General features: G+C 58.5%; 42 protein-coding genes, 1 tRNA gene and 5 pseudogenes. 27 read left to right on the plus strand and 21 right to left on the minus strand.

Annotated features, from left to right (window positions below; translation table 11 throughout):
• Positions 1-156 precede the first annotated feature (156 nt).
• On the minus strand, positions 157-420 hold the full coding sequence (locus BZ163_RS10915) for a DUF4404 family protein (protein ID WP_128870920.1): 264 nt from the start codon (positions 418-420) through the stop codon (positions 157-159).
• Positions 421-543: 123 nt separating this feature from the next.
• Positions 544-1164, minus strand: a complete 621-nt coding sequence (locus tag BZ163_RS10920; RefSeq protein WP_128870921.1) for an HAD family phosphatase — start codon at positions 1162-1164, stop codon at positions 544-546.
• Positions 1165-1362: 198 nt separating this feature from the next.
• Here BZ163_RS10920 and BZ163_RS10925 point away from each other — a divergent pair, with 198 nt between their 5' ends.
• From BZ163_RS10925 to rssC, 3 genes are all read left to right on the plus strand, one after another.
• On the plus strand, positions 1363-2052 hold the full coding sequence (locus BZ163_RS10925; protein WP_128870922.1) for a VacJ family lipoprotein: 690 nt from the start codon (positions 1363-1365) through the stop codon (positions 2050-2052).
• Positions 2053-2542: 490 nt separating this feature from the next.
• Positions 2543-3724 carry a two-component system response regulator RssB gene (rssB, locus tag BZ163_RS10930; RefSeq protein WP_128870923.1) on the plus strand — a complete coding sequence of 394 codons (1182 nt, stop codon included), beginning with the start codon at positions 2543-2545 and terminating at the stop codon, positions 3722-3724.
• The gene (gene rssC, locus BZ163_RS10935) at positions 3724-4206 is read left to right on the plus strand and encodes an anti-sigma factor antagonist RssC (protein ID WP_064676786.1); all 483 of its coding nucleotides are present in this window, start codon (positions 3724-3726) and stop codon (positions 4204-4206) included. Before rssB ends, rssC begins: the two co-directional genes overlap by 1 nt.
• 278 nt (positions 4207-4484) lie before the next feature.
• Here the strand turns inward: rssC and tal are convergent, their stop codons facing one another.
• The 5 genes and pseudogenes from tal to BZ163_RS10960 form a co-directional block, all read right to left on the minus strand.
• Complete coding sequence (tal, locus tag BZ163_RS10940; RefSeq protein ID WP_128870924.1) at positions 4485-5411, minus strand: transaldolase; 927 nt, start codon at positions 5409-5411, stop codon at positions 4485-4487.
• Positions 5412-5589: 178 nt separating this feature from the next.
• Positions 5590-6576: a tRNA dihydrouridine(20/20a) synthase DusA gene (dusA, locus tag BZ163_RS10945; RefSeq protein WP_128870925.1), complete on the minus strand. Its 987-nt coding sequence runs from the start codon at positions 6574-6576 to the stop codon at positions 5590-5592.
• A 125-nt stretch (positions 6577-6701) separates the two neighbouring features.
• A pseudogene (locus BZ163_RS10950) lies at positions 6702-6949 on the minus strand (type II toxin-antitoxin system RelE/ParE family toxin).
• 4 nt (positions 6950-6953) lie between these two features.
• Positions 6954-7196, minus strand: a complete 243-nt coding sequence (locus BZ163_RS10955; RefSeq protein ID WP_128870957.1) for a CopG family transcriptional regulator — start codon at positions 7194-7196, stop codon at positions 6954-6956.
• Positions 7197-7376: 180 nt separating this feature from the next.
• The gene (locus tag BZ163_RS10960) at positions 7377-7802 is read right to left on the minus strand and encodes a DUF2628 domain-containing protein (RefSeq protein ID WP_128870926.1); all 426 of its coding nucleotides are present in this window, start codon (positions 7800-7802) and stop codon (positions 7377-7379) included.
• A gap of 331 nt (positions 7803-8133) precedes the next feature.
• On the opposite strand from BZ163_RS10960, the gene BZ163_RS10965 reads away from it, so the two are divergent.
• Positions 8134-8541, plus strand: a complete 408-nt coding sequence (locus tag BZ163_RS10965; RefSeq protein WP_128870927.1) for a hypothetical protein — start codon at positions 8134-8136, stop codon at positions 8539-8541.
• A gap of 110 nt (positions 8542-8651) precedes the next feature.
• Complete coding sequence (locus BZ163_RS10970) at positions 8652-8888, plus strand: hypothetical protein (RefSeq protein ID WP_128870928.1); 237 nt, start codon at positions 8652-8654, stop codon at positions 8886-8888.
• Positions 8889-8895: 7 nt separating this feature from the next.
• Here the strand turns inward: BZ163_RS10970 and BZ163_RS10975 are convergent, their stop codons facing one another.
• Positions 8896-9678, minus strand: a complete 783-nt coding sequence (locus BZ163_RS10975; protein WP_128870929.1) for a transporter substrate-binding domain-containing protein — start codon at positions 9676-9678, stop codon at positions 8896-8898.
• An 87-nt stretch (positions 9679-9765) separates the two neighbouring features.
• Positions 9766-10470, minus strand: a complete 705-nt coding sequence (locus BZ163_RS10980) for a murein L,D-transpeptidase catalytic domain family protein (protein WP_128870930.1) — start codon at positions 10468-10470, stop codon at positions 9766-9768.
• A 79-nt stretch (positions 10471-10549) separates the two neighbouring features.
• Here BZ163_RS10980 and BZ163_RS10985 point away from each other — a divergent pair, with 79 nt between their 5' ends.
• From BZ163_RS10985 to BZ163_RS10995, 3 genes are all read left to right on the plus strand, one after another.
• Positions 10550-12301 carry a murein L,D-transpeptidase gene (locus tag BZ163_RS10985; RefSeq protein ID WP_128870931.1) on the plus strand — a complete coding sequence of 584 codons (1752 nt, stop codon included), beginning with the start codon at positions 10550-10552 and terminating at the stop codon, positions 12299-12301.
• 47 nt (positions 12302-12348) lie between these two features.
• Positions 12349-13140 carry a lipopolysaccharide biosynthesis protein gene (locus BZ163_RS10990; protein ID WP_128870932.1) on the plus strand — a complete coding sequence of 264 codons (792 nt, stop codon included), beginning with the start codon at positions 12349-12351 and terminating at the stop codon, positions 13138-13140.
• Positions 13141-13277: 137 nt separating this feature from the next.
• Positions 13278-13676: a hypothetical protein gene (locus BZ163_RS10995; protein WP_128870933.1), complete on the plus strand. Its 399-nt coding sequence runs from the start codon at positions 13278-13280 to the stop codon at positions 13674-13676.
• 50 nt (positions 13677-13726) lie between these two features.
• Here BZ163_RS10995 and BZ163_RS11000 read toward each other — a convergent pair.
• Positions 13727-13970 (minus strand): annotated as a pseudogene (locus BZ163_RS11000) (LysR family transcriptional regulator); the annotation flags it as partial.
• A 1-nt stretch (position 13971) separates the two neighbouring features.
• Between BZ163_RS11000 and BZ163_RS11005 the strand changes: the two are divergent.
• Positions 13972-14172, plus strand: a pseudogene (locus BZ163_RS11005) (class II aldolase/adducin family protein); the annotation flags it as partial.
• Positions 14173-14185: 13 nt separating this feature from the next.
• Here the strand turns inward: BZ163_RS11005 and BZ163_RS35535 are convergent.
• Positions 14186-14484: pseudogene (locus BZ163_RS35535) on the minus strand (hypothetical protein).
• A gap of 192 nt (positions 14485-14676) precedes the next feature.
• On the opposite strand from BZ163_RS35535, the gene BZ163_RS11015 reads away from it, so the two are divergent.
• From BZ163_RS11015 to BZ163_RS11025, 3 genes and pseudogenes are all read left to right on the plus strand, one after another.
• Positions 14677-15471 carry an exodeoxyribonuclease III gene (locus BZ163_RS11015; RefSeq protein ID WP_128870934.1) on the plus strand — a complete coding sequence of 265 codons (795 nt, stop codon included), beginning with the start codon at positions 14677-14679 and terminating at the stop codon, positions 15469-15471.
• 111 nt (positions 15472-15582) lie between these two features.
• A pseudogene (locus tag BZ163_RS11020) lies at positions 15583-16409 on the plus strand (arylamine N-acetyltransferase).
• 142 nt (positions 16410-16551) lie between these two features.
• Complete coding sequence (locus BZ163_RS11025; protein WP_128870935.1) at positions 16552-18069, plus strand: nucleobase:cation symporter-2 family protein; 1518 nt, start codon at positions 16552-16554, stop codon at positions 18067-18069.
• Between the two features lie 507 nt (positions 18070-18576).
• On the opposite strand, the gene BZ163_RS11030 is transcribed toward BZ163_RS11025, so the two are convergent.
• The 3 genes from BZ163_RS11030 to BZ163_RS11040 all read right to left on the minus strand — a co-directional run bounded on the left by BZ163_RS11030 (position 18577) and on the right by BZ163_RS11040 (position 22381).
• Positions 18577-19908 (minus strand): hypothetical protein, encoded by a 1332-nt coding sequence (locus tag BZ163_RS11030; protein ID WP_128870936.1) that lies wholly within the window; start codon positions 19906-19908, stop codon positions 18577-18579.
• A 210-nt stretch (positions 19909-20118) separates the two neighbouring features.
• The gene (locus BZ163_RS11035; protein ID WP_128870937.1) at positions 20119-21057 is read right to left on the minus strand and encodes a glutathione S-transferase family protein; all 939 of its coding nucleotides are present in this window, start codon (positions 21055-21057) and stop codon (positions 20119-20121) included.
• A 424-nt stretch (positions 21058-21481) separates the two neighbouring features.
• Entirely contained in the window at positions 21482-22381 is a 900-nt protein-coding gene (locus tag BZ163_RS11040) for a LysR substrate-binding domain-containing protein (protein ID WP_128870938.1), read from the minus strand.
• Positions 22382-22629: 248 nt separating this feature from the next.
• Here BZ163_RS11040 and BZ163_RS11045 point away from each other — a divergent pair, with 248 nt between their 5' ends.
• The 5 genes from BZ163_RS11045 to BZ163_RS11065 all read left to right on the plus strand — a co-directional run bounded on the left by BZ163_RS11045 (position 22630) and on the right by BZ163_RS11065 (position 28981).
• A complete protein-coding gene (locus BZ163_RS11045; protein WP_128870939.1) occupies positions 22630-23424 on the plus strand; it encodes a 3-hydroxybutyrate dehydrogenase in 795 nt (264 codons plus the stop codon).
• 670 nt (positions 23425-24094) lie between these two features.
• A complete protein-coding gene (locus BZ163_RS11050) occupies positions 24095-25402 on the plus strand; it encodes an MFS transporter (protein WP_128870940.1) in 1308 nt (435 codons plus the stop codon).
• A 98-nt stretch (positions 25403-25500) separates the two neighbouring features.
• Positions 25501-26805 (plus strand): fumarylacetoacetase, encoded by a 1305-nt coding sequence (fahA, locus tag BZ163_RS11055; RefSeq protein ID WP_128870941.1) that lies wholly within the window; start codon positions 25501-25503, stop codon positions 26803-26805.
• 424 nt (positions 26806-27229) lie between these two features.
• Entirely contained in the window at positions 27230-28012 is a 783-nt protein-coding gene (locus BZ163_RS11060) for a glutathione S-transferase family protein (RefSeq protein ID WP_128870942.1), read from the plus strand.
• 150 nt (positions 28013-28162) lie between these two features.
• A complete protein-coding gene (locus BZ163_RS11065) occupies positions 28163-28981 on the plus strand; it encodes an acetoacetate decarboxylase family protein (RefSeq protein WP_128870943.1) in 819 nt (272 codons plus the stop codon).
• A gap of 2 nt (positions 28982-28983) precedes the next feature.
• Here the strand turns inward: BZ163_RS11065 and BZ163_RS11070 are convergent, their stop codons facing one another.
• On the minus strand, positions 28984-29892 hold the full coding sequence (locus BZ163_RS11070; RefSeq protein WP_128870944.1) for a LysR substrate-binding domain-containing protein: 909 nt from the start codon (positions 29890-29892) through the stop codon (positions 28984-28986).
• A 135-nt stretch (positions 29893-30027) separates the two neighbouring features.
• Here BZ163_RS11070 and BZ163_RS11075 point away from each other — a divergent pair, with 135 nt between their 5' ends.
• From BZ163_RS11075 to BZ163_RS11110, 8 genes are all read left to right on the plus strand, one after another.
• On the plus strand, positions 30028-31806 hold the full coding sequence (locus tag BZ163_RS11075) for an acyl-CoA dehydrogenase family protein (RefSeq protein ID WP_128870945.1): 1779 nt from the start codon (positions 30028-30030) through the stop codon (positions 31804-31806).
• Positions 31807-32020: 214 nt separating this feature from the next.
• Entirely contained in the window at positions 32021-33187 is a 1167-nt protein-coding gene (locus BZ163_RS11080) for a CaiB/BaiF CoA-transferase family protein (RefSeq protein WP_218190504.1), read from the plus strand.
• Between the two features lie 139 nt (positions 33188-33326).
• Positions 33327-34778 (plus strand): MFS transporter, encoded by a 1452-nt coding sequence (locus tag BZ163_RS11085; protein ID WP_256578984.1) that lies wholly within the window; start codon positions 33327-33329, stop codon positions 34776-34778.
• An 86-nt stretch (positions 34779-34864) separates the two neighbouring features.
• A complete protein-coding gene (locus tag BZ163_RS11090) occupies positions 34865-35659 on the plus strand; it encodes an enoyl-CoA hydratase (RefSeq protein ID WP_128870946.1) in 795 nt (264 codons plus the stop codon).
• A complete protein-coding gene (locus BZ163_RS11095; RefSeq protein ID WP_128870947.1) occupies positions 35656-37188 on the plus strand; it encodes a 3-hydroxyacyl-CoA dehydrogenase in 1533 nt (510 codons plus the stop codon). The genes BZ163_RS11090 and BZ163_RS11095 overlap by 4 nt, the downstream gene beginning before the upstream one ends.
• A gap of 34 nt (positions 37189-37222) precedes the next feature.
• Positions 37223-38428 carry a 3-oxoadipyl-CoA thiolase gene (locus tag BZ163_RS11100; protein WP_128870948.1) on the plus strand — a complete coding sequence of 402 codons (1206 nt, stop codon included), beginning with the start codon at positions 37223-37225 and terminating at the stop codon, positions 38426-38428.
• A 37-nt stretch (positions 38429-38465) separates the two neighbouring features.
• The gene (locus tag BZ163_RS11105; protein WP_128870949.1) at positions 38466-39647 is read left to right on the plus strand and encodes an acyl-CoA dehydrogenase; all 1182 of its coding nucleotides are present in this window, start codon (positions 38466-38468) and stop codon (positions 39645-39647) included.
• A gap of 128 nt (positions 39648-39775) precedes the next feature.
• Positions 39776-41101 (plus strand): OprD family porin, encoded by a 1326-nt coding sequence (locus tag BZ163_RS11110; RefSeq protein WP_128870950.1) that lies wholly within the window; start codon positions 39776-39778, stop codon positions 41099-41101.
• A gap of 434 nt (positions 41102-41535) precedes the next feature.
• Here the strand turns inward: BZ163_RS11110 and BZ163_RS11115 are convergent, their stop codons facing one another.
• From BZ163_RS11115 to BZ163_RS11135, 4 genes are all read right to left on the minus strand, one after another.
• Complete coding sequence (locus BZ163_RS11115; RefSeq protein ID WP_128870951.1) at positions 41536-41874, minus strand: hypothetical protein; 339 nt, start codon at positions 41872-41874, stop codon at positions 41536-41538.
• Positions 41871-42851 (minus strand): integrase domain-containing protein, encoded by a 981-nt coding sequence (locus tag BZ163_RS11120; protein WP_128870952.1) that lies wholly within the window; start codon positions 42849-42851, stop codon positions 41871-41873. The genes BZ163_RS11115 and BZ163_RS11120 overlap by 4 nt, the downstream gene beginning before the upstream one ends.
• A 911-nt stretch (positions 42852-43762) precedes the next feature.
• Complete coding sequence (locus tag BZ163_RS11130) at positions 43763-45088, minus strand: integrase arm-type DNA-binding domain-containing protein (protein ID WP_128870953.1); 1326 nt, start codon at positions 45086-45088, stop codon at positions 43763-43765.
• A gap of 173 nt (positions 45089-45261) precedes the next feature.
• A tRNA-Asn gene (locus BZ163_RS11135) sits at positions 45262-45337 on the minus strand.
• 227 nt (positions 45338-45564) lie between these two features.
• Here BZ163_RS11135 and BZ163_RS11140 point away from each other — a divergent pair.
• On the plus strand, positions 45565-45795 hold the full coding sequence (locus BZ163_RS11140; RefSeq protein ID WP_008007186.1) for a hypothetical protein: 231 nt from the start codon (positions 45565-45567) through the stop codon (positions 45793-45795).
• On the opposite strand, the gene BZ163_RS11145 is transcribed toward BZ163_RS11140, so the two are convergent.
• Together BZ163_RS11145 and BZ163_RS11150 are read right to left on the minus strand one after the other, a co-directional pair.
• The gene (locus BZ163_RS11145; RefSeq protein ID WP_128870954.1) at positions 45792-46001 is read right to left on the minus strand and encodes a hypothetical protein; all 210 of its coding nucleotides are present in this window, start codon (positions 45999-46001) and stop codon (positions 45792-45794) included. The genes BZ163_RS11140 and BZ163_RS11145 overlap by 4 nt on opposite strands.
• Positions 46002-46364: 363 nt before the next feature.
• Positions 46365-47561 (minus strand): amino acid aminotransferase, encoded by a 1197-nt coding sequence (locus tag BZ163_RS11150; RefSeq protein WP_128870955.1) that lies wholly within the window; start codon positions 47559-47561, stop codon positions 46365-46367.
• Between the two features lie 339 nt (positions 47562-47900).
• Between BZ163_RS11150 and uvrB the strand changes: the two genes are divergently transcribed.
• Positions 47901-49916 (plus strand): excinuclease ABC subunit UvrB, encoded by a 2016-nt coding sequence (uvrB, locus tag BZ163_RS11155; protein ID WP_128870956.1) that lies wholly within the window; start codon positions 47901-47903, stop codon positions 49914-49916.
• Positions 49917-50012: the final 96 nt, after the last annotated feature.

The raw sequence follows: 50012 nt of genomic DNA on the forward strand, positions 1-50012 counted from the left end.
AGCTGGCTTGCCAGCGAAGAGGCCGTCACATTCAACATCAATGGTGGACTGATGCTCCGCCTTCGCTCCAGCCAGCTCCTACAGGGGATCGCGTTTCAAGTCGCAGATATCAAAAAGCCCCGCCATCGCTGGCAGGGCTTTTTTGCATCCAGGGAATCAGATCCCCATATTGCCCAACGCCTGCACAATATTACGCAAGGTGCCGGCCAGGGTCGGATGTTCGAGTTCGAAGCGTTCGACAGCCAGATTCACATTATCGGAAAGGCTGGAATCCTGGGTCTTGGTTTCAAGTTCAAGTTCAAGCTCGATCTGCTGCATCAGCTTGTGCAGGTCATCGCGCTCGAGTTCGGTCAGCGGTGGATTCTGTTCCAATTGCTCGCGCAGGGTATTGAGCTGTTCTTGCAGTTCGCGGGCAGGCATGGTGTTCTTCCTTTTATCGATAGGCACTGGCATAGACCGCAGCGGCACGCCAAAGGTCTATGGCTGTCCTTTAGATTAATCCACTCCCGCGCAACCTGCATACGTTCATCGGTGGGGAGGTGTTCAGGGCTTCTCGCCCTTGAGCCGGCGCAGGCGGATGTCGGCCAGGCAGGTGTCAAGTTCGCCGAGGTGATCGATCACCGAATGCACACCCAGGCCGAACAGGTGCACCGTGGCCTTGCCGCGTTTGATGTCCCGTTCCTGCTGGGTCAATGCCTGCCATTCGTTGGGCGCCAGCCCGCAGAGCGAACCGCAGGAGGCCAGGCCGATCGTCCACAATCCGGCATTCAACCCCGATTGCAGCAAGCGCGGTTCGCCACTGACCAGCACGCAACCCTCCAGGCGCTCCACATTCAAGCGCATCAATGCTTGCCAGCAGGCATCGGGGGCCGGCCACGGATTGATTGTTGCAAGGTGTTGCGATGGAATTATCCATTCCGGCAGGGCGGCGGCCAGGGAATGGCAGAGGGCAGGGGGCAGTTCATCGAGCCAGGCGCAGGGAATCCGTTGCCGTTGCAAATTGTGCAGGCTCTCCAGGGCGCCGGGCGTGACCTCGGCCTGTTCGCTGGCGTGGCTGCCGTGACGGTGCGTGCGGGCGCCGAAATCCACCAGGCAACCACTGAGGCCGAACAGCACGGCGGTCAGGCTGGGTGCAGCGAGGGGCAAGGTTTCGGCGTGCGGCATATTAACGTCCCTGAAATAGTTTCAAGGCTAGGGGCCGATGGTGACAGTTGCGTGACATCGCGGTGAATCGCCGAACATCATCGCCAATCTGTTACCTGGAATGCACGATGCTGCCTAAAGCGACTATTCCGTCTTATACTAGCCAGCTTATCGCTTGGGCCCCTGCGCCCGCGCCAGTAACAATCCAAGGAGTTTTCTATGCGCTGGAGCAATCATCTAGCTCGGCTTTCTGTGTGCGCCAGTGTGCTGGTGGTTCCGTTCGTTGCCCAGGCCGCCACCGAAGAAGATCCTTGGGAAAGCGTCAATCGCCCGATCTACAAGTTCAACGACGTGCTCGACACCTATGCCCTGAAGCCCTTGGCTCAAGGCTACCAGTTCGTGACGCCGCAGTTCCTCGAAGACGGCATCCACAACATGTTCCGCAACGTCGGTGACGTCACCAACCTGGCCAACGACCTCTTGCAGGCCAAGCCGGCCGCCGCAGGTGTCGACACTGCGCGCCTGATCTTCAACACCACCTTCGGCGTGCTGGGCTTCTTCGACGTGGGCACCAAGATGGGCCTGCAGCGCAACGACGAAGACTTCGGCCAGACTCTCGGTTACTGGGGCATGGGCAGCGGGCCTTACGTAATGCTGCCTTTTCTGGGCCCAAGCACCCTGCGTGACGCGCCGTCCAAGTATGTCGACGGCTACACCGGCCCCTACCGCTACATGGACGACGTATCGCTGCGTAACTCGATCATGGGCCTTTACATCATCGACACCCGCGCCAGCCTGCTGTCGGCCGAGAAGCTGATCAGCGGCGACAAATACACCTTCATCCGGAATGCGTACCTGCAGAATCGCGAATTCCGGGTCAAGGACGGCCAGGTCGAAGACGATTTCTGATCTTCGCAGGAGCAAGTTCGCTCGCGATGGACGTCAACGATCACGCGCGCTCCCTGAACAAACGCAACACCCTGTAGGAGCGAGCTTGCTCGCGATGGACGTCAACGATAACGCGTATTTCCTGAATAAACGCGTCGCCCTTGAGACCATCGCGAGCAAGCTCGCTCCTACAGTTGTTTAATTCGGTGAATGACGAAATACCCGTTAAATCGGCAGGTTACGACCTTCCATCCAGTTACGCTCCAGCCGGTTTTTATAACTCCCGGTCATTTGGCAAGCAAAGACGTCAAGCGACCATCGGCGTGAGCTTGAAACGCCCCGCGGATGGGAGTACCGTCTGCGCCTTAGAAGGGCACCTCTGGTGTACCCGTGTGTAGGGCAAATTCCCGAAAACGGTGCGACGGAGAGGCTAGAAAGCGAATCCAGTAGTGTGAGCCGGGTCAAAACCCCTGCCTGCTACGCCAACCTAATTCTGGCGCCGTTTGCCCACATGCCAAAAACCAGTGCCACGCTGCTGATAATCGATGATGACGAAGTAGTGCGAGCGAGTCTCGCCGCCTACTTGGAAGACAGTGGTTTCAGCGTCTTGCAGGCCAGCAATGGCCAGCAGGGTCTTCAGGTATTCGAGCAATTCAAGCCCGACTTGGTCATCTGCGATCTGCGCATGCCGCAGATGGGCGGGCTCGAACTTATCCGCCAGGTCACCGAGCGATCGCCACAAACCCCGGTCATCGTGGTGTCGGGCGCCGGCGTGATGAACGATGCGGTCGAGGCCCTGCGCCTGGGCGCGGCGGATTACCTGATCAAGCCCCTCGAAGATCTGGCGGTGCTCGAGCACTCTGTGCGCCGGGCCCTGGATCGTGCGCGCCTGCTGCTGGAAAACCAGCGCTACCGCGAGAAGCTGGAAAAGGCCAACCGTGAGCTTGAGGCCAGCCTGAACCTGCTCCAGGAAGACCAGAACGCCGGTCGCCAGGTGCAGATGAACATGTTGCCGGTCAGCCCCTGGAGCATCGACGAGTTCCAGTTTGCGCACCAGATCATCCCGTCGCTGTACCTGTCGGGCGATTTCGTCGACTACTTTCGGGTCGACGACCACCGGGTCGCGTTCTACCTCGCCGATGTGTCCGGGCATGGCGCCTCGTCGGCTTTCGTCACCGTGCTGTTGAAGTTCATGACCACGCGCCTGCTGTTCGAATCCAAGCGCAGCGGTACATTGCCGGAATTCAAGCCTTCAGAGGTCCTTGGTCATATCAACCGAGGCCTGATCAGTTGTAAGCTGGGTAAACACGTCACAATGGTCGGTGGAGTCATCGACGAGGAGACAGGTTTGTTGACCTATAGCATCGGCGGTCATTTGCCGTTGCCTGTGTTGTACACGCCAGACAGTGTTCGTTATCTGGAAGGACGTGGTCTGCCGGTGGGCCTCTTCAATGAAGCCACCTACGAAGACCACGTGCTGGAGCTGCCGCCGACATTCAGCCTGACGCTGATGTCCGACGGCATCCTGGACCTTTTGCCAGAACCGACACTCAAAGAAAAAGAAGCGGCTTTGCCCCAACGGGTCAAGGCAGCGGGCGGCAGCCTGGATGGTCTGCGGCAGGTTTTTGGATTGGCCACGCTGGGGGAGATGCCGGATGATATCGCCCTGTTGGTGTTGAGCAGGAATCTTTGATGAGTACCGGTAGAATCCAGTTCGCCGAGCAGGACGGCACCTTCGTCCTCAAGTTCGTCGGTGAAGTTCGCCTGACCCTGTGTTCGGCGTTGGATGCGACTATTGAGCGGATCTTCACTTCGTTGAATTTCAACGCGATCGTGATCGACCTGACCGAAACCCGCAGCATCGACAGCACCACCCTGGGCCTGCTGGCCAAACTGTCGATCCTGTCGCGGCAAAAGGTCGGCCTGCTGCCGACCGTGGTCACCACCCACGAAGACATCACCCGGCTGCTGCAGTCCATGGGCTTCGAGCAGGTGTTCAACATCGTTGACCGCCCGATCCCGTGCCCCGAGTGCCTGACCGACCTGCCAGACCAGGACCAGTCCGAAGAAGTGGTGCGGATCAAAGTGCTCGAAGCGCACAAGATCCTCATGGGCCTGAACGACTCCAACCGCGAAGCCTTCCACGACCTGGTAAATGCCCTCGAGCGGCACTGATCCCCAATCAATGGCCAGCTCCCCCTTGTGGGAGCGAGACCGGACCAGTCACCACCCAGTTGAATATGCCGCCCCATCGCGGGCAAGCCACGCTCCAACAAGCTCAGCGTCGTCCACATCCCCCATGGACGACACAGCCCCCTGTAGGAGCGAGCTTGCCCGCGAAGGCGCCATAACAAACACCACATCCCCCGCCGCGAAGCCACCCAACACCCAAATTCAACGCAAAAAAAAGGACGAACCCAAGGTCCGCCCTTTTTGCATCGCTCTGACCTAAATCACAACTTGGCCTGCAACAACGCCTCAAGCTTCTCCTGATCCCGAGCAAACTGACGAATACCCTCGGCCAGCTTCTCGGTCGCCATTGCATCCTCGTTGGACAACCAACGGAACTGCGCTTCATTCAGGCTCAAACGCGCCTCACCGGCGTTGCCCGGCGCCAACTTGCGCTCCAGCTTGCCGTTATCCGCCGCCAGCTTCTCCAGCAGGTCCGGGCTGATGGTCAGGCGGTCGCAACCGGCCAACTGCTCGATCTGATTCAGGTTCCGGAAGCTCGCGCCCATCACCACAGTCTTGTAGTCATTGGCCTTGTAGTAGTTATAAATCCGCGTCACCGACTGCACACCCGGATCATCCGCGCCGGTGTAGTCGTTGCCGTTGGCTTTCTTGTACCAGTCGTAGATACGGCCCACGAACGGCGAAATCAGGAACACCCCGGCATCGGCACAAGCCGCGGCCTGAGCGAAGGAGAACAGCAGGGTCAGGTTGGTCTGGATACCTTCCTTTTCCAGCTGCTCGGCAGCGCGGATACCTTCCCAGGTGGACGCGATCTTGATCAGCACCCGGTCACGGCCCACGCCAGCCTTGTCGTACAGGTCGATCAGACGGTGCGCGCGCTTCAATACGGCGTCAGTGTCGAACGACAGGCGCGCATCCACCTCAGTGGAAATACGGCCCGGTACAACCTTGAGGATTTCTTGCCCTACCGCCACGCCAAAACGGTCGCTGGCCAGGCCGACATCGCCCTTGCAGTCGTGAACGCACGCATTCAGCAACTCGGCATAACCGGAAATGGCCGCGGCTTTGAGCAGCAGCGAAGGGTTGGTGGTAGCGTCCACGGGTTTAACGCGAGCGATAGCTTCGAAGTCGCCGGTGTCGGCAACCACGGTGGTCATTTGTTTGAGTTGATCCAGCTTGGAAGTCATGGGCGTGCTCTGTCCTATGGGTCTGGTGACATTACCCGAGCGCTGACAGCCACTCAAGGGCGTGTGCGTGTATCGATGGCCCCGGCGGCAACATCCTGAAAACGGGTGTTTGAAAGGCAGGGCGCGTTATCGATAGTTACGATGCCAAATCCGGGCACAGGTTCAACCGGGGCGACCGTTAACGCCCCTCCAACAACTCCGCCGCCTGATCCAGCAACACCAACGGCTCTTTAGCCTTATGAATATCCACCGACAACAACTGCCGAAACTTGCGCGCCCCCGGGAAACCGGTGCCCAGTCCCAGCACATGCCGGGTGATATGGTGCATCGAACCACCGGCATCGATATGCGCCGCGATGTAGGGCCGCAACTGCGCCAGCGCCTCGGCCCGGCTGATCACCGGCGCCGTGCTGCCGAACAGCTGTTGATCGACCTCGGCCATCACATAAGGGTTGTGATAGGCCTCACGGCCCAGCATCACCCCGTCGAACGTCTGCAAGTGCTCGCGACAAGCCTCCAGCGTCTTGATCCCGCCGTTGAGAATAATCTCCAACTCCGGAAAATCCTCTTTCAACCGCGCCGCCACGTCATAACGCAGGGGCGGAATGTCGCGGTTCTCCTTCGGCGACAACCCCTCCAGAATTGCAATCCGCGCATGCACCGTAAAGCTCGTGCACCCGGCATCCCGCACCGTACCGACGAAATCGCACAACTGCTCGTAACTGTCCCGGCCATTGATCCCGATCCGATGCTTCACCGTCACCGGAATCGACACCGCATCGCGCATCGCCTTCACACAATCGGCCACCAACTGCGGATGCCCCATCAGGCACGCGCCGATCATATTGTTCTGCACCCGATCACTCGGGCAGCCGACATTCAGATTCACCTCGTCGTAGCCATGGTCCTGCGCCATGCGCGCGCACATGGCCAGGTCCAGCGGCACACTGCCACCGAGTTGCAGGGCCAGCGGGTGCTCAGCTTCGTTGTGACGCAGGAAGCGCTCGTGATCGCCGTTGAGCAGCGCGCCGGTGGTGACCATCTCGGTGTAGAGGAGGGCGTGTTTGGAGAGCAGGCGCAGGAAGAAGCGGCAGTGGCGGTCGGTCCAATCCATCATCGGCGCGACGGAGAAACGGCGGGAGAGTGAAGCGGTTTGTAAGGACATTGGGAATCTGAATCAGAGAGGCGAAAGGTCGCAGTTTATCAGGGATGTGATGGTGGCGTTGGGTAGGTATGCCGTTCTGGTGCGGTGTGTTCTTTTCGCCACCGGTACAACTTGGATCGTGGGCGCTACTGTGTGTGAAACACGCCAAGGACTTGAGGGCGATCCCCACGTATACGGTAGGGGATGAGATAGGATCCGTCGGACACTGCCCATTCGCGTGTATTTTTGACCCGGCCTTCGCGGCCCATGGATGGAAATTGGGCCAGTTTGTCTACGCTGGTGAGATAGCATCGGAAAAGTCGTCTGCAGCCTTGGAATTTTCAAGGGCAATGCAACTAGCGTCGTCTCCCAGGTTTTTGAAGGCCTTTTCCAGTCATTCAACTCGCATTCCGGCTCCAGCGGCGAGCGCGCATCGCTGCTACCTGTTCGTCCGTGGCGAATTTACTTTGGTCGGCTTCTTTTACCGCCAATTCGATCTGCGCAGTCAGCGTTCTCTCGTACTCGGTGCAGTCGCGAAGAACGTCCATCGCCAGGTAGCTGGCACTATGGCCGCTTGTCTTGGCCAGATCGGCGAGGGAGTTTGATAGGGCTTCCGGCAGATCCAGGGTTATCCCAGTCATGGCAGCCTCGATGGTGCACATTTATTGGGCACCTTACACCGTCACGGGGTGGTTTGAACCAAGAGGCTGCCGAGGGGGGCATCTCGAAGTCAGCATTTTTTGCTGACTCAGTGAAAAAAGCGCGCTCTAGAGAGCGCGCCTTCTTTATCCCAGCAGATACCTTTCGATCCCACCGATCATTCAGACGATCTTCAACCCTTCAAACGGGTTCCAGCCTTGCGAGCCTTTTTCCTGCTTCAGGTAATACGCATAGTTGGCGCTCAACCCGTACATCAGTGCAAAGACGACGTTCAGGCCGTTGCCCAAGGCATTGGGCAATTCATGACCCAGGATTGTGAAGATCAACGACAGGCTGAAGCTGACGACAACGATGATCCCTATCAGCGCCAGATTCTTTTTCCACAAACCAAGCACGAAAAGGTAAATCGGTCCGAAGAAAATCGCGATGAAGTTGATATTGATCAGCATGCGTTTGCGGGTCGGTAGCTGCTTGAGCGCCGAACTGAAGTCGGGGTTTTTGGGGCTGCCGTGCTGATTGAAAAAAGCGAATCGCTCTTTCCATTTTGGGCTGGCATCGTGGTTTTGCAATTCATCCGTGCTGCTCATGTTCTGTCCTTTTTTGGGGGGCGCTGCTGGTCGAGAGATCGACCAGGTTTTCCTTCAGTGCGTTTGGCAAGGCGTTTTTGTAGGCCGCAGGCCAGTAGCGGTGGCGACTTGAGTCTCCGGCAGCGTAGGAAATTTCACAAGCCATTATGTTCAGCCGCGAGCAGGCTTGGGATCAGAAAGCAAAACCTACCCGCCATTGCTGATGCTGCTGCTTTGACATCAACTGCCAGGCACAATGGCTTGCCGACCGTCACCAACAGCAGAAATAAGGGTGAATTGTTAACGGCGGCCTGCTATTACCCTGTAACCACCTGAACGAAGGAGCGCTGACATGTCGACCTACAAGAAGCTGGCCTTGATGATTGCTGCGCTGTACTTCTCGAACTTCGCCCAAGCCCGCGAGCTGGAGGTTGCCACGGGCGGCGCGACCGTGACCATCAATGGCATTACCTACACCGGGAAAAACATCAGCGTTGACGGCAACCGGGTGGTGGTCGATGGCGTCGAGCAGGCTGTGCCAGTGACAGGTCCGGTGAGCGTCGTCGTGAACGGTAACCCCACCTCGGTTGAAACGGCCGCTGGCAGGGTTCAGGTCACCGGCAATGTCGGCAGCGTCCGCACCATGAGCGGCCATGTCGAGAGTGGTGATATCAATGGCGATGTCACTACCATGTCGGGTGATGTGAGTTGCAAGGTTCATAAGGGCGACACTAAAACAGTCTCCGGCAACATCAGGTAGTCAGTGCCGATCACCTCTGCATGAACAGGATAAGTCGAGCAGCTGATATAAAAATGCTGACCATTTAGTCAGGATAGTTGGCTGTTCTTCTCCCATTACGAGAATCCCCCATGCACAACTACACCGTGCAGTACCTGTTCAACGGCGAGCCCCGCACACACAGGTTCGAACTCACCCAGCCTGAGCTGGCCGAGCATGAGGCAGCGATGCACCTGCTGCAGCTGCATTTTGGCGATGCGGAAAACAGCCTGATCATGCCCACTGCAAATTCGACGCCGGAGGAAATTTTAGAGCAGGCGGAGCGGGTAGGGCTGACGCGGATCAAGGTCGTCGATCAGCCCGGTTGATGCCAGCCTAAGGCACCGCCAACCACTGCTCCAGAACCTTCTGATAATTCCCCGTTACCTTCGCCAGATGCAGCCACTGATCGACATACAACTTCCAGCTGATGTCATCCCGCGGCAGCAGGTAGGCCTTCTCCCCATACTGCATGAACCGGGTGGGATTGACCGCGCACAATCCGGGTTTGAGTTTCTGCTGGTACAGCGCTTCCGAAGCATCAGTGATCATCACGTCGGCCTTCTTGTCGAGCAGCTCCTGGAAGATGGTCACGTTGTCATGCAGGCGCAATTGCGCCTTGGGCAGGAAGGCGTGGACGAAGGCTTCGTTGGTGCCGCCGGCCGGTTCGACCAGGCGTACCGCCGGCTGGTTGATTTGCTCGATGGTCTGGTACGACGCCTGCTCTTCGCAGCGCACCAGCGGGATCTTGCCGTCGACATCCAGGGTGGTGCTGAAGAAGGCTTTTTTCTGGCGCTCCAGCGTGACCGAGATCCCGCCGACCGCGATGTCGCATTTGCCCGCCAGCATGTCGGGCATCAGGGTTTTCCAGGTGGTCTGCACCCACTCGACCTTGACGCCGAGGCTGTCGGCCAGCGAGCGGGCCATGGCGATGTCGATTCCCGAGTATTCGCCGTCATCGGCCTTGGAGGTATAAGGTTTGTAGTCGCCCGTGGTACAGACGCGCAATTGGCCCTGTTGAATGACAGAGTCCAGGTGCGATGGGCTTTGTGCTGCCTGAGCCCCGGTGGATAGGGCGAGCAGGCCGCCGAGCAGCATCGCGCTTTTGATTTTTTTCATTGTTATTGGGCTTTGGATTGGAGTGTCGACGGAGTGTAGTGAATTGGTTTGTCGACTTGAAGAACTGGATACTCCAATCAGGTGTGTTTATTGGCGGGTCGTAGGCTTTGACGACGACGCGACCGTGGCGCCACCGCAATTGATATACGAAGAAGACTTCAGCCAACGCTGGTCCGGATAGTAAGAGAACAGCAACTGCCCATCCTTCATCGAGTCGATCAGCTTGTGCGCAATGGCCGGTCGTACCGCCGGGCAGCCCAGGCTTCGCCCGATTCGTCCGTTCGCCCGTGCAAGTACGGGGCTGACATAAGGTGCGCCGTGGATAACGATCGCCCGGTCAAACGCGTTGTCGTTGAAACCCGGCTCCAGTCCTTCCATGCGCAACGAGTAACCGTTCTGCCCGACATAGCTCGCCTGGGTGCGGTACAGGCCGAGGCTGGTGGCGAAACTTTCGTTCTGATTGGAGAACTTGACCGCCATGTTCTCGCCGCTGTTGCGACCGTGGGCCACCAGTTCGTGGAACAGCAACTTGCGCTTCTTCAGATCGAATACCCACAGCCGCTGTTCGGTGGAGGGCAGTGAATAATCGATCACTGCTAGTCTTTGCACCGGGGCTTTGCCTTGGGCGATGCTACATTGGGAGGCGCGTACCGCCAGTCCAATGACTTTGGCGTTAGCCTGGGGAGCCGCTTTGATCAGCGCAGCTTCAAGCGAATCGGCGTAGGCTGCCGATACTGGGATGGAGGTCAGCAGCAGGGCCGTGATTGCCATGCCAAAGCGGAGTAGCGCCATAATCGGGTCTCATCAGATAGTTTCGAGTCTAGCAGTGTGTGGGATGCTAGCTGTTGAATGCGGAGATTAAGGATTATCCATGGTGCAGTTAACAAGGTTATTCGTCATAAGCCGCGTGTTTTTTATGGTCTTTCTGATCAGCGGTGCAGCGCAGGCGCAAACGTCGCCGATTATGCTGTCATCTCCCGCTGGCGACATGATCGAGGCGGCACCTGATGACATCGTCGCCCAGGCGATTCAGGCCGAGCTGGCGCCGCTGGCGACTGCGTTCCCGCCGCTGCTTACCTCGCCGCGTCATCAGCGGGTGGATGTGAACCGGGTGGTGATGGATTTTTATAGTCATCGCGGTTATCGCGCCGCCTGGTCCCGCGACAGCGACGTTGCCCAGTTGTTGAAAAGCCTGGGCGATACCCAGGTCGATGGGCTCGATCCCGCGGATTTTCGCATTGCCGAGCTGGCCGGGGCGCAAACATACATGCAGTCCATGGTGCCCACCCCGGCCCAGCGCGCTGCGTTCGACATGGCGGCCACCCATACCTTCATTACGGCGTTGCTGCAGTTGCGGCGCGGCAAGGTCGACCCCTCGCGACTGGACATGCATTGGAACTTCGACCCTGTCGGCGTCGATCCCCGCGAAGACGTGAATCATTTCTTCGCCGCACTCGACAACCACGATGTGGCGCGGGCGTTTGCTCAAGCGCCGCCACAAGAAACGGTATATGGCAGCTTGCGCACAGGCCTGGCGCAATTGCGCAAAGTGCGGGACATGGGGGGCTGGCCGAAGGTCGCCGAAGGCCAGTCGCTCAAGCCCGGCATGGATAACGCTACGGTGGCGCAGTTGCGGGCCCGTTTGGTGGCGGGCGGCTATCTGGCTGCGCAACACCCGCCGCGCACGATCTACGACGACGCCGTTATCGCTGCGGTGAAGAAGTATCAATCCGAGCAATACCTGGGGGCGGACGGTGTGGCGGGGGCGGCGACGCTGGCGGCCTTGAATGTGCCGGTCGAGGCGCGGATCGACCAGGTCCGGGTGAATATGGAGCGCGCACGCTGGTTGCTGTACAAGCTGCAGGGCACGTTCGTCATCGTGGATATCGCCGGCTACAAAGTGGCGCTCTACCGCGACGGCAAGGCGATATGGCGTTCACGGGTACAGGTCGGCAAGCCGTTCCGCAGTACGCCGGTGTTCCAGTCCGAGATTACCTACGTCACGTTCAACCCGACCTGGACGGTTCCGCCGACGATCCTGGTCCAGGATATGTTGCCCAAGATTCGCAGCAATCCTGGCTACCTGGCCGCCAACCGCATTCGGGTCCTGGATCGCGAAGGCCATGTGCTCGATCCGGCCGGCGTCGACTGGGACAACCCGCGCGGCCTCACCCTGCGCCAGGATGCCGGCGCGGAAAACTCGCTGGGCCAGGTGGTGATCCGGTTTCCCAACGACTATGCGATTTATCTCCATGACACACCGCATCGGGAGCTGTTTGCCAAGCCCTTCCGCGCCACCAGTTCTGGCTGCATACGGGTGGAAAACCCGCTGCAACTGGTTGAGCTACTGTTCAATGATCCGGTTCGCTGGAATGCCGCCGGGATCCAGGCCCGGTTGGCCAACGGCAAAACCGAAAACATCAGGCTTCCGGTCAAGGTGCCGGTGTTGTTGGCGTACTGGACGGTCGACCTGAGTAACGATGGTCGGGTCATTTTCAAACCCGACATCTACGGGTACGACTCGGCGGTACTTCGGGGCTTGAACATGCCTTCGCAACTGCCCGTCCTGGATTGGCAGCGAGCAGGCAGCCCCGCAGTCGTAGCGGGGAAAAACCAACAGTAACCAGGAAAGGTGCTGGATTTAAAAGCGTTACAGGAGGGAATCTGAAGATGGATGTTGCGCAAAAAAAACCGTCATTTTCTACACGTCAGCCTGATGTGCATGACTTCGATGAGTGTCGCAATATTCAAAAAGGTCCGGTGTTCATCATTGCATCGGGGGCCTCCGCGAAAGATTTTCCGCTGGAGAAGTATGCCGACGTTCCGATGATTACCATGAACGGGGCTATTTCGATGTTCATCGAGCCTGACATCAAGCCGTTCTTTTACGCCTGCACGGACGACGCCTTTTGCCGGCAACAGCCTTATCTGTTTGCTGAAGCCATGCGCCTCAGTCAGCGCATAGCGTTGTGGAAAGACCTCATCAGGTATGAAGCGCTGATGCCTGAGGGCGAGCTTTATTTGCTGACGCCGGCGCCCAAACTCACGTGGAGCGAGGTGATTTTCCGGCCGGATAAAGAACTCATCAGAAGACGAAAATTAGGCACTGGCCGCAATCGCAGCCTGGGTTTCAGCAAGAACCTCAAGCGCGGCTTTTTTGATGCCCGCACAGTGGCCTACCTGGCGTTGCAAATCGCCTATCACCTGGGGTTCAATCAGGTGTTTCTGGTAGGCGTCGACCTGGATCAGTCGGCGGGTCGTTTTTATGAGCAGCCAGGGACCCTTGTGTCGCCTTGCAACCTCGACGAACACTTTCATACGAGAATCCTGCCCTCGTTCGAGATAATGTCGCAGCACGTCATTGATGAAGATTTTCAGGTCTACAACCTCTCCCAATCGTCGCGGATCCCCGATGAACTCGTGCCCCGGGTGACGCTGGATCAGATCGACAGGATGATTTGAACAGGCCCACCGTCAACAGCACGCATCGGTCAAAGGGACCGTCAACCGTTCGGCACTTGCAGCCGGGAAGCAATGAAGCGTCGCCTAAGCTTTGATTTGACCGGAAATTTCTCCGGCGCTTGCAAGGAAGGTGTGGCATGACTTCATTAAAGTTCGGCGCGTCCATCCTGTTGGCCTGCCTGGCAGGCTGTGCAACCAGCAGCAGTTCCTATGAACCGCCGCCGGTGCCGACATCGGCGGTGACGCTTGATGATGGGCAAATCCACAGCACATTGGAGGGCAGGAAATTCTATGGGACTACCCGAGAAGGCAGTCATCCTTACTCCATGAGTTTTGCGCCTGGCGGTGTAGAAATATTCGAGATGGCCCCCAACAAACCCGAAAAGGAAAAATGGACGCTGAAAGACGGCGTGGTGTGTATCGAAGCCAAAGGCTATCCAACGGAATGCAGCCAGGTGAAGGTGGCCAATAACGAATATTGGTTTGTCGATCCGAAGAGCGGGAAAGTCAACGCGCACCTGAAACTCACGCCTTGAGGGTCATGCTGGTGCAGGAATGGGGTGTAAGGCACGCCCGTTCCTCGCCTTCAAGCCTTGCCCACTGCGTCGCGCAAAAACGCCAACCAGCGCCCGCTGCAACGCGGTCAGCGCACCTTCGCGGCTGATCTACGCCAGCTCCGTCGGCGATAGGTCGGGCAGGTCGGTGTACACGCTGTGCTCGGGCAATACTGCCGAAACCGGCAGCACTGACACGCCCAAGCCGCAAACGGCCGCCGCCTGAATGCCTGTCAGGCTATGACTGCCAGAGGCAATCCGCCATGGCCGCTGTGCCCGTATTGCCAGCGTCATGGGTAATGCCGACATTGTTTTTTTGAAGAACCACGGGGTGATCATTGCCGCGCCGACCATCGCCGAGGCATGGGACGATCTGTATTACCTGGAGCGCGCCGCCCAGGTCCAGTTGATGGCGATGGCGACCGGGCGCGAGCTCAAACCGGTACCTCACGAGATTGCCCAGCGGGCTTACGAGCAAAGCGTTTATTCGTTCAGCTACCCGTCCCGCCACCCGTACCACCGGTTCCACCTCCTGCGGACCCCGTGCCGCGCCCGCGCCGGAGTTCGAACCGCTGGTGCCGCCACTGCTGCCGGTGTCGCCACCCGAGTCCGTGCGATTACCGCTTGAAGGCTCGCCGGGGGTGTTATCCGGGGGCGTGGTCGGCGCGCTGGTGGCGCCGGATTGGGTCCCGGTCGCATCGGCACCATCGCCCGACCCTGCAAACGTGGCCGCTGACGCCACCGATAACAATCCGGCCAATAACAACGAAGTGATTTTGCTGTTCATCATGGTGGGTCTCCAAAAGAAGAGTCGTTACCTGATGTTGGTGTGAGGGGGCAGGGAGTTGGTGCCGGTTGGATGACGAGTGGTGGTGGGGGCCATTCATCAACAATGAGCGACTGCTGACGCAACCGCCGAAACGTGGAGATGTCACACGCTAGGCGGGCCCCCTAGACACCCCGCCCTCAGGAGCGTTGGCCCATGAAGAATTTGCGAATCGCGACGTTCAACGTCAACGGCATGCGCGCCAGGCTGCCGAACCTGCTGGCCTGGCTGGAGCGAGAACAGCCGGACATTGCCTGCCTGCAGGAGCTCAAGTCCGTGGACTCCGCGTTCCCCGCCGCTGAGCTTGAGGCCGCTGGCTACGGCTCGATCTGGCAAGGCCAGTCGTCGTGGAACGGGGTCGCGATTCTGGCGCGGGATGCGCAACCGCTGGAGAGTCGGCGCGGTTTGCCGGGCGATGACAGCGATACCCACAGTCGCTATCTGGAGGCCGCGGTGCACGGCATTCTCGTGGGCTGCCTGTACCTGCCCAACGGCAATCCGCAGCCGGGGCCGAAGTTCGCCTACAAACTGGCGTGGTTCGAACGGCTGATCAGCTATGCCAAGGACCTGCAGAGCAGCGAACACCCGGTGGTGCTGGCGGGTGACTACAACGTGGTGCCGACCGACCTGGACATCTACAACCCGCGATCCTGGCTCAAGGATGCGCTGCTGCAACCGGAAAGCCGCGAGTGTTACCAGCGGTTGCTGGATCAGGGCTGGACCGATTCCCTGCGGCACCTGTATCCGGAGGATCGGCTGTACACCTTCTGGGATTACTTCCGCCAGCACTGGCAGAAAAACTCGGGGTTGCGCATCGATCACCTGTTGCTCAACCCGGCATTGAGCCCCTACCTGCAAGAGGCGGGCGTCGACGCCTGGGTGCGCAACGAACCCCACGCCAGCGACCATGCGCCGACCTGGATTAGACTGGGTACGCGCAAACGGCGCTGACGTTTACCCGGGTGGCGATTGGCTAAATCAATTGTCAGTCGAAGCGGTTTTTCCCTTATACATGGCGGCCAACAGCGCAGAAATCTGCGGCCCCTGCATAAGGATCGAGCAATGAGCGAGCCACGCCTGACCCACCTGGCGTTGTACCTGCAACAGTTGGGCTTCGACGCCCCTCCGGCACCGACCCTGGACACCCTGCGCCTGTTGCAATGGCGGCATACCGGCACCTTTGCGTTTGAAAACCTCACCACGCTGTCGGGCGAACCCGTGCTCATCGACTTGCCGTCCGTGGAGCAAAAAGTCCTGTTCGACGGTCGCGGCGGTTACTGCTATGAACTCAACAGCCTGTACCTGGCGCTGCTGCAAGCGCTGGGCTTCGACGCACGCGGCATCTCCGGCCGCGTCGTCATGGGCCAACCCGAAGGCGCCTGGACTGCGCGCACGCACCGCTTGAGCCTGGTGACCCTGGACGGTGTGCGCTACATCACCGACGTCGGCTTCGGCGGCATGGTGCCCACCGCACCGCTGAGACTCGATTGCGCGACCGAACAACCCACCCCCCACGAACCCTATCGCATCGAGCCGCTTGACGACGGCTACACCCTGCGCGCCAAGGTCGCCGGGGAGTGGAAGGCGATGTACATCTTCGACCTGCAACGCCAGGAAGACATCGACTACGCCGTCGGCACTGGTACGTCTCGACCCATCCCGGATCGTCATTCAGAAAACAGCTGATGGTGGCGCGCACGGGGGAAGGCTGGCGGCGTACGCTGAACAACGGCAGCTTTGCGATTCATCGGGTCGGCGGCGAGAGCGAGCGGCGGCAGGTGGCGGATGTAGACGAACTGGTGGCGCTGCTGGAGCGCGAGTTCGGGATTCGCGTGCCGCAGCACGCAGGGTTAAAGAGCGAGCTTGGGCGGTTGATCGAGCCCGCATAGGCGGCTCATTGCCAGATTGCAGGGGGGCAATCGGGGCACATGTCGATAATTTGACCGATGAGTTGTATACAACTCTATAGACATTTGTCCTGACTCTTGAATACAGTGTGCGTACAACAAAAACCAGGGAACCCCCCAAACCATGAAAACGCCCTCTGTTTCACACCATCGGCCCGAGGATGAAAATCTCGGGGTCGGCGCGAATATGGCTTACGGCCTGCAACATGTTCTGACCATGTACGGCGGTATCGTCGCGGTGCCTTTGATCATCGGCCAGGCGGCCGGGCTCTCGCCGGCGGACATCGGGTTGTTGATTGCTGCTTCATTGTTTGCCGGAGGCCTGGCGACGTTACTGCAAACACTGGGTCTACCGTTTTTCGGTTGCCAGTTGCCGCTGGTGCAGGGCGTGTCGTTCTCTGGCGTCGCGACCATGGTGGCGATTGTCAGCAGTGGCGGGGAGGGTGGCTTCCAGTCGATTCTCGGGGCGGTGATTGCCGCGTCCCTGATCGGTCTGCTGATCACGCCGGTGTTCTCGCGCATCACCAAGTTCTTCCCGCCGCTGGTGACGGGCATCGTCATCACCACCATCGGCCTGACGCTGATGCCGGTGGCCGCGCGCTGGGCCATGGGCGGCAACAGTCACGCGCCGGACTTCGGCAGCATGGCCAACATCGGTCTGGCGGCGATGACGCTGGTGCTGGTCCTGTTGTTGAGCAAGATCGGCAGCGCGACCATCTCCCGCTTGTCGATTCTGCTGGCCATGGTCATCGGTACGGTGGTCGCGGTGTTCCTCGGCATGGCGGACTTCTCGTCGGTGGCTCAAGGCCCGATGTTCGGCTTCCCGACCCCGTTCCACTTCGGCATGCCGACGTTCCACTTCGCGGCGATCCTGTCGATGTGCATCGTGGTCATGGTGACCCTGGTGGAAACATCGGCGGACATCCTGGCGGTCGGTGAAATCATCGGCACCAAGGTGGATTCCAAACGCCTGGGCAACGGCCTGCGTGCCGACATGCTGTCGAGCATGATCGCGCCGATCTTCGGCTCCTTCACCCAAAGCGCCTTTGCCCAGAACGTCGGGCTGGTGGCCGTGACCGGGATCAAGAGCCGCTTCGTGGTCGCCACCGGCGGGTTGTTCCTGGTGATCCTCGGCCTGCTGCCGTTCATGGGCCGGGTCATCGCCGCGGTACCGACTTCGGTCCTCGGTGGTGCCGGCATCGTGTTGTTCGGCACCGTCGCCGCCAGCGGCATTCGTACGCTGTCCAAGGTCGACTACCGCAACAACGTCAACCTGATCATTGTGGCCACGTCCATCGGCTTCGGCATGATCCCCATCGCCGCGCCGAACTTCTACGACCACTTCCCGAGCTGGTTCGCCACGATCTTCCACTCGGGCATCAGCTCCTCGGCGATCATGGCCATCGTGCTCAACCTGACCTTCAACCACCTGACCGCCGGCAACTCCGACCAGCAATCGGTGTTTGCGGCGGGTACCGAACGGGTCCTGCATTACCAGGACCTGGCGGCCTTGCGCGAAGGGGATTATTTCAGCGAAGGCAAGCTGCACGACTGCGACGGCAAGGAGATTCCGGTGGTCGAGGCAGAGCATGGACATGCCGAGCCGCGGGCGGCGCATGCGAAAAGCAGTGAGCATGTGTGATTGAAAGAGGCGTCCTTCGGGACGCCTTTTTTGCAACTGACAAGCGCCGGCCCCCTGTGTAGGAGCTGGCTTGCCAGCGAAGGCGTCTACAAGGGCGGTGCAAGGCTCGAGGCCGCCTTCGCTGGCAAGCCAGCTCCTACAGGGGGCGAGACGTATCACGCATTTTCTGCTGGCCACAAAAAAGCCCCCGAACCTTTCGATTCGGGGGCTTTTCGATCTTGCTGTCTGGCTCCACGACCTGGACTCGAATAGAAAAGTAAGCACTTGTTTAACAATGAAATTATGCTTCATTCAAAAGTTTATATCCCTAAGATTATCCTAATTAAGCTCGTATTTTATGCGGGTTCTTTCGATACCCCATCGCTCCATTCGTTCGGCCTCTGCAGCCGCACCGGGATGGGCGCCGACTACAACTCGATCCGCTTTAGCATATGCATGAGTTCGGCAATACCCACAGTGACACTGTTCCATTGTCACAATCTGGCGGTGTATCAGGAATTGTAGTTATTAGAGATAGGCCTGGACGCAAAACAACAACAAAAGCAATGTTGGTATGGCTACCAGGGTGAAACCACCGTTCCAGTTGAAAGTGATTTTCCATGGTGAGGTATTCATGTAGCGCGCCAGCAGCATCGTCGAGGGGCCAAAGGGTGATAGCAACATTGCCAGTGAAAATCCGCAGACCAGTGTGACAGCCGGTCCAAGTGGATTGACACCGGCGGCCTGCAACTGAGCCAAAAGACCCGCGCAGACGCTCAAGGTGATGATTGGTGCGATGCCCACGAGCGATAGCACCACGATACCCAGCAGGGCAGTGATTTGCAGGAGGAATATCTGCGATGAGCCGCTCAATAGCGGCGCAAATTGTTCAAGGGGGAACAACTGATTGAATAGCGCGCCAAATAACGCGGAGCAAGCAAAGGTGAAAATCTCATTACGCATCCCCCCGAGGTTATCGGCTAATTCATCGTAGGCTTTGCGGGGGTTTTCCAGAAACAAGCAGATGCTCACCAACAGCGGAATCAATAACAATGCGGCTTGGGTGATGTTCAGGTAGGTCAGCCCGGCCAGTGTTGCGATGGCGGACATGCTCGCCGCTGTGCCGAGGGCTAGGGCATTCAGAGAGGAGGCTGGCGCCTGGTCGGTATCGCTGTATAAGTATTGCAGGCGCCGATTTTCCGTGCGCCAACCAATCAGCATTAGCAGGGCGGTGGCGATAGCCCCATAGGGCAACAAGTCAATCCAGGTCAGGCTAGGCACTTCCCGGGTAATGATTGCTACTACGACGCTGGTAGGTGCTAAGAGCGGTACCAGAGCAAAGCCGCGTAACGCAGCGGTCAATACGCCACGCTGTCCCTCGCGGTGAGCAGGGTGATTTTTCGGGAAGTGTTGCAAATAGCTGTGTAAGGTTGTGCACATCAGGTTGAGCATGCCGAAGCTCAATATCGACCCCAGTCCCAAGGCTACCAGCAAGTAACGCGGGTAGAGCAGTGGGGTGGGGCCGCGCAGCAGGAACCGATGCAGCTCACCCAGCGAAGGTAGACGCTTGATCAGGCAGCTCATCAAACCCAGTCCGCCGACGAAGGCGGCGTAATAAGCCGCAGAGCTGCTCATCCGTTGGAGGCTGGGCAGATCGACCGGCGCCTTGGCTACCCAGATGCCCAGCAAAGCCAATGTGGCAAGCCCCAGGCGACGGGGATAGGGCATGAGCGACTGGCAATGGCGGATGAAAAACAAGCCGAATAATACGGCGGCAGCTAGGCTGAACTCTGCAGTTCGAGTGCTCAGGGCCAGCAGCTCAGCCAGGAGCGCCAGTGGCAGCAGGCGTGTTAACTTCACTTCGGTTTACGACGCAAGCCGCTACTTATGAAAACACTCTCGACACCGGTTAGCAGGTGATCTTCGGTGTTGAGCAGTTCACTGGCAGTCATGAAAGCTTTCGCTCCATCGCTTCGCAATTGAGCGGCCGAGCGAACGCGATTGCCTGCACGCTCCGCGGTCATGTCGTAGATTCCCATGTACCCGCCGCTGGGCAGCCTGTGAGGCTCTTCATTCCGCGGGCTCTTGTTGTTTAATTTGGAACCCAAGGCGTGGGAAGTGCACATGTAGCGTGCCCGCGCGCTCGTCATGGCGCTCAATGACCACCTCAAACTGCGTCAACCCAACCAGTGTGCCGGACACTGGGTCCCGTCCATGGTCGGTGGGCATTACAGTGATGGCATCGCCGGCTGCGAAGCCGAGTTCGGGCTGCACTTCGGTTGGAGCGTACTCATTCGCCTTTGCGGCGATTTCGATTGATTCGGTGCTGGTCATCGGCGTTGATTCACCGTGGCCAAAGGCGCGGACGCGCTTGAACCAAGCGCTGAGCTTCGGATAGCCATCGAGGATTTTTGCTAACTCCGGTGCGCGGTGTACGTACCATAGGCACTGTGCGATCGAGAAATCCGCGATGCTGGCTTGACTGCTCATGAGAAAATCTTGGCCATCGGCCAAGTGCGTTTCCAACCATCTGAGATACGTGTACAGCGCTGCAGTGGCATCGACCGGGGTCTGGCGGACCATGTTCGCTGTGAAGGGTGCGCGATCGGCGGCAAAAGCCATTCGCGCTTCAGGCCCAGTGTGCGCGAACAACACAGCCGCGCCGGCCGGCTGAGTAGTGTAGGGAATCACGGTCCAGAACAGCGTTGAATCGGCCCACTGCGCTAACATTTGCGCCGTGCCGGCGATTCCTGCCGGATATAGCGGTGATTCGGGATGCCGCTCGTCGATCACGCGTGCGATCAGCGCGGTGTCGCAGTAGATATCGGCGCCGATCTGCAAGAGCGGCGTCTTACGGTAGCCGCCGGTCAGCGCAATCACATCAGGTTTGGGCATGATCGGCGGTACCATCACCGAGTGCCACGTGACGCCCTTAAAACCAAGAATCAGGCGAATTTTCTCAGAGAACGGCGAGGTCGCGTAGTGGTGGAAAATCAGTTCATTGCTCATGGCTTCACCGTGCGCCGGTCAAAGCCGGCAAAAGGTTGTGAATGAAAGAGCTGAACATTGAGGCTTAGCTAGCTATGGCGACCCCAAACTATGCGCCGGCAACCGCGAGGAGGGCGGGCTAAGCATGCGTTTTCACTCCGAAGCAACAAAATATGGCGTCCGGATTTATATGTCTAATATATTATATTGGTGTTATTTATATTTGTACGAGAATAGTGTTAGCGTCTTCAATATCAGCTACATCTCTCACTTACGGATCTTGATGAGGAATTGATGGCTACCTACGTTACGTTGCTGCTGGTCAAGTACGCTTTGAGCGATCTGTTCGTGCAGTTCGACTTCGACTTGTGCTGCACGATGAACAGACCGACTCCATAACCCGCATCTTGCGCAGTTCTGCTTCCCCTAGCTGGTGGCGTGTTACCTATCTGCGCTCGTCCTCATGGAAAACGTCAGAGGCTACCGCGAGAAACTGGCGGAGCGCGGCACTTTGATCTATCTGGCGCCACGCCATACCGAAACGCAAAGGCGCTTCCTTGGGCGAGAGCGGGCGGAAGGTCACACCTTCGATGCCTCTCGTCTGAGTCTCAAACGGCATGATAGCTACACCGTTACCGGCCGCCACGTGACACAACAGCGTCTGCGAGGCTGTCGATTCCTTGACGACCCGTGCCCGAAAGCCGGCTCGGAAGCATTCGGCATCGGTGGCTTCGCGCAAATGAAAGCCCTCGTTTGCCGGGAATGCGATGAATGCTTCATCGGCCAATCGTTCTACGGGGACCCTCGTCAACTCGGCAAGCGGGTGCCGATCAGGCAGAGCCACTGCGAGCTCAATGGTAATCAGCGTGCGCGATTCAAGCTCGGCATGGCGCATAGGCAGGAAACACAGCGCCACATCTATTTCTTTATTGAGCAGAGCCAGTTCCATCATCCCGGTTGGCGATGGCCCCAACATATCGAGTCCGATGGCAGGGTGCCGATCCCGGAATTCGCGGATCAGACGCGGTAGTACTAAATCGGTGGCCAGGCCAGTGTAACCAATTCGCAACTTGCCAACGATGCCACGTTCTACCTGGCGACTTGCCTCCACGGCCCCTGCCAGCATCTTCATGGCCTCGTTTAGCTTGTCGAGAAACACCTTCCCCGCCGGTGTTAATGCCACGCTGCGAGTAGATCGCTCAAACAGCGTGACTTGCAACTCACTTTCCAGTTCCTTGATACGCAGGCTCAATGGGGGCTGGCTCAAGTGCAGCCGTCTCGCTGCACGCGTGAAACTTAGCTCTTCCGAGACCGCGAGAAAGGTCTCGATGTGCCGCATCTCCATAGATACTCCGTGGTTTGCCCTAAATGATGGCTCGATTGCGTCGCCCGTGACAGGTAACACAGGACGATGATCAATAGCCTATACAAATAAATAGATAGTGAAAATAAGATTAGACATATAAGTTTCAAATTCCAACAATGTCAGGCGGTATTCTGAGAAGCGAACGACAGTGATCGCTTGAATAGCCCCCAAGATAGGCCGCCCTATAGCAAGTGACTGCGACAACCACGTTTTGGAGGAGCCACCGCATGATCGATTTTTCCTTGAGAGGGCGTATCGCTCTCGTGACAGGATCCACGCGCGGCCTCGGGCTGGCGATTGCATGTCGCTTGGCTCAATCAGGCGCAATCGTTGCCATGCACGGCCTTGAAGACGATTCCGTAATCGCTGCTGCGCATGATCAAATTTCGCGTTACGCCACTGAACCCGTTCAATACTTTCGCGGGGATCTGAGCGATGCCGCGCAAGTCGAGATGCTTATCTCATCCGTTGAAAACGCCCTTGGGCCAATTGACATTTTGATCAACAATGCTGGTATGCAGCATGTCGCACCCATCGATGAATTTCCTGTCGATCAATGGCTGAAGCTCATTGCCGTGAACCTTACAGCGGCGTTTCTCACCACGCGTCTGGTCGTCAACGGAATGCGGCAGCGTAGGTGGGGCCGCATCGTGAACGTGTCATCGGTCAGTGGATTGATTGGTGTGGCAAATAAGTCTGCCTATGCCGCCAGCAAGCACGGGTTGATTGGATTGACCAAGGCTGTAGCTATGGAGACCGCGACCAGCGGAGTGACCTGCAATGCAGTTTGCCCTGGTTGGGTCCTCACCCCCCTTGTGGAAGCACAAATCCGTGCTCGGGCAGAAAAGAAGGGGTGCGACTTTGAAACTGAGAAGAAAGCCTTGGTCTCTGAAAAGCAACCTTCGCAAGAGTTCGTGACGCCTGAGCAGGTGGCGGGTATCGTTGCATTTTTGTGTTCGCCTGATGCCGATCAAGTCCGAGGTGCAGCCTGGAACGTTGATGGCGGTTATGTTGCTGCCTAATGTGCTGTTTGCGAAATAAATTTCTCTGTGCTTGCACTACACTTCAGGTCTCAACGCGAGAGGAAATCGTACGATTGCCCGGTTTCTCTCGCCCTATGGTCACCGGCGGCCTTTGAGCACCTGCTCGCGCTTTCGCATCATTCCCATCACACCTTTTCACGAACGTCTTCGCTTTTAATCAGCATGAGCAGCTGTTGATTGAGGTTCGACAAGTTCGCGTCCTCCCCACTGTCCTGAGCAAAAAACCGAACGCAGCATAGCCTTGATCGCCAGCGGAGCCGCTATGGCGATGCATTCGTCGTACTGCATTGCTTGATCTTCGCTCGTCGACTTTCGTATCCCCCCATTGCAGGCGAAGCCCATACTGGCCGAGAGCAAGCCATCTCGATGCATTGCCTCCTGCGTTCAGACGTCGTGGGTGGGCTCGACTGGTCGCGTAGTCAATGCGCAACCTGCCACGGGTCACATGACCTATTGAAGATGTGCGCCACCTATTTTCAGCCTGACAGCGCAATTATTTATATTTGTTGAATATAAATAAGTACTCAAAATCAAATTGGACATATCAATCGCTGTTTCCAATAATGGCTAACAACACAAGAAAAGCTCGCGGCAGCGGTAGCAGTACGCCGTGAATGCTCAAGGCTAAACTAGCCCAACAGGTAGTGATATGAACAAAAAAGAGATAGACGAAGCTGCTTCGCTCAAGCGGGCTAGTATGGCGGCAATGGTGGGTACCACGATCGAGTGGTACGACTATTTCATTTTCGGGACGGCCTCGGCGCTCGTGTTTCATAAGGTGTTCTTCTCTTCGCTATCGCCCGCACTGGCGACAATCGCGTCGTTTGCAACATTCGCAGTAGGGTTTTTGGCGCGCTTCTTCGGTGCCATATTTTTCGGGAATATTGGCGATCGTGTGGGTCGTAAAAAGACGCTTGTAATAACATTGATGATGATGGCGGTCTCGACTGTCGGCGTTGGCGTGCTGCCGTCATATGAGACGATAGGTATCGCAGCACCCATTATTCTGACTTTGCTGCGTGTGATACAGGGTATCGCCGTGGCGGGCGAATGGGGTGGAGCAGTGTTGATTGCCGCTGAGAAGGCACCACCGAAAGAGCGCATCTGGTACGGTGCATTCGCGCAACACGGCGTTCCGCTAGGCATCATTCTTTCATCGGCTGTTTTTGCTCTCGTTACCCGTATGCCTGACGACGTATTCTTCGACTGGGGCTGGAGGATTCCGTTCCTTCTTTCTGGGGTGCTGGTGTTCGTCGCATATATCATCCGCAGCAGGGTTGAGGAGACGACGGAGTTCGTTGAAGCTCGCGATCAAAAGAAACTTTCCAAGACGCCGGTCGTAGAGTTGTTCCGTAGCTATTGGCCGCTCGTGTTGCTGATGATTGGCGCCAACGCGATCGCGGTTTCGGGGACACACTTTCGCACTACTTACCTGTTGTCATGGGCCAAAGCGCACACAGCACTTGCAATGCCTTCGCTACTGCAAGTAAGTATAGTGGCGGCTGTATTTACATTGGTCTCGCAACTTGTCATGGCGCGTATGTCAATGTACGTACCCACAAAGAAACTGCTCGTGACAGTTCTCATTGTCTACGCACTGACGCCATTTCCAATGTTTTGGCTACTTGCCACCAATAATATCTATCTGGCGGCGATTGGTATCATTGTTTCGAGTATGTGCGGCGGAGCCTACTACGCGTTGCTGGCTGGTTATTCATCGCATATGTTTCCCATGGCTGTGCGTTACTCCGGGATCTCAATGGGTTATCAGGCCGCTGGTGCGATCTTCGGAAGCGTCACGCCACTGCTGTCGACGGTGCTCTCTGAGTCGCAGGGTGGAGCATATTGGCCGGTTGCATCGCTGTTTGCGGGCTATTGCATTATCTCGCTGGTTTCGCTGTTCGGGGTCTGGGCGTATCAACGACGTAGCAGCGGCACTCAATCAGCGTTCGCGTGATAGGGGTTGCATTGTTATCTTTCCCTGAGTATCGCGAATATTGGCTGTCAGGCCGCGGACACAGGTTCCTTTCTATCTTTTAGAGAGACTTTTCTACTATGGATTTTACGAACGATCCATCGCGCTGTAGTTGGGTAACGTCGGCGCAAGATCACGCCGATTTTCCCTTGCAAAACCTGCCATTTGGCGTGTTCCAGCCGAATGAGGGTGACGCTCGTATCGGGCTGGCAATTGGCGATTGCATTCTCGACCTGTCGGCTGCGGCTTCCTATTTTGAGGGGCTCGCGTTTACAGCCGCGCAGGCCTGCAGCAGAGGCGATCTGGCAGTCCTGATGGAGCTCGGTGACGCGGCGCGGGTAGCATTGCGCCAGGCTGCCAGCGATCTGCTCGATGCCGCCAGCGACGTTGGCAAGCGCGCGCAAGTCGGTGCGGCCGCCTTGCTGCATCACCAGGCAGATTGCAGCATGCAATTGCCGACGCGAATTGGCGACTACACCGACTTCTATGCAGGCATAGAACATGCCCGAAACTGCGGTAAGTTATTTCGGCCGGATGCGCCGTTGCTGCCGAACTATTGCTATGTGCCCATCGGCTATCACGGCCGCGCGTCAACCATTTGCGTCTCTGGCACGCAGGTACGTCGGCCTGGCGGTCAATTCAAGCGTATGAACGAGTCGATTCCTGCATTTGGGCCAACCGAACGACTCGATTACGAAGTCGAACTGGCCATGTGGATCGGCAAGCGCAACGCGATGGGTGAGCCAGTCACGATTGCTCAGGCCCGGTCCGTCGTGTGGGGCTTCGGATTGCTCAATGACTGGTCCGCGCGTGACATACAGGCGTGGGAGTATCAGCCGCTGGGGCCCTTTCTTGGCAAAAGTTTCGCCACAACGGTTTCGCCTTGGGTCGTTACACCGGAAGCGCTCGCGCCGTTCTACGCGCCACTATTTGTGCGTAATGAGGGCGAACCGGAACCTCTTCCATATCTGACGGATGCGTCCGATTTGGCGTCCGGCGGGCTTGATCTCGAGCTCGAAGTGTCGCTTGCCAGTGCTTCAATGCGTTCACAGGGCATTGCGCCGATGACGCTTGGTCGTGTCAACGCCCGCCACCTGTACTGGACGTTTGCACAACTCGTCGCTCACCAAACGAGCAACGGATGCGCACTGTCAATCGGGGACCTGTTTGGCACCGGCACCATATCAGGCACGACACACGAAAGCTGCGGCTCTCTGCTTGAGGTCTCGGTAGGTGGCACCCAGGCACTGACTTTGCCTGATGGTGAGTCTCGTACTTTCCTTGCCGATGGGGATGAAGTGGTAATCCGGGCGTATTGTGCTCGCGACGGTTTTGCGCGTATCGGCTTTGGTGAGTGCCGAGCTGTTGTCATGTCAGCGGCTTGATTGCGGTAGTCGAACTATTATTTCCAGCTGCTGAAGATGCATGTAATAGCGGGCCGCGAGCGGTTTACTGTCTCAACCGGGGTAACACAAGTGCCCTGCGCATTTTGACTGAACGATTCCAGTAACGGTGCGCCACAAGCGCCCCGTTTTTTTAGTTCGGAATCAATAGTCGTGAAATAATTTTCCTTGATGCTGAGTGCTCGAGCCGGGCATATCAAAGCACATTTGCGATAACGATCCATTCGGATCTGCGGCGGATTTTTAACGAGCTACAAGCGACCCTATTATTCTCATGTAAGTATCAATAGCTCCTACAAATTATACATATAAGTTGTCGCGCGAGATTTTGTTCTCTGTGCAGTAAAAACGTACGCATCGCCGTCATCTTTGTTATCACGCTACAGACCCCAAGGAATCCTTCCCCATGCTGCTCTACGAACACCCGCTGTCGTCCTATGCCCAGAAGGTCAAGATCGCGCTACGCGAGAAGGGCCTCGACTTTCAGGTTGAGACACCTGTGGGGCAGGGCCTTGGCACCGCCACCGGCGTCTTTGCCGCGGCCAGTCCACGCAAAGAGGTGCCGACCCTGATAGACGGGGAGGCGCGCATTTTCGATTCGACCATCATTCTTGAGTACCTCGAAGACCGTTTCCCGGCGTCGCCGCTGCTGCCGCGTGATCCGGTCGCGCGTGCCGAGGCCCGCATGATCGAGGATGTTTGCGACACTTTGTACGAAGCGGTGAACTGGGGCGTGAGCGAGGTTCGCTGGTACAAGCGCGCCGAGGGCGACCTGGCGGCGGCGATGACAGATGCCGCCGCACGACAGACCTCCGAGTTGCAGGCCTGGCTGGCGGCCAAACTCGGTGATCGGCTGTGGTTCGGCGGTGAGACCTTCGGATGGGCCGACATCAGTGTGGCGCCTTATCTAAATCGCTCGTTTATCAATGGCCTGGGCACACCGGCCAACTCGCCACTGACTCACTGGCTCGAACGGGCGCGCCAACGGCCTTCGGTGGCGGCGACGTTCGCCGAGGCCGATGCCGTTGCTTCGGGCATGGCGAGCGCCGCCGAGCGATTGGCTTCGGGCTCGGTCAATCGTGAATACCGGGACCATCGCCTGGAATGGATGATGAAATCGGGCGGCGTTCAGATCGTGCTCGACGGGTTGGCCAAGGGCAATATTCGCTTCACTTGGCCGCTGGGGTGAGGCATCTGCACTCCCGTTCTTTCCCGCGCTGTCTCACACGCTGAGAATTGCACGCCATACAGGCGATCAAGGAAAGATACGGCAGCAGGTGAGAAGGATGCAGTAGAAACGATGGTAAAGGGCGCAGTGAAACCCAGTGAGGAATGAGTGATGTCTGAACGGAAATCGGGAAAACGGCCGATCTATAGAATGCCAACGGGGTTTGGACCTGCAGTCGGTCCACGTCAAGCTCCAGAAGGTGTCGTCTTTGACCCGACAAAAAGCCCGGAGAAATTCTGCGCCTATGTCACATTCAGGACCGACGGTGGTTTGCTGGAGCAGATACTTCCTGAAGGTTTCACTCTACGCGGTGAGCCGACGGTGACCTTCGAGTTTAGCTATATGACCGAGATAGACTGGCTCGCGGGACGGGGCTACAACATGTTGACGGTCCGAATTCCTGTTCGATTCAAATATGGCAACACGGTAATTGACGGATTCTTTCAGCCGGTCGCCTGGGAAAACATGGCAGAACCGATCATAAGCGGTCGCGAGGAATTAGGTTGGAGCAAATTATTTGCTGATCTACCGCCTCCGGAAAAAAGTGATGGGAAGATTGTCTGCTGCGCTGAATGGATGGGATTTAAATTTCTGGAACTTACCCTTGCGGATATCAACAATTCCAATGCTGTCGCGTTGGCAACAATGCCGGTGCTGCATCGGAAATACATACCGGCTACCGAGCAATGGGGAGAGGCGGATATCGACTATGTCACTATGACTCCCGTGGGCGGAAGCCATGCGACGGTGCACGAAAGTTTCACGGCCGACGCGTCGTTATCCTTATTCGCTCCTACTTGGGAGGATATGCCGACTCAGCATGAGTGTATTATCCATTTGGCATGCCTCCCTAAATATGAATACCTCCAGGCTGGAGTTTATTCGACTGTAGGAGGTAAAAGTATGTCGGATCAAATCAGGTTTTATTGAACTCAAGTCCGCTGAGGCCAATCCTGCGCCAGGTTATCGTCATCTATCTGTTTCAATAACCACTCCGTAAAAGCCCGAAGTTCGGGATCGTCATTAAGACGGGACAGGTGCTGGAGCACGAACCACCTTTTCGTGGGACGAATCTTTGGATGGGCAATAACCAGCGTACCCCGCTGGATCTCCGGACGTATGAGCGCCTCGATTGCCATAGTAAAGCCGAGGCCCTGTATAGCGGCCTCAATGGCGAGACCGGTGCTCTCGAAGCTGCTTCCTCCTTCTGCCGAGACTGACCGGAATCCCGCATGATCCAGCCAGCGCCGCCAGTCGTCCGGGCGAGGCCTGGCATGTAATAGCTGCACTTTTGCGAAATCGGGCGAACCATCGACCAGAAGTTCTGGCGCGCAGACGGGCACAGTAGAGATGGGTATCAGCCGATGGGTTACCAGTCCTGTTTTTGGGGTGCCGTCCGAGACCGCGATGACGGCGTCATAGCGGGAGGGAATGAGATCAAGCGGATTACGGCTGGTGTGTAGATCAATCTTGATCTGCGGCAAGCGCTCTTGCAATGCACTCCAGCGAGGCAATAGATAGCTCGATGTGAAATAGCCATAGACGCCCACCGACAGGCGTCTCGGGCGACGTAGGCGCACTCCTCGCGTGGCCTCGGCAATACGGTCGAATATTTCAGCGAGCTCTTCTGCCAGCGTCGCACCGACGTCGGTGAGCTCGAGCCCTTTCGCCCGTCGAAGAAACAAGGGCACCTTCATATTGTCTTCGAGTTCGCGCACTTGGCGGCTTATGGCACCAGGTGTTACGGACAATTCATCCGCCGCCCGGGTCATGGAATGGTGGCGCGCAGCGGCTTCAAAAGCGCGCAGGGCATTGAGGGGGGGAAGGCTGCGTTTGGTCATGTGTTGAGTATTACTCAATTAGGTAGGCATTTAAATCGTTTGTTGCTGCGTTTTTGTAAAGCATATCTTTGGGGTGCCAGGACCGCTTCAGTAACAGGCGCCGGCTAATAAGAAGACACTAGCGGAGGAACCCATATGAATGAAGTTGCCCAACATGCATTACGCGTCACCCGCGCCGCGACCGCGTCGCGCTCCCGCGACCTTGCTCCCGATTGCCGTGGTCTGAACTTTTATGACATTGATCACGGAATGCGCAGCCTTCTGCCACTTTATATGGACGCATCGCTGCTAACCCATCTGGAGCCGCACCTTTCAGAGCTTGGTCAGCTATCCGGCGGCCGTCTCGGGGAGCTGGCGGATACCGCAAACCGCCACGAGCCTGAGTTGCACCATCGCGACCGACTGGGGCGCGATGAGGAGTGGCTCGAATTTCACCCGGCCTACCGTGAAATGGAAGAGCTCGCGTACGGCCGTTTTGGCATGCATGCCATGACCAATCGTCCGGGCGTACTGGGCTGGCCCGAGAAGATGCCCGCCATTGCCAAGTACGCTTTTCATTATCTCTTCAGCCAGGCGGAGTTCGGCCTGCTTTGTCCGGTCAACCTTACTGACAGCTCCTCGGACCTGGTGCATCGCTTTGGAACAGAGGAACTCAAGTCGCGCTACCTCGACAAGCTCTGGTCGCAGGACACGAGTCAGCTGTTGAAATGCTCCCAGTTCATGACCGAAAAGGCCGGCGGGTCGGACATCGGACGATCGGACCTCATTGCTGTGCGTGAAGGCAGTCACTGGCGGCTCTGGGGGGAGAAATGGTTTTGCTCCAACGTCGACGCCGATCTTGCTGTCTTGCTGGCACGCCCCGAAGGTGGAGCAGAGGGCAGCCGAGGCCTCGGGCTTTTCCTGATGCCGAAAGTCCTGGAAGACGGGACCCGCAACGGCTATCGCATTCGCCGGCTGAAAGACAAGCTGGGCAGTAAATCCATGGCAAGCGGCGAGATCGTCTTTGAAGGTGCTTTGGCCTATTGCCTTGGCGATCTCGACCAAGGCTTGAAACAGATGTTGGTCATGGTGAACTCCTCGCGCATTTCGCATTTGACGCGAGCCGCAGGGATGATGCGGCGCTGTCTGAACGAGGCATTGGTCGCTGTGCGGCATCGCAACGCCTTTGGCCGTACCGTGATCGACCATCCGCTGATGCGCAGACAATTGATGAAGTTGATGGTCCCGACAGAACAGGCGCTTTCGGCGATGCTCTACGCGGCGTCTGTCTCAGGAGACTCTTCTGAGCAGGCAACAAATCTGCTGAGGCTCCTGACACCGATATTCAAGTACCGCGCTTGCCGGGACAACGTACCGGTGGCGACAGGCGCCATGGAGGCTCGCGGCGGCAACGGCTACATTGAGGACTGGCCGAACGCCCGGCTGGTCCGGGACGCGCATCTGGGATTGATCTGGGAGGGAACCAGCAACATCAATGCGCTGGACGCTATACAGCGCGCAGTTGCCAAGAAACGGGCGCATGAAGCACTGCGCGAAGATCTGGCGCGACGAATAGAAGAAGCCTCGTTGCCGGGCGAGTTCCGGAAAAATCTTTCCAGTGCGGTGGAGCAGGCAATCCGCTTTGCCGAGGAGGTCGCTGGTGCGCCCGAACATGAGCGTTTCATCCGGGAAGCAGCGAGCCAACTTTATCATGTAACCACCGCAACGCTACTCGCGACAGAGGGGCGACAGCTCGGGGTAGTCGGTGGGGACGCGCGGCGACTGCTCTTGTCGCGCTTCGTGCTCGAACACCGCCTACAGCAGCGAGCGGCGTCAAGCCTGTCCGCTGCAGCCTGGGAAGAGGAGGCGATCACGCTTCTCCTCTCCGAGTCGCCGGTTTCTCTAGAGGTAGCAGAGCGTTTGGTTCAAGCCTGACGCCAGGCGTGTCGTCCATTAAAACGACCCTTCTATTTAGTTTGTGCTGAAGTTCCGGAGTTTTCAGGGCGCAACAGTTCGATACCCATGCGGTACGCCCGCAGAATATCGAACGCCCTGGTTTATCGATCGCGTTTCAATGAGTCGGAAGAAACTTGCCAGCGCGTTACATGGCATAACTTTTGAATCGGCATATTGTGATAGGAGCATTGAAATGCAACATGATACGAAACAAAGGATGCACTCACATGGCCCGATGACCGGAGTGCGCATTGTCGATATGACCTCGGTAGGCATGGGGCCATATGCCACGCAAATTCTGGGCGATATGGGCGCTGAAGTAATCAAGGTTGAAGCGCCTGAAGGCGACATTTTCCGACATCCAGCACCGATAAAGTCCGAAGGTATGTCGGCTGTTTTTCTCAACCTGAATCGAAACAAGCGCAGTATTACACTTGACGTAAAACAGGCTGATGACCGCGCTCGGTTACTTGCGTTGATCGATGGTGCCGATGTGTTCGTTTCCAATATCCGTCCTCAAGCATTGACACGGCTTGGACTTGACTCCGATAGCCTGCTGGAGCGCAACCCGCGCCTCATCTATTGTGCTGCAGTGGGATTTGGGCAAGACGGCCCGTATGCAGGACGCCCGGCTTTTGACGATATCATTCAAGCCATGTGTGGACTTGCGTCGCTGCAAGGCCGTGACGATGGTACGCCACGCTATGTAAAAACGATCATGGCAGACAAAGTGGCAGGTTTGACACTGGCCTATGCCATCCCAATGGCACTGTATGAGCGTGAACATTCCGGCAAAGGGCAGGCGATCGAAGTACCTATGTTTGAAACGCTTTCCTCCTTTGTGTTGGTCGAACACTTGGGCGGCCACACGTTTCGCCCGCCTATAGCTCCGATGGGGTATCCGCGAGTGCTGGCCCCCGACCGACGCCCCTATCGCACAGCGGACGGTTTCATCGCACTACTGCCGTATACCGATGGCCAATGGCAACGGTTTTTCTCCTGTGCTGGACGAGATGACCTGGCAAGCGATGCTCGGTTTGCGACTGCAATGGCACGGACGAAGCATTACGACGCTCTTTATGCCGAGCTTTCGGCCATTGTGGAAACGCGCAGGACCGCTGACTGGCTTGAAGTACTGGCGGGAGAAGATATTCCCCACTCCCGGATTGCGACGCTGGAAGATTTGTTGGAGGACCCCCATCTTGCGGCGACGGGGCTATTCCGCAACGAGCAACACCCCACTGAAGGTGAAATAGTCACCCTTGCGCCAACTGTACGTTTTGGGCGTACCCCGGCGACTTTGCGCCATGCGGCGCCAGCACAGAACAGTGACAGTAATTTTACCTGGGATGCTGATTGATGAAGTAGTGCGGTCGACGTTCTGGTTACCGTGGTGCGCAGTGCAATCCCGTGCTTGATTGTTCTGTTCAGTAGCCCATGGAGTTGTTGTAACGGGTATTAGTAAGTTTTATACAAATAATAACAAGCAGGTATTAAATATGAATGCCCCCCAAGAAGTTGCTGCCCATAAAAAAGCCCGCAAAGCGGGAATCGCCTCATTCATCGGAACGACAATAGAGTGGTATGACTTCTATGTTTATGGCATTGCTGCGGCACTGGTCTTCGGCAAGGTGTTTTTTCCTGCCGACCTTCCGCCAGGCACCGCCACCATGCTGTCCTTCCTCACACTGTGGGCCGGGTTTGTCGCACGACCAATAGGCGGGATCATCTTCGGGCACCTGGGCGACAAAATCGGCCGCAAGACCACTCTGGTGATCACGCTGGTCATGATGGGGGTGGCCACCACCTGCATCGGCCTGCTGCCCACTTATCTGCAGATAGGTATTTGGGCCCCGATTGCCCTGGTGGTCCTGCGCATGATCCAGGGTATCGCCGTCGGTGGCGAATGGGGTGGCGCCGTTCTCATCGCCAGCGAAAACGCGCCCAAGGGCAAGGGCATCATGTACGCCGCCTTCGCCCAGCAAGGCTCTCCCTCCGGTAACCTGCTCGCGACCCTGGTGTTCTTCGGGCTGAGCGCCCTGCCGGTAGCGGACTTCATGCTGTGGGGCTGGCGCATTCCGTTCCTGCTGTCCGCAGCCCTGGTGATCGTCGGCATGGTCATTCGCCTCAAGCTTGAAGAGTCGGACGACATGAAGCGTCTCATGAAGCAGAAGAAAACCGTCAAGCTGCCGATTGTAGAAGTGCTGCGCGACCATTGGAAAATTGTGCTGCTCAGTGCCGGTGTATTGCCGATCATCCATGTCACTTACTTCAAGAATACCTTTGCGCTGTCCTGGGCCACTAAAGAGTTGGGTTACGCCCAAAGCACCTTCCTCAGCATGCTTGTTATCGCCCTGGTCGTGCAGTTCATTGTCCAGCCCTTCGGCGCATTGCTGGCCACGAAAATCGACATGCGCAAGGCCGTCGCCATGATGATCATTCCGGAGCTGATTCTCATGCCGGCAATGTTCTTCGCCGTGGAAACCAAGGTCTACTGGATCGCGGTGCTCGGCATGTGTCTGGCCACTATTCCGCACTCAATGTTTCACGGCGCCGTGGGCGGCATCCTGGCACGCGCTTTCCCGACCAAGGTGCGCTATAGCGGCTTATCGATCTCCTACCAGCTCTGTTCGTTGCTGGTCGGCGGCGCGACACCGATATTGGCCCAAGGCATTCTCAACTCCACCGGCAGCATCATCGGCGTGGCGATCGCTTCCGCGTCCTATGCCCTGGTTTCCCTGGTGTGCATGCTCCTGCTGCTCAAGCGTATCGGCCATACGGCCTCGGATCTCTCTACCGCAGAACAGGCGGATGCCGATGAGTTCGCCAGAGAAAACCTGAACCCATCTCATGCGGATGAGAAAAGAGAGGATCAAAGTTCATCGGGTCTCTTGGGCACTGGACCGACTGTTCGCACAGCGCTTGCGCCGAACACCTCCTCCTCGTTCTGACATTAACGCTCACGATAGGTAAGCGGCTGGCCAAGTCATTTATTTGAACAGCCAGCCCAGAGCAATAAAGCGAAGCAGGAGAGCCCATGAGCTTTGACCCCGTTTGTCTTGAACCCCTGATCCAGCTGGAGCAGCCCGCGCCGGGCGTGGCGCTGCTGCGGATTAATCGCCCCAAGGCGCGCAATGCGCTGAACATGGCGTTGCGTGAGGAATTGGCCGGACACTTTCGGCGCCTTGATGAGTGCCCTGATACCCGCGTCATCATTCTCACCGGCAGCGACACGGTATTTGCCGCCGGCGCAGACCTCGGCGAGTTGGTCGACGCCACGGTGATGGACGTGTATGCCCGGCATGCCGAGCGTCATTGGCAAGCCATTTCCGCGTGCAGCAAACCGGTGATCGCCGCGGTCAACGGCTTCGCCTTGGGCGGTGGCTGCGAGCTGGCGATGCATTGCGACTTGATCATTGCCGGCACCTCAGCACGTTTCGCCCAACCGGAAGTCAAGGTCGGGGTCATGCCGGGTGCCGGTGGCACTCAGCGGCTGGTGCGTGCCGTGGGCAAGTTCCAGGCGCTGCGCATGCTGTTCACCGGCTGCCAGGTGACGGCCGAAGAGGCGCTGCGCATGGGCCTGGTCAGCGAGGTGGTGGCGGACGCCGAGACCCTGGCGTCGGCCCTGGCAATGGCCGTTGCCATCGCCGCTATGCCGCCGATCGCCGTGGCGCAGATCAAGGAGGTGGTACTCGCCGGCATGGATCTGCCGCTGGAACAGGCGCTGGTCCTGGAACGCAAGGCCTTCCAGCTGCTGTTTGCTTCCAGCGATCAAAAAGAGGGCATGCAGGCCTTTCTGCAAAAACGCCAACCGGAGTACATCGGTCGATGAATCCACACTCGTTGCAACGCATCGGTGTCGTCGGGACGGGCGCCATGGGGCAGGGCATCGCCCAGATCATGGCCCAGGCCGGCTTGAACGTCTTACTGTTCGATGCTCGCGAAGGCGCGGCGAGCTCCGCGCGAGAGCAGCTGGCGGCGACCTTCGCCAAGTTGCAGGAGAAGGCGCGGATCACCCCGCAAGCGGCCAGCGACGCGCTGGAGCATTTGCAGGTGGTCGATAGCCTGCAAGCCCTGGCTGGCTGCCAATTGGTGATCGAGGCGATCGTCGAGAACCTCGAGGTCAAGCAGGGCCTGTTCCGGCAACTGGATGAGTTGCTCGACGCAACGACCGTGCTGGCGAGCAATACCTCGTCCCTGTCGATCACCGCGATCGCCTCCGTCTGCAAGCACCCTGAACGCGTGGCCGGGCTGCATTTTTTCAACCCGGTACCGCTGATGCGCCTGGTCGAAGTGATCGGCGGTATCGCGACCCGGCCGGACGTCATCGAGCAACTGCAGGCCCTGGTCAAACGCGTCGGTCATTATCCGGCCATCTCCAAGGATTCCCCGGGTTTTATCGTCAACCACGCCGGTCGAGCCTTCGGCACCGAGGCGTTGCGCATGCTCAGTGAGGGCGTCGCGCCGGTGGCGCTGATTGACGCGGTACTGCGCGACGGTGCGGGCTTTCGCATGGGGCCGTTTGAATTGCTGGACCTGATCGGCCTGGATGTCAGCCTGCCGGTGATGGAGTCGGTGTATCGGCAGTTCTATGAAGAGCCCCGTTACCGGCCCCATCCGCTGCTGAGCCTGATGCAAGCCGGCGGGCACCTGGGGCGCAAGAGCGGCCAGGGGTTTTATCGGTACGAAGGGAAGGGCGCCGCGCCGCGCTGGGTCCAGCCCGTGCCGCAATGTCCGCAGCTGCCTTCTGTCTGGGTAGCGGCCGATGATGACATTGGCAAGGCGCGCCTGTTGGCCTTGCTTGAGCACTTGGGCGCCGAGATCGAGCGCGGCCCGCGGCCGTCCGCCGAAGCCTTGTGTGTGCTGGCCTCGCTGGGTGACGACAGCGCCGAATCGGCCCTGCGGCACGGCACAGACCCCGCGCGCACCGTGGCGATCGATACCTTGCTGGAACTCGATAGCCTGCGTTGCCTGATGGTCAGCCCGGCGACCCGGATGGACATGCAGAATGCCGCCCATGCGCTGTTCAGCGCCGATGGCGGCACGGTGGCGATGATCCGTGACAGCTGCGGTTTCATCGTCCAGCGCACCCTGGCCTCGATCGTCAACCTGGCCTGCGATATCGCGCAGCAGGGCATCGCCTCGGTCGCCGACATCGACATGGCGGTGCGCCTGGGCCTGGGTTATCCGCAGGGGCCGCTGGCGTGGGGCGACCAGTTGGGCGCTGCGCGCCTGCTGCAGATCCTGCAACGCATGCATGACCTCACCGGCGACCCGCGTTACCGCCCCAGCGGCTGGCTACGCCGACGGGCGCGCCTGGGCATGTCCCTGTGCCAGCCCGAAAACCTGCTGCCGGCCTGAGTCGACTCAACCCTAATTTACCGAGAGCTTTATCATGTCCGATGCCTATATCTACGATGGCCTGCGTTCCCCCTTCGGCCGCCATGGCGGCACCTTGGCCAGCGTGCGTCCGGATGATCTGCTGGCCAGCGTGGTCCGTGCCTTGGTGGCGCGTAACCCGTTTGCCGCGCAGGACTATGAAGACCTGATCGCCGGTTGCACCAGCCAGGCCGGTGAAGATGCGCGCAACCTGGCGCGTCACGTTGCCCTGCTGGCAGGCCTGCCAACGGCCGTTGCCGGTTTGACCGTCAACCGCCTGTGCGGCTCCGGCCTGGCCGCGGTGCTGGATGCTGCCCGCGCCGTGCAGGTTGGTGAAGGCGAGCTGTTCATTGCTGGCGGTGCCGAGAGCATGAGCCGTGCGCCTTTCGTGGTCGCCAAGGCGGAAACCGCCTATTCCCGCGACTTCCGAGTCTTCGACAGCAGCATCGGTGCACGCTTCCCCAACCCCAGGGTTGAGTCTGAATTCGGTGCCGATTCGATGCCGGAGACGGCCGACAACGTCGCCCGTGAGCTGGGTATCAGCCGCGAAGACGCCGACACCTATGCCGCCCGCAGCCAGGCGCTGTTCGAAGCAGCGGTGCAGGACGGTTTCCATGCCGGTGAAATCTTGCCGATCGAGGTGCCGCAGGGACGCAAGCAGCCGCCGAAAATTGTCGAGTGCGACGAGCATCCGCGTCCGGAAAGCACCTTCGAAGCGCTGTCGCGTCTGCGCCCACTGTTTGCAGACGGTGTGGTCACGGCTGGCAACGCTTCAGGGATCAACGACGGTGCTGCGGCGCTGCTGATTGGCTCACGCGCCGTCGGTGAGCAGTACGGCGTCAAGCCTCGCGCACGAATCCTCGCGGGCGCCGTGGCCGGTGTCGAGCCGCGCCTGATGGGCCTTGGCCCGGTGCCTGCCTGCACCAAGGCCTTGCAACGCGCCGGCCTGAGCCTGGCCGACATGGACCTGATCGAAATCAACGAGGCGTTTGCCGCGCAAGTGCTGGGCTGTGCGAAACAGCTTGGCCTGGCCTTCGATGATCCGCGCCTGAACCCCAACGGTGGGGCCATTGCCGTCGGTCACCCACTCGGTGCCTCCGGTGCTCGCCTGGCCTACAGCGCAGTGCGTCAGCTGGAACGCAGCAAGGGTCGCTACGCCTTGGTCAGTTTGTGCATTGGCCTGGGCCAGGGCGTGGCCTGCGTGATCGAACGCCTCGATTGACCAAAACACTCCCCCCTGCGAATTCGGAGAAATACCCATGGCCAACAAGGCAAGCTTCAACTGGATCGACCCGCTGCTCCTGGATCAACAACTCAGCGTAGAAGAGCGCATGGTGCGCGACAGTGCCCAGCAGTTCGCCGCCGACAAGCTGGCACCGCGGGTACTGGAAGCCTTCCGTCACGAGCAGACCGACCCGGCGATCTTTCGCGAGATGGGCGAAACCGGCCTGCTTGGCGCCACCATTCCCGAAGCTTACGGTGGCAGCGGCCTGAACGCTGTGTGCTATGGCCTGATTGCCCGGGAGGTCGAGCGCGTCGACTCTGGCTATCGCTCGATGATGAGCGTGCAGTCCTCCCTGGTCATGGTGCCGATCAATGAGTTCGGCAACGAAGCCACCCGGCAGAAGTACCTGCCGAAGCTGGCCAGCGGTCATTACATCGGCTGCTTCGGCCTGACCGAGCCGAACCATGGCTCTGACCCGGGCTCGATGATCACCCGGGCGAGAAAAGTCGACGGCGGCTACCGTCTGACGGGCAGCAAGATGTGGATCACCAACAGTCCGATCGCTGACGTGTTCGTGGTCTGGGCCAAGGACGATGAAGGGCAGATTCGCGGCTTTGTCCTGGAGAAGGGCTGGCAGGGTCTGAGTGCGCCAGTGATTCACGGCAAAGTCGGCCTGCGTGCGTCGATTACCGGTGAAATCGTCATGGACAATGTGTTTTGCCCTGAAGAGAACGCCTTCCCGGACGTACGTGGCCTGCGCGGTCCGTTCACTTGCCTGAACTCGGCACGCTACGGCATTGCCTGGGGTGCGTTGGGTGCCGCCGAAGACTGCTGGCACACCGCGCGCCAGTACGTGCTGGATCGCAATCAGTTTGGTCGCCCGCTGGCGGCCAGCCAATTGATCCAGAAGAAGCTGGCGGATATGCAGACCGAGATTACGCTGGCCCTGCAAGGCTGCCTGCGCCTGGGACGGATGAAAGACGAAGGCAGCGCGGCGGTAGAAATCACCTCGATCATGAAGCGCAACAGCTGCGGCAAGTCGCTGGATATTGCGCGGCTGGCGCGCGACATGTTGGGTGGCAACGGCATCAGCGATGAATTCGGCGTGGCCCGTCATCTGGTCAACCTGGAAGTGGTCAACACTTACGAAGGGACCCACGACGTGCATGCGCTGATCCTCGGTCGTGCGCAGACCGGTATTCAGGCGTTTTTCTAATCATCGCTCAAGACGGTTTTTCAACCCGCGTTTGAACGTGTGAGCGGGCATCCGCCCGCCGCACGGCAACAACACCCTTGAACAAACAATAAAAAAGGGCGTGCAAGCGCCCATGGGGAACCTTTGCCATGAAAAAACCTTCAACCTTGAAATGCCTGGCGCTGGGTACCTTGGCCAGCGCCGTCGGCCAGGACGCGCACGCAGACTTCATCAAGGACAGTCATGCCAATCTGGCCTTGCGCAACCTGTACTTCAACAGTGACTTCCGCGATCAACCCGGCCCGGCCGGACAGAGCAAAACCGCGGAATGGGCCCAAGGGTTCATGCTTAATTACACCTCGGGCTTCACGGCCGGGATCCTCGGTTTTGGCGTGGATGCCATGGCTCTACAGGGTGTGAAGCTGGACGGTGGTGCTGGCAATCATCGCGGCAGCAGCATGATCCCCGATGACGGCACGGGTGCCGCCGACCAGTGGAGCCGCCTGGGCCTGACCGGTAAGGTACGACTGGGGAAGACCGAGGCACGCCTGGGTACATTGACGCCCAAACTGCCGATCCTGGTGTCCAGTGACAGTCGCCTGCTGCCGCAGACATTCGAGGGGGCACAACTCACCAGCAATGCCACCGACAACCTGACGCTGACCGCGGGCCGCCTGGAACATGCCACAGGACGGGCTTCCACTGACCGTACCGGTCTGGCGGTCACGGGCGGGACCCGCGAGAGTAATGAGTTTGTGTTCGCCGGAGCCGATTACAAAGTCACCAAGGACCTGCTCGTTCAATACTATGCGGCCAACCTTGAGGACTACTACACCCAGCAGTTCTTGGGTTTGCAACATACATTCGCCCTGAGCGAGGGGCAGTCGATCAAGACCGATCTGCGCTATTTTGACACTGATTCCAGTGGTGCCAACGGCGGCGTCAGCGGCCGTGCCGACGGTTACCGCGCCAGTGGCTACACCCACGATCAGTCCGGCGAAATCGACAACCGTACCTGGAGCGCGATGTTCACCTATAGCCTCGGCGGCCATGCACTCACGGGCGGCTACCAACGGGTTTCCGATGGCAGCAACTTCGTTCAGCTCAATCAGGGCTCCTTGCCAGACAAAGGTGCCGCTGGCGGAGGCCTCTACCTGTTCACCGACCGCATGCTCACCAGCTTCAACCGTGCTGGCGAGCGCACCTGGTTCGGTCAGTACGCCTATGATTTCGTCGCATTGGGAGTCCCGGGCCTGCGCGCGTCGATGATCTATCTCAAAGGCGATGGTATCAAGACCACCTCCAGTGCGGAGCAGAGGGAGTGGGAGCGCGACTTTGCGTTGGACTACGTCATCCAGGATGGCCTGTTCAAAGGGGTAGGCCTGGGTTGGCGTAACGCCTCATTGCGCTCGCAGCTTGCTCCCGCTCAAGACCAGAATCGCCTGATTGTCAGTTACACCCTGGCACTGTTCTGACCTCCACGTTTAAAACAGTGTGTTTGCACAGGTCTTTTTCTCGCGCTCGCGGCACTGTTTTCGGGTAGAGCACGAAGGTTTAGCCAGCCAACGTACAAGTCATGAGCTTTATGAATAAAGCGAACGTATTGCCGGACGAGGATCTCGATCGCCTTCAAGTCGATTATTACCGGCAGTGGACTGCGCTCGGTCACAGCTACTGACCGGGCAGCCATTTAGCTTTAATGATCGACGCTTCGCCAGCGGCAACTGGAGCGATCCGTTCTTCGGTTCCCTGGCTTCACCCTACCTGCTCAACGAAAGCTTTTTCCTGCAACTGCTTGATATGCTCAAGATTGAAGAGGTTTTCCGCACCAACGCCTGGGATATCTGGTGGAACAAGCCATTGTCATCGGTGCGCCAAGTAATTTTTTGCGAGCATCCCTTGCGTCCCTCTACAGCCTGGCGGAAGCCCTTGGGGCTGCCTTCAACACAGCCGGCCGGTTGCTGACCCTCGCATGGCGGTTGAACTGCCAGAACTTTCCTAGGCGATGAGCAAGCAAGTGCACGGTCAGCAGATAGTAATAGCGTGTCGATTCAGCGTGCTGGTTCACATGGTGATTTAGGAACCATGCGAGATGCTTTTGTTGCCAAGTCCATGGATTGTCGCGTTGCCAGCGATCAGCGATTGCTGTTTGGATGGCCTTCGCCTGACGAAGGTGGCGTTGGCGCGTGGTATACGACCCGGTCAGGATGCCCTCCAGGAACAGCTCCATATCGAATGGCCTGTTCATGCTCGACCACCAATGTAAGCCGACACCACGTCGATCCGGCCGTGCCCCAGTTCATAGCTGATTCGTGCTCGAGCCTCTTGATCGATGTGTTGGTCGAGCTGGTAGCAACTGCCACCGTTGATAGGCGCGAGATAGCCGGTGACGTGCTCGTAGCGTTCGCACGCATAAGCCGCGCGCAGTTCGTGGAAGCCGTTGAGGTTGTGCTGATGGAGGATGTCCCGGGCGGGGCGGACGATTTCCCGTTGAAAGTCGAGGTAGCTCTCGTTTGGTGCCAGGAGGTTGCGGTTACCGTCGGGCGAGACCTGTTCGGCAAACCTCAGCGCGTCGCGAATATGCTCATCTACCCTGATCCAGCGAGGTGCTGACGCGCCGGAGCGGCCACCTTTGGTGCCGTCCTGGATATTGATCTTGCCGTAGTGTTCAGCCTCACGCTTGAGGCGCGGAAGGTCGGCCAAAATGGCTTCGCGTAGGCGCATACCGGTGGCTCGCGCCAACTGCGCAATGGCGGCGGCGCGCGGGTACTGATGTTCGCAAAGCCCCTCTACGATCCGCTTCACTTGCTCGCGGTCTTGGCCTTGCGGCGCCACAGTGCGAACACTGGTGCGCCGCATTCGCAATGCCTTGCTCGGACTCACGACCTTCACATACGGATCACCGCGAAGCGCGGCCATGGTCCGATTCACACTGGACAACCGGTTTTGCGCGGTGGCGATGCCGATAGCCCCTTGCTCAACTTGTTGACGCAGATGTCCGGCGTAAGCCAGCAAGGTCCGCCGATCAATTTGTCGCGCATCATTAAAGCCTGGTCCATCCTCCGAGCGACACCAGCGTACAAACGCCTGCCAGCGATCACTGTGCGCTTTGACCGTGCCGTAACGCCCGCTGCCAAATAGATCTTTCAGCGCTTGCGGCCCGGCGTAGCTCAGCTGCCGCCCATAACCAAAATTTCGCCCGCTACGTCTACCTACTAATGCCATGATCAAACTCCGCTCGAAGCCAAACCTGTAAAACCTTCCCCACGTCATCCCGCCACGAATGTTGAGTGTTATCAGGGATCAAGGCCCCTGCGACCTGTGAGGGTTGTCCACTAACGCAGGACTGGCGGCTCTTTACGACCGGGAGCTTGGGCATCTCATGATCTGACCTCCTGAGCACTTCCGAAGAAGTGGGCGGGTGGAGGCTGCACTGGCTGACGAGACCAGCGCCGCGAGATCCTGAGTCAGGTGAAGGCAGTGATGTGATGACCGGGGTATGCCTGACTGTCAGTCAGGTGCAGTCCATTCCATGGGCTGCGGCACCATCATCTGCATCGCTGTTGCTGGTGCCTTCGGTGTTTGTCACGCCGATTGTCACGAGGGGAAATGCCGCAAAGCCTTGTACGAGTTGGGCTGCAGCAGCGGTAGGAGCGTCCGTCTCTTTCCGGAAGAAAGAGACGGACGCAGGTTGGCGCAGTGAAATGGCCATGCGGATAGGTTGCTGCAGAACAGCCGGGTTGGGGTGGATTTTGCCGCAGTAGGCAAAGCTGAGAAGTTGGCATCCATCACATTGCTGTGACTGTGCGAGCCGCCGGACGCTAATCGCACTTGGGGGAGAACCACCACGCAGTGGCGTAGCCTTAAAGGTTCTGGCTACCTGGGTTGCTGTCAATGACAGCGCTTGCACGGTCTTTTCTACGCCCACGGATCCGCAGGGTCAAGGCTCGAATTTCCGAGAATTCCGCGGCTCAAAATGACATTAGCCGTCTATGTAAGTCCGTGGTTTCCAAAAGACGATTGCGGGGGGGCTTTAATATTTTTAAGTGAGGTCCATCCAAGCAGGGCGGCTTTGCAGCCCTGTTTGGATGGGCCTGCGTGGACAGGCGGATCACCGAAATATGAAGACCGATCGCTTACTCGGTTGCGCCATGTTTTGCTTTTAGTCGAGAGACGTTCGCACCCGCTTGATTGGCGAATTCGCGTGGGCTGACATGCTCCTGCTGATTAGCCTCAAGGTACCGACTCCACCAGTTCATGATCAGCCTGCGCTCCTCGATGAACTCGGCCTTGTGGATGTAGGCCGCTCGGACGCTGTTGCGTTCCTTGTGGCTCATCTGCCGCTCGATGGCTGTGTCCGTCCACAAGCCCGACTCGATCAATGCGCTGCAGGCCATCGAACGAAAGCCATGCCCACAGATTTCGGTTTTGGTGTCGTACCCCATCTTGCGAAGCGCGCTGTTCACAGTGTTTTCGGACATCGGTTTCCAGGAGTTGGTGTCGCCTGCGAAGACCAAGTCAAATCTGCCTGTGATTGCGTGGATCTGCTCTAGCAGGGCGACCGCTTGCGGCGATAAGGGTACAAGATGGATATCGCCTGCCATCTTCGTACCTCTTGTGGAAAAGGGGACGCCTTCCAGCGCTGGGCGCGTGTCGGGTATTTCCCAGACGCCACGCTTGAGGTCGAACTCGTTCCAGCGTGCGAAGCGCAGCTCGCTGGAACGTACAAACACGTGCAGTGACAGCAAGACCGTCAGCCGGGTAAGTGCGCGGCCTTTTTTATAGGTGGCGATCCGTTCCTGCAACTCAGGCAGGCTCGATAAGGGTAAAGCAGGGCGGTGGACGACTCTCGGGGCTTTGATCGAGCCTTCGAGGTCGTAAGCAGGGTTTACGGTGATGAGCCGGAGGCGCTTTGCCTCGCGCATGATGCTCTGCAGGTAGTTTTGTACCCTTAAAGCAACGTCTATCGTTCCGCGCCTCTTGATCACTTCCAAGGGGCGCATAAGGTCGTGGGTGTCGAGGTCGACAATGGCGCGGGCGCCGATCAGCGGGAAGAGGTGGGTTTTGAGGCGACTCATCACTATCTTGGCATAGTCTGGTGTCCACTTGGCTGACATTTCCGTGTGCCAGCCGAGGGCAACGCTTTCAAAGGTGCGGCCTTTGATCAGGGCTTGAGTCTTGGCTTGGGTCTTGGCTCCGATGGGATCAATGCCATCCGCCAGCATTCGCTTGACCTCCAAGCGTTTGCGGCGCGCATCGGCGAGACCAACGATGGGGTAGTTGCCGAATGAGGTCAGTCCTTCCCGGCCATCAGGTTTGACGTATCTGAGACGCCAGCCTTTGCGGCCATTGGGTTGGACTAGAAGGTAAAGGCCGTCGCCGTCGAAAAGCTTGTAGGCGCGGTCTGTGGGCTTGGCCGAACGGCAAGCGGAATCGGAGAGTGGAGCAGTGGTGCGCGACATAAGGGTACTCCCTTTTATCGAACTGACCTTCTACCCCAAACTCTATCCTTAAAACGGTTGGTATCCACCAGAATTCATCAGAATCCGACAGAACGCCAAAACGAAAAAACCCGCCAGAAGGCGGGTTTTTCGGGGGGTTCAGAGATTTTGGAAGCCTTCTCTGGAGCCTTGTATGGCTCCACGACCTGGACTCGAACCAGGGACCCAGTGATTAACAGTCACTTGCTCTACCAACTGAGCTATCGCGGAATGCCGTGTATGTTACTGATTCAAAAAGAGAAGTCAAGCATCTGTTGGCGATCGGACGGTTTCGACGGGACGGACGGTGGTTTATCGGTCATTGACGGTTACCAGAATGGCCCCGGAGGTCTACCATGGCGGCCCGGAAGTGGTTACACGCGCTGCCGGCCATTCGCCGAAAAGGTACGCGCCATGAATCACCCAGTCCTCACGCCTCGCCACCACGAGGTGCTTGCATGAGCATCGCTCAGATCAGCCTGCCCAAAGGGGTCGGCCCGCACGCGGAGAAGTTGTTCGACGCGATCACCCAGGCCAGCACCGCTGACGAATTGAACCGCGCCGGTGGCAAGGCCGAAGGCTTTGTCCTCGGCCTGGAAAGCACCAAGGCGATCAAAAGCCAGGTCGCCGAATCGCTGTATGTGGCCTATGACGATGCCGCCAGCCAGCGAGCCACCGAACTGGCTTAACCGCCGAAGGTCAGGGTGCCGAGCATCAGTTTGGCGTACAGCATCGTCGCGGCCAGTTGCACCAGCCACAAGGCCAGGCCGCCGAGGAAGACGCCAGCGGCCACTTGCATCACCAGGTTGTTCCCGCGTTTGGCCGGGGTGCGCGGGACGAAGGCATCCAGGTCATCCAGGTCATCGCGCTCAGCGCGTAGGTCATCGTTTTTCATGTGGGTTCTCATCAAAATGCTCGGGTATACATAAAACCCTGTAGGAGCCCGGCTTGCCGGCGAAGGCGTCTTCATGGGCGATGCATGGCTTGAGGCCGCTTTCGCTGGCAAGCCAGCTCCTACAGGGATCATCTGTGTGCAGATGGATTGTGGTCAATGCCAAATCCCTGTGTAGGAGCCGGCTTGCCGGCGAAGGCATCTTCATGGGCGATGCATGGCTTGAGGCCGCTTTCGCTGGCAAGCCAGCTCCTACGAAGGGCAGATGTGTGCAGTCTAGAGCGCTTGCCTGGCGGGTTGAAAATTATCTGGGCCAAATAAAAACGGGAAGCCCGAAGGCTTCCCGTTTCACATCGCCAAGCTGATTCAAATCACCTGAACGATCGCATCCGTCACCACGTCGATGTTGCTCTGGTTCAATGCCGCGACGCAGATACGGCCAGTATCCAGGGCGTAGATGCCGAACTCGTTGCGCAGGCGGGTCACTTGCTCGACGGTCAGGCCGGAGTAGGAGAACATGCCGCGCTGGCGACCGACGAAGCTGAAATCACGCTGGGGCGCTTTCTTGGCCAGCAGGTCGACCATCTGGGTGCGCATGCCGCGAATCCGCAGGCGCATTTCGGCCAGTTCTTCTTCCCACTGCGCGCGCAATTGCGGGCTGTTCAGTACGGCGGCGACAATGCTGGCACCGTGGGTCGGCGGGTTGGAGTAGTTGGTGCGGATCACGCGTTTGACCTGCGACAGCACGCGGGCGCTTTCTTCTCTCGATTCGCTGACGATCGACAGGGCGCCCACGCGCTCGCCGTACAACGAGAACGATTTGGAGAACGAGCTGGAGACGAAGAAGGTCAGGCCCGATTCGGCGAACAGGCGCACGGCAGCCGCGTCTTCGTCGATGCCATCGCCAAAGCCCTGGTAGGCCATGTCGAGGAACGGCACGTGGCCCTTGGCTTTCACCACCTCCAGCACGTTGTTCCAGTCCGCCGGGCTCAGGTCGACGCCGGTCGGGTTATGGCAGCAGGCATGCAGCACAATGATCGAACCGGACGGCAGGGCGTTCAGGTCTTCCAGCAGGCCGGCACGGTTGACGTCGTGGGTCGCGGCGTCGTAGTAGCGGTAGTTCTGCACCGGGAAGCCGGCGGTTTCGAACAGCGCGCGGTGGTTTTCCCAGCTCGGGTCGCTGATTGCCACGACGGCGTTCGGCAGCAGTTGCTTGAGGAAGTCGGCACCGATTTTCAGGGCGCCAGTACCGCCGATGGCCTGGGTGGTGATGACGCGGCCGGCAGCGATCAGCGGCGAGTCATTGCCGAACAGCAGTTTCTGTACGGCCTGGTCATAGGCTGCGATGCCGTCGATCGGCAAGTAGCCACGGGAAGCATGTTGAGCGACGCGAATCGTCTCGGCTTCGACAACGGCGCGCAGGAGTGGAATTCGCCCCTCCTCGTTGCAATAAACACCGACCCCCAGGTTGACCTTGTTGGTACGGGTATCGGCGTTGAATGCTTCGTTGAGGCCCAGGATTGGATCGCGTGGTGCCATTTCGACAGCGGAGAACAGGCTCATTTTTGCGGCGGCTCTGAATGGAGAGTGGAGGGACGTGTCGCGCTCCAGCCGAATGCACTAGAGCGGTGCACAAACGGGGAGCTAGTATAGAGGCCATCACTGATGTAACGCGACAGGCATTTCGGCTTTTGACGTAGGTTTTGCCGAATATTTTTCGATCGATCGTCGATTGCTTGCGTCAAAGACTTCAAGGGTTGTAGGACGTTTGCCTTGAAAGCGCGGGCAATCGGCGCCACATTGAGCACAATCCCAGTTTTTTCCTCGGGCGACATCGGTCGTTTGCGGTCTTTTTCGTTGCTGTCCGGTTTGCCCGGCCAGGCGCGAACCCAGAGGTTTTGTATGTCTGAATTCCAGCTAGTCACCCGCTTCGAGCCCGCCGGCGATCAGCCGGAAGCCATCCGCCTGATGGTCGAGGGCATCGAAGCCGGGCTGGCGCACCAGACGTTGCTGGGTGTGACCGGCTCGGGCAAGACCTTCAGCATCGCCAACGTCATCGCCCAGGTGCAGCGTCCGACCCTGGTGCTGGCGCCGAACAAGACCCTGGCCGCGCAGTTGTACGGCGAATTCAAGGCGTTCTTCCCGAACAACGCGGTGGAATACTTCGTTTCGTACTACGACTACTACCAGCCCGAAGCCTACGTACCGTCCTCGGACACCTTCATCGAGAAAGATGCTTCGATCAACGACCACATCGAGCAGATGCGTCTGTCCGCCACCAAGGCGCTGCTCGAGCGAAAGGATGCGATCATCGTCACCACGGTGTCGTGCATCTACGGTCTGGGTAGCCCGGAAACCTATTTGAAGATGGTGCTGCATGTGGATCGTGGCGACAAACTCGATCAGCGTGCGCTGCTGCGCCGGCTCGCCGACCTGCAATACACCCGCAACGATATGGAGTTCGCCCGCGCGACCTTCCGGGTGCGCGGCGATGTCATCGATATCCACCCGGCGGAATCGGATTTCGAAGCGATCCGCATCGAGTTGTTCGACGACGAAGTCGAGAGCCTGTCAGCCTTCGATCCGCTGACCGGCGAAGTGATCCGCAAGCTGCCGCGGTTCACCTTCTACCCGAAAAGCCACTACGTGACGCCGCGGGAAACCCTGCTGGGTGCCGTGGAAGGGATCAAGGTCGAGCTGCAGGAGCGGCTGGACTACCTGCGGTCCAACAACAAGCTGGTGGAGGCCCAGCGCCTGGAGCAGCGCACCCGTTTCGACCTGGAGATGATCCTCGAGCTGGGTTACTGCAACGGCATCGAAAACTACTCGCGCTACCTGTCGGGCCGTGAATCCGGCCAGGCGCCGCCGACCTTGTTCGACTACCTGCCGGCGGATGCCTTGCTGGTGATCGACGAATCCCACGTCAGCGTGCCGCAGGTCGGCGCGATGTATAAGGGCGACCGCTCGCGCAAGGAAACCCTGGTGGAATACGGTTTCCGCCTGCCGTCGGCGCTGGATAACCGGCCGATGCGGTTCGACGAATTCGAACACATCAGCCCGCAGACGATTTTTGTCTCGGCGACGCCGGGCAATTATGAGGCGGAACATGCCGGTCGCGTGGTCGAGCAGTTGGTCCGGCCGACGGGACTGGTGGACCCGCAAATCGAAATCCGTCCGGCGCTGACCCAGGTCGACGATCTGCTCTCGGAAATCTCCAAGCGCGTGGCGCTGGAAGAGCGGGTGCTGGTGACCACGCTGACCAAGCGCATGTCCGAAGACTTGACCGATTACCTGGCCGACCACGGCGTGCGCGTGCGATACCTGCACTCGGACATCGACACCGTGGAGCGGGTCGAGATCATCCGCGATCTGCGCCTTGGCACCTTCGATGTGCTGGTGGGGATCAACCTGCTGCGTGAAGGCCTGGACATGCCGGAAGTCTCGCTGGTGGCGATTCTCGATGCGGACAAGGAAGGCTTCCTGCGTTCCGAGCGCTCGCTGATCCAGACCATCGGCCGCGCGGCGCGCAATCTCAATGGCCGGGCGATTCTGTATGCGGATCGGATCACCGGGTCCATGGAGCGGGCGATCGGCGAGACCGATCGGCGTCGCGACAAGCAGATCGCGTTCAACCTGGCCAACGGCATCACGCCCAAGGGTGTGTTCAAGGACGTGGCCGACATCATGGAAGGCGCCACCGTGCCGGGTTCGCGCAGCAAGAAGCGCAAGGGCATGGCCAAGGCCGCCGAGGAAAGTGCCAGGTACGAAGCCGAACTGCGCTCGCCGGGCGAAATCGCCAAGCGCATCAAGGCCCTGGAAGAGAAGATGTACCAACTCGCCCGCGACCTGGAGTTCGAAGCGGCGGCGCAGATGCGTGATGAAATCAGCAAGTTGCGGGAGCGGTTGATTACGGTTTGAGATGTGCGGTGAATGTGAGGGCCTCTTCGCGGGCAAGCCCGCTCCCACAGTGGTTTGTGGTGGACACATAGGGTTTGAACACCTTCAATCCCTGTG

This window comes from Pseudomonas sp. VI4.1 (assembly GCF_002029345.1).
Classification (GTDB): Bacteria; Pseudomonadota; Gammaproteobacteria; order Pseudomonadales; family Pseudomonadaceae; genus Aquipseudomonas.

What these genes read in the sequence shown, in the direction of transcription:
- BZ163_RS10915 (WP_128870920.1), bottom strand. Translation starts at nt 420, where the DNA reads ATGCCTGCCCGCGAACTGCAAGAACAGCTCAATACCCTGCGCGAGCAA.
- BZ163_RS10920 (WP_128870921.1), bottom strand. Translation starts at nt 1,164, where the DNA reads ATGCCGCACGCCGAAACCTTGCCCCTCGCTGCACCCAGCCTGACCGCC.
- BZ163_RS10925 (WP_128870922.1), top strand. Translation starts at nt 1,363, where the DNA reads ATGCGCTGGAGCAATCATCTAGCTCGGCTTTCTGTGTGCGCCAGTGTG.
- rssB (WP_128870923.1), top strand. Translation starts at nt 2,543, where the DNA reads ATGCCAAAAACCAGTGCCACGCTGCTGATAATCGATGATGACGAAGTA.
- rssC (WP_064676786.1), top strand. Translation starts at nt 3,724, where the DNA reads ATGAGTACCGGTAGAATCCAGTTCGCCGAGCAGGACGGCACCTTCGTC.
- tal (WP_128870924.1), bottom strand. Translation starts at nt 5,411, where the DNA reads ATGACTTCCAAGCTGGATCAACTCAAACAAATGACCACCGTGGTTGCC.
- dusA (WP_128870925.1), bottom strand. Translation starts at nt 6,576, where the DNA reads ATGTCCTTACAAACCGCTTCACTCTCCCGCCGTTTCTCCGTCGCGCCG.
- BZ163_RS10955 (WP_128870957.1), bottom strand. Translation starts at nt 7,196, where the DNA reads ATGACTGGGATAACCCTGGATCTGCCGGAAGCCCTATCAAACTCCCTC.
- BZ163_RS10960 (WP_128870926.1), bottom strand. Translation starts at nt 7,802, where the DNA reads ATGAGCAGCACGGATGAATTGCAAAACCACGATGCCAGCCCAAAATGG.
- BZ163_RS10965 (WP_128870927.1), top strand. Translation starts at nt 8,134, where the DNA reads ATGTCGACCTACAAGAAGCTGGCCTTGATGATTGCTGCGCTGTACTTC.
- BZ163_RS10970 (WP_128870928.1), top strand. Translation starts at nt 8,652, where the DNA reads ATGCACAACTACACCGTGCAGTACCTGTTCAACGGCGAGCCCCGCACA.
- BZ163_RS10975 (WP_128870929.1), bottom strand. Translation starts at nt 9,678, where the DNA reads ATGAAAAAAATCAAAAGCGCGATGCTGCTCGGCGGCCTGCTCGCCCTA.
- BZ163_RS10980 (WP_128870930.1), bottom strand. Translation starts at nt 10,470, where the DNA reads ATGGCGCTACTCCGCTTTGGCATGGCAATCACGGCCCTGCTGCTGACC.
- BZ163_RS10985 (WP_128870931.1), top strand. Translation starts at nt 10,550, where the DNA reads ATGGTGCAGTTAACAAGGTTATTCGTCATAAGCCGCGTGTTTTTTATG.
- BZ163_RS10990 (WP_128870932.1), top strand. Translation starts at nt 12,349, where the DNA reads ATGGATGTTGCGCAAAAAAAACCGTCATTTTCTACACGTCAGCCTGAT.
- BZ163_RS10995 (WP_128870933.1), top strand. Translation starts at nt 13,278, where the DNA reads ATGACTTCATTAAAGTTCGGCGCGTCCATCCTGTTGGCCTGCCTGGCA.
- BZ163_RS11015 (WP_128870934.1), top strand. Translation starts at nt 14,677, where the DNA reads ATGAAGAATTTGCGAATCGCGACGTTCAACGTCAACGGCATGCGCGCC.
- BZ163_RS11025 (WP_128870935.1), top strand. Translation starts at nt 16,552, where the DNA reads ATGAAAACGCCCTCTGTTTCACACCATCGGCCCGAGGATGAAAATCTC.
- BZ163_RS11035 (WP_128870937.1), bottom strand. Translation starts at nt 21,057, where the DNA reads ATGAGCAATGAACTGATTTTCCACCACTACGCGACCTCGCCGTTCTCT.
- BZ163_RS11040 (WP_128870938.1), bottom strand. Translation starts at nt 22,381, where the DNA reads ATGGAGATGCGGCACATCGAGACCTTTCTCGCGGTCTCGGAAGAGCTA.
- BZ163_RS11045 (WP_128870939.1), top strand. Translation starts at nt 22,630, where the DNA reads ATGATCGATTTTTCCTTGAGAGGGCGTATCGCTCTCGTGACAGGATCC.
- BZ163_RS11050 (WP_128870940.1), top strand. Translation starts at nt 24,095, where the DNA reads ATGAACAAAAAAGAGATAGACGAAGCTGCTTCGCTCAAGCGGGCTAGT.
- fahA (WP_128870941.1), top strand. Translation starts at nt 25,501, where the DNA reads ATGGATTTTACGAACGATCCATCGCGCTGTAGTTGGGTAACGTCGGCG.
- BZ163_RS11060 (WP_128870942.1), top strand. Translation starts at nt 27,230, where the DNA reads ATGCTGCTCTACGAACACCCGCTGTCGTCCTATGCCCAGAAGGTCAAG.
- BZ163_RS11065 (WP_128870943.1), top strand. Translation starts at nt 28,163, where the DNA reads ATGTCTGAACGGAAATCGGGAAAACGGCCGATCTATAGAATGCCAACG.
- BZ163_RS11070 (WP_128870944.1), bottom strand. Translation starts at nt 29,892, where the DNA reads ATGACCAAACGCAGCCTTCCCCCCCTCAATGCCCTGCGCGCTTTTGAA.
- BZ163_RS11075 (WP_128870945.1), top strand. Translation starts at nt 30,028, where the DNA reads ATGAATGAAGTTGCCCAACATGCATTACGCGTCACCCGCGCCGCGACC.
- BZ163_RS11080 (WP_218190504.1), top strand. Translation starts at nt 32,021, where the DNA reads ATGCAACATGATACGAAACAAAGGATGCACTCACATGGCCCGATGACC.
- BZ163_RS11085 (WP_256578984.1), top strand. Translation starts at nt 33,327, where the DNA reads ATGAATGCCCCCCAAGAAGTTGCTGCCCATAAAAAAGCCCGCAAAGCG.
- BZ163_RS11090 (WP_128870946.1), top strand. Translation starts at nt 34,865, where the DNA reads ATGAGCTTTGACCCCGTTTGTCTTGAACCCCTGATCCAGCTGGAGCAG.
- BZ163_RS11095 (WP_128870947.1), top strand. Translation starts at nt 35,656, where the DNA reads ATGAATCCACACTCGTTGCAACGCATCGGTGTCGTCGGGACGGGCGCC.
- BZ163_RS11100 (WP_128870948.1), top strand. Translation starts at nt 37,223, where the DNA reads ATGTCCGATGCCTATATCTACGATGGCCTGCGTTCCCCCTTCGGCCGC.
- BZ163_RS11105 (WP_128870949.1), top strand. Translation starts at nt 38,466, where the DNA reads ATGGCCAACAAGGCAAGCTTCAACTGGATCGACCCGCTGCTCCTGGAT.
- BZ163_RS11110 (WP_128870950.1), top strand. Translation starts at nt 39,776, where the DNA reads ATGAAAAAACCTTCAACCTTGAAATGCCTGGCGCTGGGTACCTTGGCC.
- BZ163_RS11115 (WP_128870951.1), bottom strand. Translation starts at nt 41,874, where the DNA reads ATGAACAGGCCATTCGATATGGAGCTGTTCCTGGAGGGCATCCTGACC.
- BZ163_RS11120 (WP_128870952.1), bottom strand. Translation starts at nt 42,851, where the DNA reads ATGGCATTAGTAGGTAGACGTAGCGGGCGAAATTTTGGTTATGGGCGG.
- BZ163_RS11130 (WP_128870953.1), bottom strand. Translation starts at nt 45,088, where the DNA reads ATGTCGCGCACCACTGCTCCACTCTCCGATTCCGCTTGCCGTTCGGCC.
- BZ163_RS11140 (WP_008007186.1), top strand. Translation starts at nt 45,565, where the DNA reads ATGAGCATCGCTCAGATCAGCCTGCCCAAAGGGGTCGGCCCGCACGCG.
- BZ163_RS11145 (WP_128870954.1), bottom strand. Translation starts at nt 46,001, where the DNA reads ATGAAAAACGATGACCTACGCGCTGAGCGCGATGACCTGGATGACCTG.
- BZ163_RS11150 (WP_128870955.1), bottom strand. Translation starts at nt 47,561, where the DNA reads ATGAGCCTGTTCTCCGCTGTCGAAATGGCACCACGCGATCCAATCCTG.
- uvrB (WP_128870956.1), top strand. Translation starts at nt 47,901, where the DNA reads ATGTCTGAATTCCAGCTAGTCACCCGCTTCGAGCCCGCCGGCGATCAG.